At 59.3% G+C, this 57,671-nt stretch carries 50 protein-coding genes (2 of these 50 running past the window's edge); 31 read left to right on the forward strand and 19 right to left on the reverse strand.

Going from position 1 to position 57,671, the window contains the following annotated elements:
• From mgtE to J3R80_RS12110, 4 genes are all read left to right on the forward strand, one after another.
• On the forward strand, nt 1-806 hold the 3' portion of the coding sequence (mgtE, locus tag J3R80_RS12095) for a magnesium transporter (RefSeq protein ID WP_275394040.1). Its footprint begins 577 nt before the window's first position; only the last 806 of its 1,383 coding nucleotides appear in the window; its start codon lies beyond the left edge, outside the window; it ends in the stop codon at nt 804-806.
• Nucleotides 803-1,375 carry a 5-formyltetrahydrofolate cyclo-ligase gene (locus J3R80_RS12100; RefSeq protein WP_275394041.1) on the forward strand — a complete coding sequence of 191 codons (573 nt, stop codon included), beginning with the start codon at nt 803-805 and terminating at the stop codon, nt 1,373-1,375. The genes mgtE and J3R80_RS12100 overlap by 4 nt, the downstream gene beginning before the upstream one ends.
• Nucleotides 1,376-1,426: 51 nt before the next feature.
• Nucleotides 1,427-2,251 (forward strand): TIGR00282 family metallophosphoesterase, encoded by an 825-nt coding sequence (locus tag J3R80_RS12105; RefSeq protein ID WP_275394042.1) that lies wholly within the window; start codon nt 1,427-1,429, stop codon nt 2,249-2,251.
• A gap of 137 nt (nt 2,252-2,388) precedes the next feature.
• Nucleotides 2,389-4,173 (forward strand): SLC13 family permease, encoded by a 1,785-nt coding sequence (locus J3R80_RS12110; RefSeq protein ID WP_275394043.1) that lies wholly within the window; start codon nt 2,389-2,391, stop codon nt 4,171-4,173.
• A 6-nt stretch (nt 4,174-4,179) separates the two neighbouring features.
• On the opposite strand, the gene J3R80_RS12115 is transcribed toward J3R80_RS12110, so the two are convergent.
• Nucleotides 4,180-5,961, reverse strand: coding sequence for an SLC13 family permease (locus tag J3R80_RS12115; RefSeq protein WP_275394158.1), 1,782 nt, complete (start codon nt 5,959-5,961; stop codon nt 4,180-4,182).
• A gap of 31 nt (nt 5,962-5,992) precedes the next feature.
• Nucleotides 5,993-6,586 carry a LysE family translocator gene (locus J3R80_RS12120; RefSeq protein ID WP_275394044.1) on the reverse strand — a complete coding sequence of 198 codons (594 nt, stop codon included), beginning with the start codon at nt 6,584-6,586 and terminating at the stop codon, nt 5,993-5,995.
• Nucleotides 6,587-6,658: 72 nt separating this feature from the next.
• On the opposite strand from J3R80_RS12120, the gene J3R80_RS12125 reads away from it, so the two are divergent.
• From J3R80_RS12125 to J3R80_RS12135, 3 genes are all read left to right on the forward strand, one after another.
• On the forward strand, nt 6,659-7,111 hold the full coding sequence (locus tag J3R80_RS12125; protein ID WP_275394045.1) for an Lrp/AsnC family transcriptional regulator: 453 nt from the start codon (nt 6,659-6,661) through the stop codon (nt 7,109-7,111).
• Nucleotides 7,112-7,212: 101 nt separating this feature from the next.
• A complete protein-coding gene (locus tag J3R80_RS12130) occupies nt 7,213-7,953 on the forward strand; it encodes a YebC/PmpR family DNA-binding transcriptional regulator (RefSeq protein ID WP_275394046.1) in 741 nt (246 codons plus the stop codon).
• A gap of 92 nt (nt 7,954-8,045) precedes the next feature.
• Nucleotides 8,046-8,954, forward strand: coding sequence for a DMT family transporter (locus tag J3R80_RS12135; RefSeq protein ID WP_275394047.1), 909 nt, complete (start codon nt 8,046-8,048; stop codon nt 8,952-8,954).
• Nucleotides 8,955-8,997: 43 nt separating this feature from the next.
• On the opposite strand, the gene J3R80_RS12140 is transcribed toward J3R80_RS12135, so the two are convergent.
• Nucleotides 8,998-10,467 carry an ABC transporter substrate-binding protein gene (locus tag J3R80_RS12140; RefSeq protein WP_275394048.1) on the reverse strand — a complete coding sequence of 490 codons (1,470 nt, stop codon included), beginning with the start codon at nt 10,465-10,467 and terminating at the stop codon, nt 8,998-9,000.
• A 156-nt stretch (nt 10,468-10,623) separates the two neighbouring features.
• Between J3R80_RS12140 and panB the strand changes: the two genes are divergently transcribed.
• Nucleotides 10,624-11,451 (forward strand): 3-methyl-2-oxobutanoate hydroxymethyltransferase, encoded by an 828-nt coding sequence (gene panB / locus J3R80_RS12145; protein ID WP_275394049.1) that lies wholly within the window; start codon nt 10,624-10,626, stop codon nt 11,449-11,451.
• The gene (gene panC, locus J3R80_RS12150; protein ID WP_275394050.1) at nt 11,448-12,284 is read left to right on the forward strand and encodes a pantoate--beta-alanine ligase; all 837 of its coding nucleotides are present in this window, start codon (nt 11,448-11,450) and stop codon (nt 12,282-12,284) included. The genes panB and panC overlap by 4 nt, the downstream gene beginning before the upstream one ends.
• A gap of 158 nt (nt 12,285-12,442) precedes the next feature.
• Here panC and J3R80_RS12155 read toward each other — a convergent pair whose 3' ends face one another.
• Nucleotides 12,443-13,723, reverse strand: a complete 1,281-nt coding sequence (locus J3R80_RS12155) for an acetylornithine deacetylase/succinyl-diaminopimelate desuccinylase family protein (RefSeq protein WP_275394051.1) — start codon at nt 13,721-13,723, stop codon at nt 12,443-12,445.
• Nucleotides 13,724-13,925: 202 nt separating this feature from the next.
• Here J3R80_RS12155 and J3R80_RS12160 point away from each other — a divergent pair, with 202 nt between their 5' ends.
• From J3R80_RS12160 to J3R80_RS12195, 8 genes are all read left to right on the forward strand, one after another.
• Nucleotides 13,926-15,002, forward strand: coding sequence for a hypothetical protein (locus J3R80_RS12160; protein ID WP_275394052.1), 1,077 nt, complete (start codon nt 13,926-13,928; stop codon nt 15,000-15,002).
• A 72-nt stretch (nt 15,003-15,074) separates the two neighbouring features.
• A complete protein-coding gene (locus tag J3R80_RS12165; RefSeq protein WP_275394053.1) occupies nt 15,075-15,401 on the forward strand; it encodes a hypothetical protein in 327 nt (108 codons plus the stop codon).
• Nucleotides 15,394-16,563, forward strand: coding sequence for a hypothetical protein (locus J3R80_RS12170; protein ID WP_275394054.1), 1,170 nt, complete (start codon nt 15,394-15,396; stop codon nt 16,561-16,563). Before J3R80_RS12165 ends, J3R80_RS12170 begins: the two co-directional genes overlap by 8 nt.
• Nucleotides 16,564-16,579: 16 nt before the next feature.
• Complete coding sequence (locus J3R80_RS12175) at nt 16,580-18,511, forward strand: ATP-binding protein (RefSeq protein ID WP_275394055.1); 1,932 nt, start codon at nt 16,580-16,582, stop codon at nt 18,509-18,511.
• Entirely contained in the window at nt 18,512-19,009 is a 498-nt protein-coding gene (locus J3R80_RS12180) for a hypothetical protein (protein ID WP_275394056.1), read from the forward strand.
• Nucleotides 19,006-20,367, forward strand: a complete 1,362-nt coding sequence (locus tag J3R80_RS12185) for a DUF6638 family protein (RefSeq protein WP_275394057.1) — start codon at nt 19,006-19,008, stop codon at nt 20,365-20,367. The genes J3R80_RS12180 and J3R80_RS12185 overlap by 4 nt, the downstream gene beginning before the upstream one ends.
• A 2-nt stretch (nt 20,368-20,369) precedes the next feature.
• Nucleotides 20,370-20,636 (forward strand): hypothetical protein, encoded by a 267-nt coding sequence (locus J3R80_RS12190; protein WP_275394058.1) that lies wholly within the window; start codon nt 20,370-20,372, stop codon nt 20,634-20,636.
• An 8-nt stretch (nt 20,637-20,644) separates the two neighbouring features.
• Nucleotides 20,645-21,322: a DUF1523 family protein gene (locus J3R80_RS12195; protein WP_275394059.1), complete on the forward strand. Its 678-nt coding sequence runs from the start codon at nt 20,645-20,647 to the stop codon at nt 21,320-21,322.
• Nucleotides 21,323-21,377: 55 nt separating this feature from the next.
• Here J3R80_RS12195 and J3R80_RS12200 read toward each other — a convergent pair whose 3' ends face one another.
• Both J3R80_RS12200 and deoC read right to left on the reverse strand, forming a co-directional pair.
• A complete protein-coding gene (locus J3R80_RS12200) occupies nt 21,378-23,729 on the reverse strand; it encodes an aldehyde dehydrogenase family protein (protein WP_275394060.1) in 2,352 nt (783 codons plus the stop codon).
• A 10-nt stretch (nt 23,730-23,739) separates the two neighbouring features.
• Complete coding sequence (gene deoC, locus J3R80_RS12205; protein WP_275394061.1) at nt 23,740-24,759, reverse strand: deoxyribose-phosphate aldolase; 1,020 nt, start codon at nt 24,757-24,759, stop codon at nt 23,740-23,742.
• Between the two features lie 334 nt (nt 24,760-25,093).
• On the opposite strand from deoC, the gene J3R80_RS12210 reads away from it, so the two are divergent.
• From J3R80_RS12210 to oppF, 5 genes are all read left to right on the forward strand, one after another.
• Entirely contained in the window at nt 25,094-26,716 is a 1,623-nt protein-coding gene (locus tag J3R80_RS12210) for a peptide ABC transporter substrate-binding protein (protein ID WP_343075826.1), read from the forward strand.
• A 71-nt stretch (nt 26,717-26,787) separates the two neighbouring features.
• A complete protein-coding gene (oppB, locus tag J3R80_RS12215) occupies nt 26,788-27,729 on the forward strand; it encodes an oligopeptide ABC transporter permease OppB (RefSeq protein WP_275394062.1) in 942 nt (313 codons plus the stop codon).
• Nucleotides 27,730-27,741: 12 nt separating this feature from the next.
• Nucleotides 27,742-28,659, forward strand: a complete 918-nt coding sequence (locus J3R80_RS12220) for an ABC transporter permease subunit (protein ID WP_275394063.1) — start codon at nt 27,742-27,744, stop codon at nt 28,657-28,659.
• Nucleotides 28,660-28,671: 12 nt separating this feature from the next.
• On the forward strand, nt 28,672-29,646 hold the full coding sequence (locus tag J3R80_RS12225) for an oligopeptide/dipeptide ABC transporter ATP-binding protein (RefSeq protein WP_275394064.1): 975 nt from the start codon (nt 28,672-28,674) through the stop codon (nt 29,644-29,646).
• Complete coding sequence (gene oppF / locus J3R80_RS12230; protein WP_275394065.1) at nt 29,643-30,629, forward strand: murein tripeptide/oligopeptide ABC transporter ATP binding protein OppF; 987 nt, start codon at nt 29,643-29,645, stop codon at nt 30,627-30,629. Before J3R80_RS12225 ends, oppF begins: the two co-directional genes overlap by 4 nt.
• Before the next feature lie 47 nt (nt 30,630-30,676).
• On the opposite strand, the gene J3R80_RS12235 is transcribed toward oppF, so the two are convergent.
• Nucleotides 30,677-30,868: a heavy-metal-associated domain-containing protein gene (locus J3R80_RS12235; protein WP_275394066.1), complete on the reverse strand. Its 192-nt coding sequence runs from the start codon at nt 30,866-30,868 to the stop codon at nt 30,677-30,679.
• A 149-nt stretch (nt 30,869-31,017) separates the two neighbouring features.
• Between J3R80_RS12235 and J3R80_RS12240 the strand changes: the two genes are divergently transcribed.
• The 4 genes from J3R80_RS12240 to J3R80_RS12255 all read left to right on the forward strand — a co-directional run bounded on the left by J3R80_RS12240 (nt 31,018) and on the right by J3R80_RS12255 (nt 37,614).
• Nucleotides 31,018-33,480 (forward strand): heavy metal translocating P-type ATPase, encoded by a 2,463-nt coding sequence (locus J3R80_RS12240; protein WP_275394067.1) that lies wholly within the window; start codon nt 31,018-31,020, stop codon nt 33,478-33,480.
• Nucleotides 33,477-33,884 (forward strand): Cu(I)-responsive transcriptional regulator, encoded by a 408-nt coding sequence (gene cueR, locus J3R80_RS12245; RefSeq protein WP_275394068.1) that lies wholly within the window; start codon nt 33,477-33,479, stop codon nt 33,882-33,884. The genes J3R80_RS12240 and cueR overlap by 4 nt, the downstream gene beginning before the upstream one ends.
• Nucleotides 33,885-33,983: 99 nt before the next feature.
• A complete protein-coding gene (locus J3R80_RS12250; protein ID WP_275394069.1) occupies nt 33,984-36,665 on the forward strand; it encodes a bifunctional acetate--CoA ligase family protein/GNAT family N-acetyltransferase in 2,682 nt (893 codons plus the stop codon).
• 25 nt (nt 36,666-36,690) lie between these two features.
• Entirely contained in the window at nt 36,691-37,614 is a 924-nt protein-coding gene (locus tag J3R80_RS12255) for a histone deacetylase family protein (RefSeq protein WP_275394070.1), read from the forward strand.
• On the opposite strand, the gene J3R80_RS12260 is transcribed toward J3R80_RS12255, so the two are convergent.
• From J3R80_RS12260 to xdhA, 10 genes are all read right to left on the reverse strand, one after another.
• On the reverse strand, nt 37,615-38,688 hold the full coding sequence (locus J3R80_RS12260; RefSeq protein ID WP_275394071.1) for an FAD-binding oxidoreductase: 1,074 nt from the start codon (nt 38,686-38,688) through the stop codon (nt 37,615-37,617).
• Between the two features lie 120 nt (nt 38,689-38,808).
• Complete coding sequence (locus tag J3R80_RS12265) at nt 38,809-39,288, reverse strand: EF-hand domain-containing protein (RefSeq protein ID WP_275394072.1); 480 nt, start codon at nt 39,286-39,288, stop codon at nt 38,809-38,811.
• A gap of 126 nt (nt 39,289-39,414) precedes the next feature.
• Nucleotides 39,415-40,494 carry a BMP family ABC transporter substrate-binding protein gene (locus tag J3R80_RS12270; protein ID WP_275394073.1) on the reverse strand — a complete coding sequence of 360 codons (1,080 nt, stop codon included), beginning with the start codon at nt 40,492-40,494 and terminating at the stop codon, nt 39,415-39,417.
• 1 nt (nt 40,495) lies between these two features.
• Complete coding sequence (locus J3R80_RS12275; protein WP_275394074.1) at nt 40,496-41,284, reverse strand: ion transporter; 789 nt, start codon at nt 41,282-41,284, stop codon at nt 40,496-40,498.
• A gap of 9 nt (nt 41,285-41,293) precedes the next feature.
• Nucleotides 41,294-42,217 carry an ABC transporter permease gene (locus J3R80_RS12280; protein WP_275394075.1) on the reverse strand — a complete coding sequence of 308 codons (924 nt, stop codon included), beginning with the start codon at nt 42,215-42,217 and terminating at the stop codon, nt 41,294-41,296.
• Nucleotides 42,218-42,228: 11 nt separating this feature from the next.
• Nucleotides 42,229-43,314, reverse strand: coding sequence for an ABC transporter permease (locus J3R80_RS12285; RefSeq protein ID WP_275394077.1), 1,086 nt, complete (start codon nt 43,312-43,314; stop codon nt 42,229-42,231).
• Complete coding sequence (locus J3R80_RS12290; protein ID WP_275394160.1) at nt 43,311-44,792, reverse strand: ABC transporter ATP-binding protein; 1,482 nt, start codon at nt 44,790-44,792, stop codon at nt 43,311-43,313. Before J3R80_RS12290 ends, J3R80_RS12285 begins: the two co-directional genes overlap by 4 nt.
• Before the next feature lie 4 nt (nt 44,793-44,796).
• Nucleotides 44,797-45,789 (reverse strand): xanthine dehydrogenase accessory protein XdhC, encoded by a 993-nt coding sequence (xdhC, locus tag J3R80_RS12295; RefSeq protein ID WP_275394078.1) that lies wholly within the window; start codon nt 45,787-45,789, stop codon nt 44,797-44,799.
• On the reverse strand, nt 45,786-48,062 hold the full coding sequence (xdhB, locus tag J3R80_RS12300) for a xanthine dehydrogenase molybdopterin binding subunit (RefSeq protein WP_275394079.1): 2,277 nt from the start codon (nt 48,060-48,062) through the stop codon (nt 45,786-45,788). The genes xdhC and xdhB overlap by 4 nt, the downstream gene beginning before the upstream one ends.
• Nucleotides 48,059-49,429: a xanthine dehydrogenase small subunit gene (gene xdhA, locus J3R80_RS12305; protein WP_275394080.1), complete on the reverse strand. Its 1,371-nt coding sequence runs from the start codon at nt 49,427-49,429 to the stop codon at nt 48,059-48,061. Before xdhA ends, xdhB begins: the two co-directional genes overlap by 4 nt.
• 231 nt (nt 49,430-49,660) lie before the next feature.
• On the opposite strand from xdhA, the gene J3R80_RS12310 reads away from it, so the two are divergent.
• Both J3R80_RS12310 and dnaE read left to right on the forward strand, forming a co-directional pair.
• Complete coding sequence (locus tag J3R80_RS12310) at nt 49,661-50,023, forward strand: VOC family protein (protein ID WP_275394081.1); 363 nt, start codon at nt 49,661-49,663, stop codon at nt 50,021-50,023.
• Between the two features lie 47 nt (nt 50,024-50,070).
• Complete coding sequence (gene dnaE, locus J3R80_RS12315) at nt 50,071-53,592, forward strand: DNA polymerase III subunit alpha (protein ID WP_275394082.1); 3,522 nt, start codon at nt 50,071-50,073, stop codon at nt 53,590-53,592.
• Nucleotides 53,593-53,659: 67 nt separating this feature from the next.
• Here dnaE and J3R80_RS12320 read toward each other — a convergent pair whose 3' ends face one another.
• Nucleotides 53,660-53,854: a SlyX family protein gene (locus J3R80_RS12320; RefSeq protein ID WP_275394161.1), complete on the reverse strand. Its 195-nt coding sequence runs from the start codon at nt 53,852-53,854 to the stop codon at nt 53,660-53,662.
• Between the two features lie 158 nt (nt 53,855-54,012).
• On the opposite strand from J3R80_RS12320, the gene hisS reads away from it, so the two are divergent.
• From hisS to hisG, 3 genes are read left to right on the forward strand one after another with little or no spacing between them, the layout of a single operon-like run.
• On the forward strand, nt 54,013-55,500 hold the full coding sequence (gene hisS / locus J3R80_RS12325; protein ID WP_275394083.1) for a histidine--tRNA ligase: 1,488 nt from the start codon (nt 54,013-54,015) through the stop codon (nt 55,498-55,500).
• On the forward strand, nt 55,493-56,596 hold the full coding sequence (locus J3R80_RS12330) for an ATP phosphoribosyltransferase regulatory subunit (RefSeq protein ID WP_275394084.1): 1,104 nt from the start codon (nt 55,493-55,495) through the stop codon (nt 56,594-56,596). The genes hisS and J3R80_RS12330 overlap by 8 nt, the downstream gene beginning before the upstream one ends.
• Nucleotides 56,593-57,291: an ATP phosphoribosyltransferase gene (gene hisG / locus J3R80_RS12335; protein WP_275394085.1), complete on the forward strand. Its 699-nt coding sequence runs from the start codon at nt 56,593-56,595 to the stop codon at nt 57,289-57,291. Before J3R80_RS12330 ends, hisG begins: the two co-directional genes overlap by 4 nt.
• A 13-nt stretch (nt 57,292-57,304) precedes the next feature.
• Here hisG and J3R80_RS12340 read toward each other — a convergent pair whose 3' ends face one another.
• Nucleotides 57,305-57,671: the 3' portion of a DUF2461 domain-containing protein gene (locus J3R80_RS12340; RefSeq protein ID WP_275394086.1), read on the reverse strand. 275 nt of this gene lie beyond the right edge of the window; the window shows 367 of its 642 coding nt (coding positions 276-642); the start codon falls outside the window, past its right edge; the stop codon is at nt 57,305-57,307.

A 57,671-nucleotide genomic window follows, 5' to 3' on the forward strand; every position in this document is an offset into this window, starting at 1 on the left:
GTCCGACGGGCTATGTGACGCTGGGCCGCCTGATGGGCAGCGCGCGCAAGGTCAAGATGGCCGATATTGTCGAAGACAGCTTTCGCACAATCCCGGTCATGCAGGACGAAGGCGAGGTCGCTTATGCTTTCAACCAGTATCACCTGATCTCGGCTCCGGTTGTCGATGCGGATGACCGTTTGGTCGGGGTGATCACCATTGATGACGCGATGGTCATTCTGGATGAAGAACACGAAGAGGATATCATGCGTCTGGCCGGGGTGGGTGAAAGCAGCCTTTCGGACCGCGTGATTGACACCACCAAGCGCCGGTTTCCGTGGCTGGCGGTGAACCTTGTGACCGCCATTTTGGCGTCCTTGGTGATCGCGCAATTCGAAGATGTGATCGCACAATTCGTGGCACTGGCCGTCTTGATGCCCATCGTGGCCTCGATGGGAGGCAATGCTGGCACGCAGTCGCTGACGGTGGCCGTGCGTTCGCTGGCGACGAAAGACCTGACATCAGCCAACGTGTGGCGTGTGATCCGGCGCGAAGCCATGGTGGGGCTGATCAACGGGTTGATCTTCGCCGTCGTCATGGGGGTCGTGGGTGTGGCGTGGTTCGGCACGCCCTTGCTGGGCGTCGTGATCGCGGTCGCGATGGTCGTGAATTTGGTGGTGGCCGGTCTGGCCGGGGTTATCATTCCGGTTGTGCTGGAACGCCTCGACATCGACCCCGCGCTGGCATCTGGTGCGTTTGTGACCACGGTTACGGATGTTGTGGGCTTCTTTGCGTTCCTTGGACTTGCTGCGGTGATGTTGCTTTGAAGATAGATCAAGACGACCTGAAAAAGACGAAGGCCGAGGCGCGCAAGGCGGCCTTTGCCCGCCGGAAAGACGTGCATAGCGAGGCGCGGTCCGCAGCGGGTGTCGCGCATCTTTTGTCCGTGGTCACTGATCACAAGGGCAGGGCACTCTCCGGCTATATGCCGATCCGCACGGAAATCACGCCAGTGCCTGTAATGGCGGCGATGGCGGCGCATGTGCCGGTTTGCGTGCCGGTCATTGGCAAATTGGGCGAGCCGCTGCGCTTTGCGCTCTGGACGCCGGATTGCGAGATGACCGAGGGCGCTTTTGGCGCGCTGATCCCGGCGACACGGCAGTTCATCGAACCCGAGGTTCTGATTGTCCCCTTGCTGGCTTTTGATCGTAAGGGCGGGCGTCTGGGGTATGGTGGCGGGTTTTATGACCGCACGCTTGAAGGGCTTCGGGCCAAACGGCCAACGCTTGCCATCGGCTATGCCTACAGCGCGCAGGAGGTCGACGCCGTGCCGCTGGAACCCACCGATCAGCGGTTGGACGCGATCGTCACCGATGAAGGTGTTCATTGGGTGTGATCTCAACGCTTTAACTTGCCCTTTCACGTGATCCCCCCTAGGGCTTGGGGCATGAAGATACTTTTTCTTGGCGACATCATGGGGCGCGCGGGCCGACGCGCCGTGACCGAACGGCTGAAGGGTCTGCGCGAGGCGTGGAAACTGGATTTCGTGGTGGTGAACAGCGAAAACGCAACCGGTGGGGCGGGACTGACCGCAGCGCATGCGCGCACCATATTGGACGCGGGTGCCGATGTGATCACGCTGGGCGACCATGCGTTTGATCAGCGCGAGATGCTGACATTCTGCGAGCAGGAATCGCGGATTATCCGCCCCCTGAACTATGCCAAGGATGCGCCGGGAACCGGGGCGCGAGTGTTTTCCGATGCACGAGGGCGTAAGATTCTGGTCACGCAGGCGTTGGGCCAGGTCTTCATGAAACGTCCCTTTGACGACCCGTTTTCGGCGGTCGATGCAGTGTTGAAGCGTCATCCCCTTGGGGGCGCGGTTCAGGCCACGCTGGTCGATATCCATTGCGAAGCGACATCCGAGAAGATGGGAATGGGTCATTGGTGCGACGGGCGCGCCAGCATTGTGGTCGGCACGCACACGCATGTGCCAACGGGTGATGCGCAGATTTTGCCAAAGGGCACGGCGTTCCAATCCGATGCCGGGATGTGCGGCGACTATGACAGTGTGATCGGAATGCAGAAAGAAGAACCGATGCGCCGCTTCATCACGGGCATGTCGAAGAGCCGCTTCACCCCCGCAACGGGCGAAGCCACTTTGTCGGGCCTGTATGTTGAAACGGATGACCGCACCGGCAAGGCCACGCGCGTTCAGATGATCCGCGAAGGTGGGCGGCTGGCGCAATCGACCCCATTGGATATCGGCTGAGCTGGCCTTTCGGTCGCCCATTCGTCGAAATCGGGTTTGCCGTTGATCCCATGTCCTGCAGCGACGGTGAAAACCGCGCTTGCTCAGCGGGTGCGCTCCGGGCAAGACTGCGTTGACGAACCGAACAGGGTTAACTGATGGGTCTATTTGATTTTGGCGATATGACGTTGGCCGTGCTTTCGCTGCTGGTCGTGGCGGGCATGTTCGTGATGTTCTTGCGTGAAACCTTTCCGACCGAGGTTGTGGCCATTGGCGGCGTCGCCATCATGCTGATCCTTGGCATTCTGGATTACGATCAGGGTCTGCAAGTATTGTCGAACCCTGCGCCGTGGACCATCGCCGGCATGTTTATCGTGATGGGCGCGCTGGTGCGGACGGGTGCGCTTCACTGGTTTACGCAGATTGCCGAACGCCGGGCGGAAAAAAGCCCGGTGATCGCCCTGTCCGCCCTGATGGGGTTCGTGGTGATCGCCTCGGCTTTCGTGTCCAACACGCCTGTCGTCGTGGTGATGATCCCGGTCTTTGTGCAGCTTGCCAAGAAAATCGGAACATCGGCGTCGAAACTTCTGATCCCGCTGAGCTATGGAGCCATTCTGGGTGGCACACTGACCCTGATCGGGACATCGACGAACCTGTTGGTCGACGGTGTGGCGCGCGCCAACGGTCTGAAGGCCTTCACGATATTCGAGGTCACGCCGCTGGGCATCGCGCTGGTCGCTTGGGGCATGATTTATATCTACTTTATTGCTCCAAAGATCCTTCCGGATCGCGACAGCATGGCGTCGCTTCTGTCGGACCGGTCTCGCAAGAAGTTCTTTACCGAAGCGGTGGTCCCGCCGGAAAGCAACCTGATCGGGCGCGAGGTGAACGGCGTGCAATTGTTCAAACGCGATGGTGTGCGGCTGGTGGACGTGGTGCGCGGCGATGCCTCGCTCCGGCGCAATTTGGATGGGGTCACGTTGCAAGTCGGTGACCGGGTGGTTTTGCGCACCGCCATGACTGAATTGTTGAGCCTGCAACGGGACAAGAGCCTGAAACGTGTGGATCAGGTGTCTGCGGTTGAAACAACGACCGTCGAGGTTCTGATCACCCCTGATTGCGGTATGGTGGGAAAGCAGTTGGGCCGGATGCGTCTGCGCCGCCGCTATGGTGTCTATCCGCTTGCGGTGCATCGCAAGAACCAGAATATTGGCCGCCAGCTTGATGATCTTGTCGTGCGGGTGGGCGACACGCTGCTGCTGGAAGGTGCCCCCGAGGATATTCATCGGCTGGCGCAGGATATGAACCTTCTCGATGTCTCAAAGCCATCGGCGCGCGAGTATCGGCGTGGTCACGCCCCGATTGCCGTCGGGGCATTGGTGGGTCTGGTCGTGCTGGCTGGACTTGGCTTGGCGCCAATCTTTTATCTGACCGTGCTGGCGGTGGCCGTGGTGCTTCTAACACGCTGTATCGACGCGGACGAGGCATTCGGGGCAGTCGACGGCCGGTTGCTGGTTCTGATTTTCTCGATGTTAGCGATTGGTGCCGGATTGGAAAACTCGGGTGCAGTCAGCTTGATCGCGGAAAATGTGGCACCGCTTCTGGGCAATTTGCATCCGTTCCTGATCGTCTGGGCGATCTATCTGCTGACTTCGGTCCTGACCGAACTTGTGTCGAACAATGCGGTCGCCGTGGTCGTCACGCCAATTGCTATTGGGCTGGCCAATGCGTTGGGGTTGGATCCGCGGCCCTTGGTCGTGGCTGTAATGGTGGCGGCATCAGCCAGCTTTGCCACCCCAATCGGATACCAGACCAATACGCTGGTCTATGGTCCGGGTGGCTATAAATTCTCGGACTTCCTGAAAGTCGGTATTCCGTTGAACCTGACGGTGGGGCTTCTGGCGTCGGCTTTGATCCCGTTTATCTGGCCGCTCCAGCCTTAGCGTATTTCACAAGGGCCAGAACACCAGAATGGCGGGGATCGAAACCGCGACGACCAACGCCTCCAGCGGCAAGCCCATACGCCAATAGTCGCCAAAGCGATAGCCGCCGGGGCCAAGGATCAGCGTGTTATTCTTGTGACCGATCGGGGTCAGGAACGCGCAGCTTGCCGCCACCGCGACCGCCATCAGGAACGGATCGGGGCTCTTGCCAAGCGCCTGTGCCATCTGGATGCCCACCGGGGCGGCAACGATGGTTGTGGCGGTGTTGTTCAGCACATCCGACAGGGTCATCGTAACGATCATCAGAACCGTCAGCACAGCCCAGGCCGGCATTCCTTGGGTGATCCCGACCAGAGCATTCGCGATCAGTTCGGTGCCGCCCGATGTTTCCAGCGCCGCCCCAAGCGGGATCATCGACCCAAGCAGCACGACCACCGGCCATTCGATGTGTGAATAAAGTTCGGACAAGGGGACGATCTTGGTAAGTGTGTACCCCACCACCACAAGGCCCAGTGCGACGGGCAGATAGACAAGACCAAAGCTGGCTGCCGCCACGGCGCCGCCGAATAACCCGATGGCCAGCCAGACCTTTTCGTCCTGCGTGACTTTGAGCCCGCGTTCCGCAAGGGGCAGGCCCCCCAACCATTCCGTGACATCGCTTTCCGACCCCTGTGGGACCAGCAACAAAAGGATGTCACCGGCGCGCACCTCTGTCTTGCGAACCTGTTTGGTGATCCGCTTGCCTTGGCGTGATATTCCCAACAGCACCGAGCGTTGTCGCCAGTTCAGCCCGATGGACTGGGCGGTCTTGCCCACGATACGGGCGTTGACAGGCACGACAACCTCGATCTTGGACAATCCGTCGCCATCGGCGCGCAGCTTTTCTTCGCGGTCGGCATCCGTGAATGTCAGGCTAAGGGCGGCACGAAACTCATCCAGCGCCTCGGGTCGGGCTTCCAGCACCAAGGCGTCGCCCGCCTCGAGTTTCGTGGCCCGTTGGGTGCCGTATCGGCGCTTGTTCCCACGCACAAGGCCAATGATTGCGACATCGTTCTTCTCGGCCACCTCATCCAGGTCTTTCAGGCGTTTGCCAATGTGCTTGGAGCCTTCCGGCACGGTCAGCTCCGCAACGTAGAGGCCAAAATTCTCCATTGGATTTGAGCCGTTTTCGGTAGTTTGCGCCTGTGGGATCAGTCGCCAACCGATCAGGGCGACAAAGATCAGACCTGCGATGGCGGTAACTGCGCCGACCGGGGCGAAGTCGAACATGTGAAAGGGTTCACCCAAGGCTTCCCCGCGGATCGAGGCGATGATGATGTTGGGTGGCGTTCCGATCAGCGTCACCATGCCCCCAAGGATGGTGGCGAAGGACAGGGGCATCAGGCTCAACCCCGCAGGGCGGCCAGCTTTGCGCGCAGTCTGCACATCCACGGGCATCAGCAGTGCCAATGCGGCCACGTTGTTCATAAACGCCGACAGAACACCCCCGATCGCGCCCATCAGCGCAATATGCGCCCCGAGAGAGCGTGAGGCATCGACCATTGTGCGCGTGATCAGGAACACCGCGCCTGATCGCACCAGCCCGGCCGACACCACCAGCACCAGCGCCACGATCAGCGTGGCTGGATGACCAAAGCCCGAGAACGCGTCCTTGGTCGGAACAACGCCCAGAACGACACCGACCATAAGGGCGGCAAACGCCACGAGGTCATAGCGGTATCGCCCCCAAAGCAGCAGGCCGAAAACCGCACCGAAAAGCGAGAAGAGAATAATCTGATCTGTTGTCATACCCAAGGCTTACCGCCTGTGAATACGAACGTCACCCGTAGATTACGGGGAAAAGCGTGGCGACTAACAACAGGGCCATGGTCAGGTTGAACGACCGCAGACGTGCCGGATTGGTCAGGATGGCCCGTATTTTCTGCCCAAGAATGGTCCATGCCGAGACCGAGGGCAGGTTCACGATGCCGAAAATCGTGGCGACCAGCATCACAGCCGCCATATCGCGCGAGGGTGCGTAAACGCTGATCGCGGTCAGCGCCATGGCCCACGCCTTGGGATTGACCCACTGGAAAGCGGCGGCTTGCAGGAAGCTCATCGGATGGCCGCCTGCTTTGCCGGTGCCGGGTTCAGACGCATTGGCGATCTTCCATGCCAACCAAAGCAGATACACAACACTGCCCGCTTTCAGGATGGTATAGCTGACGGGATAACGGTCAAACAGTGTCATCAACCCCGCGCCGACCAGCACGATCATGAAGGTAAATCCGATACCGATCCCCAGCATATGCGGGATGGAGCGTCGGAATCCGAAATTCGCCCCGGACGCCATCAGCATCAGGTTGTTTGGTCCCGGCGTGATCGACGACACGAATGCAAAGGCCACAAAGGCTGAAAGAAGCTCTATAGACATACATGCAATTATCAGAGAAATTTCTGGAGAATGGTTGCATTATCGTATGAATACCCGCAATATCTGCAACTAATGTCGAAGATAGATCAGATAAATCAAAAAATATTGCGTGAGCTGTCTCGGGACGGGCGCTTGCCCAATACCGAATTGGCCGATCGTGTCGGGCTTTCCCCCTCGGCTTGCCTGCGCCGCGTGCAAGAGCTTGAACGCCGGGGCGTGATCAAGGGCTATCGCGCCGTGCTGGACCCGGTCGCGCTGGGCAATGGGTTTGTCGCTTATGTCACGGTGGGGCTGTCTGATCACACCAAAGCCGCGCAGGAAGGGTTTGAACGTTCTGTCGCGCTCTATGACGAGGTTCGTGAATGCCACAACATTACCGGAACGGTCGAATATCTGTTGCGTGTCGAGGCGGAAGACCTGATCGCCTATAAACGATTTCACACGGACAAGTTAGGGACCCTGCCGCAGGTCCATCAGATCGTCACGCATGTGGTCATGGGGTCGCCAAAGGACGAGCGCGCGTGACAGCGGTCGCAGGTAAAGACAACCGGGTCTTGCAGCCCCCCCAACCCCTGCTGTATTGAACCGCGCAACACATCCATACCTGAATTAATTCGGAGGTCGCCATGGCTGGCCACTCAAAATGGGCAAACATTCAGCACCGCAAGGGGCGCCAGGACGCTGCCCGCTCGAAGCTGTTTTCGAAGCTCGCGAAAGAAATCACCGTGGCTGCCAAGATGGGCGACCCGGACCCGGACAAGAACCCGCGTCTGCGCATGGCGGTTAAAGAAGGCAAAAGCCAATCCTTGCCAAAGGACGTGATCGACCGCGCGATCAAGAAAGCCATTGGCGGCGATGCCGAGAACTATGACGAAATCCGTTATGAAGGCTATGGCCCGAACGGTGTTGCGGTGATTGTCGAAACCATGACCGATAACAGGAACCGCACCGCGTCGACCGTGCGCTCGACCTTCTCGAAGAACGGCGGCAATCTTGGTGAAACCGGTTCGGTCGGGTTCATGTTCGACCGCAAGGGCGAGGTTATCTATACGCTTGATGCAGGCGATGCCGACACCGTGATGGAAGCTGCCATCGAAGCGGGCGCCGAGGATTGCGAAACAACCGAGGACGGGCACCGCATCACCTGCGCTGACACCGACCTGAACGAGGTATCGAATGCGTTGGAAGCCGCGCTGGGCGAAAGCGAATCGACCAAGCTGATCTGGCAACCCAACATGACCACCGAGCTGGATCTGGACGGGATGCAGAAGCTGATGAAGCTGGTGGACGCGTTGGAGGATGACGACGACGTGCAACGTGTCACCACCAATTTCGAAGCCACGGACGAGGTTCTGGCCCAACTCTGACACCGTCCGAAATGGGTGAGGCAACGACCCCGGCGCGGATCACCGCGTCGGGGTCTCTTGTCTTTCGGACCAAACTCGGGTCAGGTCGCGGAATGACCACGCTGACCCCAACATCGCAAAGACCCATGCACGGCATCCTGTGGATGCTGGCGGCGGGGTTTTTCTTTGTGCTGCTGAATGGGTTGGTGAAATATGTCGGTCAGACGTTGCCGTCATCGCAAGCCGCATTCTTGCGATACCTGTTTGGGCTGATCTTCGTGCTGCCCGCGCTTGGGCAGTTGAAGCGGGCGCGGTTCTCAAAGACGATGTGGCGTCTGTTTGCCCTGCGCGGCGTGGTGCACACAGGCGCGGTGTTGTGCTGGTTCTATGCCATGACCCAGATCACAGTGGCCGAGGTGGTGGCGATGAACTACCTCAATCCGATCTATGTGATGCTGGGTGCCGCACTGTTTCTGGGCGAAGGTTTTTCGACCCGCCGGTTGATCGCTGTCGTTTTTGCCTTTGTGGGAGTGCTGATCATCCTGCGTCCCGGCGTGCGCGAACTGGGCGCGGGCCACTTGGCCATGGTTTTCACGGCGATATTTCTGGGCATGTCCTACCTGATTGCAAAACGCTTGTCGCAAGAGGCATCCGCGGCCGTCGTGGTTGCCATCATGTCGATCACGGTGACGATCGGGCTGGCCCCGGCGGCTTGGCTGGTCTGGGTGCCGCCCAGCCTTACGGATTTGGGGTGGTCGGTGCTGATTGCTTTTTGTGCGACCGCCGGACATTACGCCATGTCGCGCGCGTTTGCCGAAGCGCCAGTGTCAGTGACGCAACCCGTGACGTTTCTGCAAATTATCTGGGCGACAGCGATGGGGGCATGGTTGTTTGCCGAACCGCTGGATGTCTGGGTGGTGGCTGGCGCGGGTGTGATCATTTCGGCCGTCACCTATATCACGTGGCGCGAGGCGCTGTTGAACCGTCGCGTGACACCGAACCCCAACGCAGCGAAGTCCTGAGAAAGGGCACCGGATATGGCGCCCCTTCGGTGGTGTCCGGATTTTAGTCCGACCAGCTGACCCCCGTCAGGTCATTGGCCTGCGTCGGGGCGTTTTCCCAAAGCCCGTTTATCTTCGCGTTGGCAACGCCGGTTTTGGCCAGTTGGAACAGATACCCGTTCACATAGTCATCCGCGATGATCTGTTGCGCTTGTTTGTTCAGCTCTGACCGCATGGCGGGGTCGGATGTCACTGACAGCTTCTCGATCAGCGCCTGGAAGTCCGCGTTGTCATATTGGAAGTAGTAGTCGGGCCGCGCATAGATGTTAATGTCAGCAGGTTCGGTATGGCTGACGATGGTCAGATCGAAATCCTTCCCCTTGAACACCTGTTCAATCCATTGCGCCCATTCAAGGTTGGAAATCTCGGTGTTGATCCCGACGGCGCGTAACTGTGCGGCAATGATCTCGCCCCCGCGCCGTGCATAGGATGGGGGTGGCAGCATCAGACGAAGGGTCAAATCCGTGACACCGGCTTCCGCCAGAAGCGTCTTGGACATCTCGGGGTCATAGGCCGAGTTGCCGGTCAGGTCGACATAGTCTGGATTGTGTGGCGCAAAATGACTGCCGATGGGGGTGCCGTAGCCAAACATCGCACCGTCAATAATATCTTGCCGATTGATCGCATGGGCGATGGCCTTGCGCACTCGCATATCCGAAAGAGGGCCGGACTTGTTGTTCATCGACAGGATCGTCTCTCCTTCGGTCGAGCCGACGATGACGTTGAAGCGGGGATCAGCCTCGAACTGTGCCAGCGTTTCGGTGGCCGGGAAGTTGGGGAAGGCATCCACATCCTCGGCCATCATCGCAGCGAACGCAGCGTTGGGGTCCGAGATGAACTTGAACGTGGCTTCTGCCAATGCAGGCGCCGCGCCCCAATAGGCATCGTTGCGCTTGATCGTCACGTGATCGCCCTTGGCCCATTCGACAAAGCTGAACGGGCCGGTGCCCACTGGGGCGGTGGCTGCGCTGTCGATACTTTCGGGGGCAACGATTACCGCGTCCCCCCAGGCCATGTTAAATGGGAAATTGCCGTTGGGGGTGGACAGTTTCACCTCGACCGTCAGCGGGTCGGATGCGGTCACAGCTTCGATATCTGCAAACAACGCTTTTTGGGCGTTGGTTGACTCTTCCGCACGTGCGCGATCCAAGGAAAAGACAACATCATCGGCGTCCATCGTGGTGCCGTCGTGAAAGGTCACACCGTCCCGCAATTTGAACGTATAGGTCAGGCCGTCATCACTGACCGACCATTCGCTGGCAAGGCCGGGTTGGACCGATCCATCGGGTCCAAACCGGGTCAGGCCTTCGAAGATATTGGCATAAACCACCTCGTCAATCGCAGCGGCCGCCCCGGCAGTCGGATCAAGGTTCGGCGGTTCAAGCACCATGCCAATCGAAATCGTATCGCTGCCAGCCAGTGCGGACGTGGTCATCAGCGCCCATACGGCAGCAGTAAGTTTTAGGTTGGTCATGGTTGCTCCTCCTTGGTCCAAGACACGGGATCGGCATCATGAAACGCGGGAAATCAATTCGACGCAAGGGAAGAGAGACGTAGCGGTAACACCCCTTTGATTTTCTGCGATGCAGCATTATAGTGCCTTTGCGGAGAGGATCAGGGGAGGACTACCATGAGCGCTTCTGCAAAGATAACCGTGCCGACGCCATCGGACATTCGCGCCCGCAAGGGCGGCACACCCTTGGTCTGCCTGACGGCATACGCCACGCCGACCGCGCAGATGATGGATGCCCATTGCGACATCGTTCTGGTCGGCGACAGCGTGGGCATGGTCGTGCACGGGCTTTCCGACACACTTGGCGTCACGATGGAAATGATGGAACTGCACGGTGCCGCCGTAAAACGCGGGCTTACGCAGGCCATGATGGTCGTGGATATGCCGTTCGGATCCTACGAAGAAAGCCCCGAACAGGCCTTCCGCAACGCCGCGCGCTTGATGCGCGCCACGGGGGCCGCTGCGGTCAAGCTGGAAGGTGGCGTGACGATGGAGGAAACGATCCGGTTTCTGACAAGCCGCTCCATTCCGGTGATGGCACATGTCGGGTTAACGCCGCAGGCAATCAATACGCTTGGCGGCTATAAAGTGCAGGGGCGCGGTGAAGATCGTGGCCGCGTGCTTGCCGATGCCAAAGCCGTGGAAAGGGCTGGCGCGTTCTCGGTCGTGTTGGAAAAAGTGCCTGAAAGCCTGTCGGACGAGATCACAACGGCGCTTTCCATCCCCACCATTGGCATTGGGGCATCAGTTGGGTGTGACGGTCAGATCCTTGTGGTGGATGACATGCTGGGCCTGTTCACCGCGTTCAAACCAAAATTTGCCAAACGCTATGCAACGCTTGGGGATGATGGCGAGAAAGCCATCGCTCAATACGCCAGCGAGGTGCGGAACCGTCAGTTCCCGGCTCCCGAACATGTGTTCGCCGATGAGGTCAAAAATAAATGAAAATCATCCGAAGCAAGGACGATCTGCGCACCCTGCGCCGCAGCTGGATTTTCAAAGGCGAGCGCGTTGCGGTCGTGCCGACGATGGGCGCGCTTCACGCGGGTCATCTGTCGTTGGTCGAAGTGGCCAAGAAGAACGCGGATCGGGTTATTGTCACTATCTTTGTGAACCCGAAACAATTCAACAATCCAGCCGATCTGGACAAATATCCGCGCGCCGAAGAAGACGATGCCGCAAAACTGAAACCTTTTGGCGTTGACGCACTTTACGTTCCGACACCGGATCAAATCTATCCCGATGGGTTTGCCACCAACGTGCACGTGTCGCGCCTGACCGAAGATCTGGAAGGCGCGCATCGTCCCGGTCACTTCGACGGTGTGGCGACGGTCGTGGCAAAGCTGTTTCTGCAAACGCGCGCCGACGTGGCCTGTTTCGGGGAAAAAGACTATCAGCAGATGCTTCTGGTGCGCCGCCTGTCCGAAGACCTCGATATCGAAACCGAGGTTTTGGGATGCCCTACCATCCGTGAAGACGACGGGTTGGCAATGTCTTCGCGCAATGTACGCCTGTCGCAGAAAGATCGCGCTATCGCTCCGGCGCTGAAATCCGAACTGGACCGCGCCGCCACCGCCATCCGTCGGGGCGCAGACATCCGCGTCGCGCTGAACAGCGCCAAGGCGCAGATCGAAAATTCAGGGTTCGACAAGGTCGAGTATCTGGACCTGCGGGACGCCACCGACTTGTCGCCGGTGTCGTCATTGGATCGCCCAGCGCGCCTGTTGGTCGCGGCGGTGCTGGGGGATGTGCGGTTGATCGACAATATCCCGGTCTAGGAAAAGGGGCGTTGCCCCTTCGCGTGAAATCCTGACGGGTTTCACGCTACCCCAGGATATTTCGGGCCAGAAGAAGCCCGGGAAAGGCGTGCTGTTTCTTCTGGCTGCAAATATCCCCGCCGGAGGCATGAAATCTGCCGCGCGACGCGCGGCCTGCCTTACTCGATTAGTTCTTTCAGCACCAACGCCATCACGCCCGCACTGTCGATCATGTCCTGCACGCCCACCCATTCATCTGGCTGATGGGCGAGATCAAGGATCCCAGGACCGTAGGCGATGCAGTTCTTCAGCTTGCCGATCCGGTCGATGTGCTTCTGGTCATAGGTGCCCGGGCTGACTACATAGGACGGCTGTGCGCCCAGCACCTTCTCGATCGCCGCTGCAGTCGAGATCACAACCGGCGCGTCTTTGTCGGTCATCGTCGGGATGACCTCGTGCATGTCGCGGATTTCGTATTCGAAATTGGGGCGCTCGGCGCGGATGGCGTCCAGCATCCGGCTGACTTCGGCCTTCACCTCGGTGATGTCCTCTTCCATCAGGAAACGCCGGTCGATCACGATGCGGCAGCGGTCGGCCACGCAGGGGGCGGGCAGACCGGTGAAGTCGAGGTCTTGCTCTGGCTCGCCCCCGTGGATCGAGTTGATGTTCAGCGTGGACTGCTTCGCGCCCTCGGGCACAACGGGCATATCCGTGCGTTTGGTGGCGAGAAGCGGGAACAGGTGGCGCTCCATTTCTTCCAACACGGCGCCCATATGACGAATGGCACTGTCGCCAAGGAACGGCATGGACCCGTGGGCAATCCGCCCCTTGGTCTCGATTTCAGCCCACCAAACCCCGCGATGGCCCAGACAGATGCGGTCTTTGTTCAGAGGCTCGGGGATGATCACGTGCTGCACGCGGTCCGGGTTGAAGTATCCCTTTTCGGCCAGATAGGCGACGCCGCCATAGCCTCCGGATTCTTCGTCCGCCGTGGCGCTAATTTCCACCGCGCCTTTGTGGTCGGGATAGAGCGCCACGAACGCCTCCGCTGCGATGATCGAGGCGGCAAGCCCGCCCTTCATATCACAGGCCCCGCGTCCATAGATTTTGCCATCCTCCAACGCACCGCCGAACGGATCCTTGGTCCAGCCATGACCCACTTCAACCACGTCGTGGTGGCTATTGAAATGCACACAGTCCCCCGGAGCGGCCCCTTCGTGACGGCAAATCACGTTCCAGCGCGGATAGTCTGTGCTGTCGCCCGGCGTACCCTCGGCCCGGATCAGCTCGACTTTCCATCCCTGAGCGCCCATGCGTTCGGCGATATAAGTGCAGATCGTGCGATATTCGCGCCCTGGCGGGTTCAGGGTCGGTATGCGGATCAGCTCTTGTGTCAACGTGATCAGATCGTCACGGCGGCGCGCGATTTCGGTCAGAAGCGGGTCGATTTTGTCGGTCATGCCAAGACCCTAGGCGCCCTGCGCACGTATCTCAATGGTGGATGTCTGCCTCGTCGATTTTCGCGAAAAACGAGAGCAAAAACGCTGTTGTGGGTCTTTAAATCGCGGTAAGCTCAACCTAAATGCTAATGTAACAATGATTAACATCTTTCGTACAGGCAGTAAGACCTGATCGAAGAATTGGTGGATAGAAGGAGGGCACATGTCCAGTTTTGATAAGCAGATTCGTGAAAGCCAGGCGCAGGTGGAAGAGGCGCAGGCGAAAATTTCCGAACTGACCACACGGATCGAAACCGCGCGTGCGAAAGCCGCCAGCGGGGAAGATATCTCGATCGATATCGAAAACGCGACTCTGGACGATGTGCATGCCCACACCGAAGCGATGAACGCCAACATTGCTGAACTTATCATGGGGCTGGATGATGTGACGTCGGGGTTCTCGTCGGATTTCGATCAGATGCGGTCAAAAACCGGCTGGGAAACCTTCGTTGGGATTTTCTCGAAGGGTAAATCTGAAAGCATGCGGCAGGAGCGGATGCGCACGGCGTCGATCGACGACAAGTTGCAAGAGCTGATCGCGCAGTCGGATTCGATTGTGAACCTTCTGGAAGGTCAACTGGCGATGCTGAACGAGCAGAAGGAAAAGGTCGGCGAGAACCTGACCGCCACGCTGGATGAACGTGAGATGACGGTGGGCGAGCTGGAAGCCCTGCGCGCCGAAATCCTTGGCATGGACCCCAAGATCATCGAGCTTGAGAACAAGATTGCCAACGAACAGGACGCCGCCAAGCGCACGCAGTTGGAGACCCAACTGGCCGATCTGAACAGCCAATACAACGAGATGGTGCAGGAAGAGCAAGTGAAGCTTGCCAAGTCGCAGACGCTCGAGCGCTATATCGAGAAGGGCAAAACCTGGGTCGACAGCTTGCAGAACCAAGCCGCGACGCAGATGGTGCTGATCAACAAGCTGCAGACAGACACCAAGCAGCGCGTGGTGCTGTATGATGCGCTGACCAAGTCGCTCAAGACCGCGCAGCAGCAGGACGTTGCCCACCGCATCAACGAGATCGGCGTCGAGACCGACAAGGAAGCCCAAGCTGCGATGGCCGCGATTGGGACGGCGACGAACCAGCGCATGGCCGACATGATGGAAGCCCACGAAGACCAGATGGTCTTTGCCCGTGACGTGCTGGAGCAAAAGGCCAAAGCCGACGAACGCTTCGCTCGCCGCTTCGCCGAGATCGTCGAGAAGCACGACAAGAACCTGTATGGGCAATAACGTCCTATGAGGAGCAGTTTGTGGGCATTATCAGCGTGGGTGGGTGTATCCCTGCTTTCGTTGATTGTGCTCATGGCATTTGATTGGGTTACAAGTGCAGAAATCGACTGGACGTTGGTTGAAACACTTTTCTTGATAGTTGTTGCCATTCCGGTTGTGTGTGTGCTTGCGTTTTGGGTGATGTTCACAATCCTAGCGCCCCTGATGGCTTGGGGCACTTGGCATTACTTCAGCTTCATCGCTGCGGTATTTCCAATCCTGCTCCTTCGCCGTCTTAGAGACTTCGTTCATCGAGAGTTGCTTGCAGATACGATCTGGATGGTTTCAGGGCGAAACGGTATGGCAGCGAAGGTTCGGCAGAGGTTGCTAGATTCAGATGCAAGGATGATCCGTGACTAACGACATCAAAACCTCCGAACGCACATCCGCGGGTTTCGCCCCGCGCGACCATGCCGAGTTGACGGACACACAGATCACGCGGCGCTATTTCTCGAAATTCGAGAAGATCACCGCGCATCTGGCCCGTGTGGCCGGACAGATGGAGGTCGAGGGCAATCTGACACGGGACGAGGTCGATGTGCTGGCCCGATACGTGATCAAGCTGGGCCTTAGCTTCAAGGCGCTGGCGAACAAGTACCATATGTCCGAAACGGCCTATGGGCTGGGCGGCAAGACGCTGACCTTTGATCGTCGCGACAGCGGGTTTCCGATCCATGCGGAGCTGCTCCAGATGGCATCCGACGCCGCGCAGGCGGACACGCATCTGAAGGGTATGGCCTCCGCCCGCGATCTGAAAAGCCAGATGGTAAGCCAGATTGTCGGCGATCTGAGCGTGCCGAAGAAGCTGCAATACGCTCTGTCGCAGCGGCTCTATTACGAGGAACTCCAGCGCGGCGACTTGTTCTGGCCGCAGATGCACCCGGATGTGATCTGGCGCATGAACAAGGGCGAAGGTCGCGACACGCGCCGCGTTTATCTGGCCCATTGGGCCGTTTACGACAGCGAGGTGAACCTGCCCACAATCTATCTGATGGAGCTTGAAGACACAGGCCGTACAGCCCTGCCCAAGGATGAACGCCGTTGGCCGCAGATGCAGTCACATCTGATGGCGCAGTCGATGGCGGGGTTACAACTGGTGACCATCGCCACCGGGTTCGACAAGGATTTCGATGAACTGCATCCGAAACGTCTGCGCCGCTTCCATGTCGGCCCGATGTACAGCCACACGTTCACGCGCCAAACCGGCCCGCTGCGCGAGGTGTTGGAGCAGGCGAAAAGCCCGCCCGGCGAAGACTGGGCGCTGGCCTGGACGGTGGAAGAGTTGAAAAGCGCGTCCGTGAAGGAAGAGAAATCCGGCTGGTTCGGCAAGGTAGAACGTCAGGTCTTTGCGCTCGATCCGTTTGCCGGGGCGGGATCGGGGATCGGCGCGACCAGCATGGAACGCGCCATCATCATGCCCGAACGTCCGTTTCAGGTGCTTGCCGAAAAGAACCCCGCCGGGTTCCACGACGTACGAAAATTTGTGGTCAGCCCGGGTGGCCGGGTGCTGTCCTACCGTTGATATTTAGGAGTATTCGATGTCTCACCCCGCTGATCTGATGGAGCTTCGCGAAGAGGAAATCCGCGCGCATTACGCGGCTGCGGCAGGCCATCTGGATGGGTTTGATCACACGCCCCGGATCGCCAAACCCAAGGAAGCCCCTAAGGCGGAACGCAGCCCCGGTATCGGGCGGGCGCGGCGGTTCCGGTCGACCACGCCGGGGCTGGTGACACGCTCCACCGCGCGGCCCGAAGGGGTGCATTTGGTCGAGCGGATCGAAAGCTCGGACGGGGATGATCCGCTTGTTTCGCCAATGCAGGCCACGGTCCTGCACACCCTGCGCCGCGCCATCGCGATAGCGCTGGCCGTGGGCGAGGGGTTTGCCGAGCAGACTGAACTCGCCGCCCTCCGTCGCGCAAACCTTGAGGGGCGCTTGGGGGCAGACAAATCCGCTGCGTTTTCCGAACTCTTGACCGCCGAGGCGCTGATCGTCCTTTACGTCTTCGGCAACGCGACATCCTATCTGCTGGCCGGTCACGCCAGTGAAACCTCGATCGAGGTCGGCGCGGTGGAAGAAATCCTGACCGACAACGCCCCGCTTGCCCTGAACGGAGCGCTGTGGGAACTGGATCAGGAACTGGCCACCTTCGTCACGTCCGAAGACAAGCTCGTCCCGACCGTTCTGGCCTTTGTTGAACAGTTGATGGAGAAAGTCGCGCTTCGCGCCCAGACCGCCAGCCACCTTGGCCCGTTCACCTCGGCCAATTACCGGGTCGAAGCTGACGACCTGACCATCTCGGGCTTCACGCCCTCCCGCGCCCATCGCGGCTCGAAGCTGACGATGACCTTCAAGAAACCGAACGAGGTCGTGGGCAACCACATCGCCAAATATCAGGCAATGAAGCTCAGCAAAATGCTGATGGCCTATGACTTCGACCGCAAGCTGAACCCGTTTGCCGAGCTTGGCGGCTTCATCTTCACCTTCATGGGCGACGGCAAGCCGGGCACCGGGAAGACCACGTTGATCCAGATGATGGCCGGGCTGATCAATGACTATTGCGCGGTGGCGGGCTATCCGTTCCGCTATCAGAACTTCGGCATCGACAATATCGACAGCTATCAGGGCAAGTCGGGGCAGAATGCGAAGGCCTTCATCAACAATGTGCTCGACCCCAACGTGATCGGCTTTGGCACCGTGGATGACATCGACCAGATCGCGGGCAAGCGGGGGGATCGCCAGTCGTCAGCGGGCCAGCAAGAGGTCACGGCGGTCCTGATGGAAAGCTTCGCGGGCGCCAACACCGTGGTGCGCGGCAACTGCACCTTCGGCATGTTCTCGAACTATCCCGAGAATGTGGACGATGCGCTCCGCCAACGCGCCGGCGCGCGCTTCTTGGTGGACGGTCCGCAAACCCGCGAGGATTATATCGACATCCTGCATCTGCTCATGGGCAAGAACCACGACATCCCGCTTGGGAACCACGACCTGTACGGCGCGCAGGAAATTAAATCCGCCGTCGCACGCAGTTTCGAGGCGCATAACAAGCCGCAAGAAACCGGCCTGATGAACGTCTTTGACAAGGTCTATGACCAGATCGGGGAACTGGACGACATTGCCAAAATCGGCACCTATCTGAAAGGCATTCAAGAAGCCGACGAACGCTTCACAGGCCGCTCGATCAAGAACATCACCGACGCGGTAAAAGTCCGCGCGATGGATTTTGAACTGCCCGACGAATGGATGGAAAAACCCGAGCTGTTCTTGGTCAAAGACTATGACACCAAGAAAGACATGATCGCCGAGCTGCGCGTCCCCATCACCACCGACATGGTGATCCAAGAGGTCAACCGCTACGCCGATTCCGAGTTCCGCTATGCCGACAAATCCGACGAGGTCGCGATTGAAGCGATGGTCCGCGACTTTACCCGTCAGGAAGAGGCGAAGAAGCGGTATTTGGAGGGGAAGTGAGTGGGGGGCTTCGAATTTTTAGATAGCTGGAACACTTGGATATCAAGTCACATAGAGCTTTTGACTATCATTGGAGCCCCCTTGGTGACATTAATTGTGACTACTTTGGTGAGCCGCTCATCTGAACGTCGAGCCACTAAAGACAGGCAAGAGGCCCGTGATTTACAACGCGCTATGAAGATAGCTGAATTTCGAAGAGAATGGATCGAAGCACTTAGAACAGAGTTTATTGAGGTGCTAGCGCATTTGGAAGACAAACCGCGCGACGATGTTAAGCAAACAGATGGTTTCAAGCGATCTGTTAATAGAATTGCCCTCTTAGTAAACCATAGTGACGCAGATGCCTTGGACATAGTCACAGAACTCAGAATAGTGGTTGCTGCATTGAGGGATGGAGAAGCTGTCAATACTGGCGAGCTAATCGCGAAAATGAGAGCATTTCTGAAGAAGGAGTGGGAAAAGCTGAAGGATGAAATCAAATTGACGTCGGCAATATGAAACGCCTCATCCAACGCGGCCTTATGTTTGGCAATCTGATCCGGGTCGACAGCCCGGCGCTGATCGAGCGGTATAACCGCGCGCTGCACTCGCTTGCGGGCAAGCGCACGGGGCTTTCCGAATTCCACATCGACATCTCCGGCTTCTCGCCCGAGATCGGGGAGGAGTTCAAAGACCCGCTCTACCTTAACCCCAATGGCTGCAACCGGCAGTTCATCATTCTGACGGTGGACCAGAAGAAGGCGCCGCTGCTGAATGCTATGTTCTCGACCTCGCGCGGGATCCTGCGGCAGTTCATTGCGGATAACGAGGCGAAGCTGTTTGCGTTGACCGCCCATGACGCGGTGGCGGGGGAGCTGATGAACTCGGTCTATGACATCTCGGATCCGTCGCGTCTGTTCGACATCCGCAAGATCGTGATCGAGGCCGACACGACCCAAAGCCACGTGAAAAACGCGCGCGTGCTGGCCGAGAAAATCGACTATTTCCAGACTGCGCCGAACGCCTGGTATGACGATGATCTGATCGCCGAAATGATCGACCTGGCTCGCGAAACCGGGGACGTGACCAAGGTTCCGGTCGATCTGGGCGTGCAGGAATACGAACAGGGCAATTTCTGGACGGCGCATTTTGGTGGGCTGTATATCTTCCGCGATGTGGAAAACCCCGCCATGATCGTGTCGGGCGACAAGACACGGCTGGCCATGCCGCCGCCCGGCAAGGTGCTGGACACGAGTGAGGCGAACCGGCTGGCGGGCTTCCTGATCCGCAACGATCTGGTCGAACCCGTGGTGCGGGAACGGGGCGACGCCAGCGCCGCGATCCTGCGCCAGAAGATGGAGTTCATTCTGGTCGATGCCGCCACCAGCGCGGGGCTTGATCTGGGCGATATGTCCTCGCGCACCCTGCGGCATGTGGCGCAGCGCATGGGATCGCATCTGCCAGATGCGTTTCGCGGTCTGGCCGCGATGGTGCGCTGGGCCGAAGCGGGTGGGCAATGGCCGCGGATCGACAGCCGCCATCCGTCCTATTTCTATACCCTGCGCGCGCGGCCCGATCACCCCGACCGCGACCTGATCAACCGGCTGCTGTCCGAGCTGGCACCGATGGATTTCCGGCAATTGTTCATCTGCCACAAGGAGCTTTTCTATGCTGCATATGCCACATGGCCTGATGAAAAGCGTGAGTTTGTGGCAGAATTCCTGCATCGTGATTATATGGCAAACAAGGCCGGAGCGCGGGAGGCGCTGTTTGGAGGGCGGAAAGAGCCGTTGAAAGTGCCGCGAACCGCCCGCACACGGACGCGTGACGAGATCATCGAGATCGTTGGTCCGTGGGGCGCAGTTAAGAGGAGGTAACGATGGGGTTGGTGCGACTTGTCATTTTTGGGTTTATCGGGCTGAGCATCGTCTATGTGCTGGTCAGCCTGTATTCCCGGTCGGTCCGGTTAGAGAAACTGGAAGATCAATGGGCCGAGGAACATCCCGATGGCGACGAAACCGACCGCGAAGCGTGGTTGCGCGAGGGGATGGAGGATTACAAGAGAAGCTTCCGTCCCAAGCTGATCCTGCTGGTCTATGTGATCCCTGCGATCTTCGTTCTGATGTCTCTTATCCTAATTAACTGAGGTTCTCCATGCGCCGTTTTCGTATCATCATCCGCAGCCTGATTTTCCTGATCCTGTTCGGCGTGTTTCACTATGTCCTGCCCCAGCATGACGTGGTGCGGGTCGTGAATACCTATCAGGAACGGCAGGACTTGGGGGATTGGACTCGCATTTTCTGGTCGAAGCCGGACGATCAGTCCGCAACGCTGGTCAACCGCGATGTGCAGTTTATCCAGACCAGAAAGAAAAAGACCTATCTTCTGGGGTTCATCCGCACCGATGCGGAAGAGGTCATGGTGTATCGCAACGAAGACACCGGCTGGGGCTGGCCGTTCTACTTCAAGTTTGACACCGCCAACTTGCAAACCGAGGCCGACGACCTGCAATCCACCGCCGAGAACCCGAAATGGGCGGTCGTCACGCATTACGGGTGGCGCAACGAGTTGATCTCAGCGTTCCCCAACGCGGTTGCCATTCGCCCTGTAACGGGGCCGGATGTGACCATCATTCCGTGGTTCAATATCCTGTTCTTCTTGGTGTTGGCGGTCATCATAGGGTTCGTCCGCGCCCTTTGGCGGCAGTTCCGCGAACGGTCTATTGATCCGGCTCTGGAAGACGCGGGCGAGGCTTGGGAGGCCGTAGACGCCCGCGCCGACGAAGCGCGGGGCCGGTTCTCGCGCTGGTTGGGATCGTGGCGTAAGAAGTGACACAACAAAAGCGCCGCGCAGAAGTCCTGCGCGGCGTTTTTCGTTTCGGCATCGGCTATTCGCCGTAAGGCACCCAGATGGTCTTGACCTCGGTGGCATGGGTCAGGAACTCACGGCCCTCGCCACCCGCGCCGAGCCAATCCCGCGTTTGGGCATTGTTGACCCAGGTCCGTTTCAGGTTGCCTGCGCTTTCCGCTTCGACAATGGCCGAAATATCAGCCCCGGATTGCGTCCACACGGCATCCACGCCCAGATGGCCAGACAAGGGCGCAGCCAGTTCCGCATGACTGCCGGTGACGATGTTCACCACGCCCGCCGGAACGTCTGACGTGTCGAGCACCTGATAGAAATCGGTTGCAGCCAGCGGGAAGGGTTCGCTTGCCGCCAGCACCACGCGGTTGCCCATGGCGATGGCCGGGGCCATCAGGGATACAAGGCCAAGAAGCGGCACCGCGTCGGGACAGAACGCACCGATCACTCCGGCAGGTTCGTTCATTGCGAGCGCCACACCGCGCATCGGGACCGGTTTGGCCGCACCGTCATATTTGTCGGCCCATGCGGCATAAGTGAACAAGCGGCTGACGGCAGCGTCCACCTCTTTTGCGCCACTACGCCCACCTGTCATGGTGTTGAGCCGGTCGGCAAACTCACCTGCGCGGGCCGACAGGTTTTCGCCGATATAGTAGAGGATTTGCGCCCGCAGGTGCCCGGTCGTCCTGGCCCAACCCGTCGCTGCATGGGCGGCTTCAACGGCGTTGCGGATATCCTTTCGGTTGGCGACGCCAACATGGCCCAGCAGGTCGCCCTGCTTTGACCAGACTGCTTTGCTGTATCCGCCATCGGGTCGCGCCTGCTTGCCACCGATATAGAACTTGGCGGTGCGGTCCAGCGCATCCACCTTCGCTTCTTTCGGGGCGGCGTAGGCCGTGATGGGCTTCAAGGACTGCGATTTGCCGCGTGGCTTGGTATAGGCTTGCAGCCCTTCCCAGCCGCCTTCGCGTCCGAACCCGCTTTCGCGCACGCCACCGAACCCGGCGGCTGCATCAAACATATTCGTGCCATTGACCCAAACAACGCCCGCTGCCAGCTTCGGCGCGATGTCGAGCGTCAGGTTCACATTCTCGCTCCACACGGTAGCGGCCAAACCGTAGCGGGTGTTGTTGGCGATCTCGATCGCCTCGGACGGGGTGCGGAAAGTGGTGGCCACCAGCACCGGGCCGAAGATTTCTTCCTGCATCAGCATCGAAGCCGATGAGAGGCCGGTGATCAGCGTGGGCGGATAGAAACAGCCGGAAGTGGGAAGCGGGCAGGGTGCTTGATAAAGCTCGCCATCGCCAGCACCTGCATCGACCAGTTTGGTGATTTGTGCGTGCTGAACCGGGTCCACAACCGCACCCACGTCGATGGATTTATCCAACGGATCACCCATCCGCAGCTTGTCCATCCGCGCGCGCAGCTTGGCATAGAAACGATCCGCGATGCCTTCCTGCACGATCAGGCGCGAACCGGCACAGCAGACCTGTCCCTGATTGAACCAGATCGCATCGACCAACCCTTCGACCGCCGAATCCAGATCGGCGTCGTCGAATACGATATAGGGCGACTTGCCACCCAGCTCCAAGGTCAGCGATTTGCCCGACCCGGCGGTTTCGCGGCGGATGACACGGCCGACTTCGGTCGAGCCAGTGAAGGCGATCTTGTCGATGTCCTCATGCGTGACAATGGCCTCGCCCACACGCCCGTCGCCGGTCACGATGTTCACCACACCCTTGGGCAGTCCGGCCTCGTCGCAAATCTGCGCAAACAGAAGCGCGGTCAGAGAGGTGTATTCGGCAGGCTTCAACACCACCGTGTTGCCCATCGCAATCGCAGGCGCGATCTTCCACGCCAGCATCAGAAGGGGGAAGTTCCACGGGATGATCTGGCCACAGACGCCCAAGGCCTCGCGGTCGGGCAACTCGGCGTCCTGCAACTGGGCCATTCCCGCGTGATAATAGAAATGGCGGGCGACCAGCGGAATGTCGATGTCGCGGCTTTCGCGGATCGGCTTGCCGTTGTCCAGCGTTTCCAAAACCGCGAAAAGGCGTGAATGCTTTTGCACCAGCCGCGCCAGCGCATAAAGGTATTTGGCCCGCTCGTGGCCTGACAGCCCGGCCCATTTCCGTTGCGCTTTCCGGGCTGCGGAAACAGCCGCGTCCACGTCGTCAGAGGTTGCCTGCGTGACCTTCGCCAGCACGTCTCCGGTGGCTGGGTTCTTGCTGTCGAATGTGTCGCCGACAACGGTCATCTTACCATCGATGTACAGACCAAATTGGCCGTTATGTTCGGCAATCCAGTCCTTCGCCTCCTTGGCGCTTTCGGGGGCGGGGCCATATTCCATGGTCTCGAAGATTTCTTTCACGGTCATGTTGATGTCCTCAACCCATCGGGTGGCGGTAGGTGGCCGAATAATGGCCGGTCACGTGGTGCTCCAACTGGCGTTCGATATCGCCCAGAAGAGAGCTGGCGCCGAAGCGGAACAGCTCGGGTGTCAGCCAGTCGTCGCCCAGCTCTTCCTTGATCAGTGCCAGATAGGTCAGGGCGTCCTTGGCCTTGGCAATGCCGCCGGCTGGCTTGTAGCCAACGCGGTATCCCGTTGCTTCGTAATAGTCGCGGATGGCGCGGATCATCACCAAGCTGACGGGCAAGGTCGCATTAACACTTTCCTTCCCGGTCGACGTCTTGATGAAATCCGCCCCCGCCATCATGCAGACCAGCGAAGCGCGTGCGACATTGCGCAGCGAACCAAGTTCGCCGGTTGCAAGGATCGCCTTTACATGGGCTTCGCCACAGGCATCGCGGAAATCGCGCATTTCGTCATAAAGCGCCTGCCAGTTGCCGGTCAGGACATGTTGACGCGAGATTACGATGTCAATCTCGGTTGCCCCGGCGCGTACGCTTTCGCGGATCTCCTCGACGCGAAGATGATATGGGCTAAGACCGGCGGGAAACCCGGTTGAAACTGCAGCGATGGGCAGTGTGACGCCCATATGCTTCAGCGTATCCACCGCAGCCGGGATCATGTCGTGATAGACGCATACGGCACCGGTCGTAACCTCTTCAACGCCGAGCGCATCCATGATTTCCGGGCGCACCGGGTGGGCCGCCTTGGCACACAGTCGGCGTACGCGCCCCGGCGTGTCATCGCCCGCAAGAGTGGTCAGGTCAATCATCGTGATGGCTTTCAGCAGCCACGCCGCCTGATGTTCCTTTTTCACGCTTCGGCGTCCGGGAAGCGTCGCGCAGCGGCGTTCGATCGCGGAAGTGTTGGCCTGGGCGGCGCGCACCCAGTTCATGTCAAGGTCCATGCCCGGATTTCGAGCATGGGTCACTTGGGGTAACTGCGCCGTGTCCCGATCCCTTTGTGAGGTGCGGGCTGATGTCTGTTCGCTTTGCACGGATTTCTCTCGGATATGTCCAGTGGGTTTTGGTTGTCCAAGGTTCGCACGGGCATTCGGAATTGGCAATATTGCAGTGGCGGAAGGCACCGTCCAGCAGATTCTCCGTCATTTTGACGACACCCACCGTCATAATCACGGATGCAGCGGGTATGGCATGGCGATCTGTTCTCTTTCCATGTTGAAAAACGACAGTGTTGCAGGGAGTTGTTTCTCCTGACAAGTTGCGCATAGGATGCTTCATCGGTGATTGCCGGAGAGCTGAGTCTCTCGCGGAACGATTGAGTTCCGTTTAATGCGTCATCCCACAAAAAACTGATAAGGGAGAACCTTCATGAACATTTCAATCAAAGCGGCCCTGCTGTGCTCGGCATTTGCGGTTGCAAGCCCGGCGTTTGCTGCGGGCATGCACCCGGTCACCGGCGAGGCGCTCGCGGATAACCAAACCTACACCTATCGGATGCTCGACGACGTGAAGTCGTTCGACCCGCAAATCAACACAGACGTTGAAGGCTCGCACATCCTGCGTGACCTGTTTGAAGGTCTGGTGAACTCGGACCCGCAAGGTAACTCGGTTCCCGGCGCTGCCGAAAGCTGGGAAGTGTCGGAAGATGGCCTGACCTATACCTTCAAGCTGCGCGACGCCAAGTGGTCGAATGGCGATCCAGTGACCGCCGGTGACTTCGTTTACGCATGGCGCCGTCTGGCAGATCCGGCCACGGCATCCGAATACGCGTGGTATATGGAGCTGATGGGCGTCGAGAATGCCACCAAGATCGTAGCTGGTGAAATGGCCCCCGATACGCTGGGCGCAACCGCCATTGACGACAAGACCCTTGAGGTCAAGATTGATGCGCCGCGTCCCTATTTCCCCGGCATGCTGACCCACGCATCGACCTTTCCTGTGAACCAGAAAGTGCTTGAAGCGCATGGCAACGACTGGACCAAACCCGGCAATCTTGTTGGTAACGGTGCATATGTCCTGACCGACTATGTCTCGGGCGTGAAAGTCACCCGCGAGCGGAACCCGATGTATTGGGACAACGACAACACCATTCTGGAAACGGTTGTTGCGCTGGTTATCAACGATGAAAACATCGCCCTGACGCGTTACGACGCGGGCGAAGTGGACAAGACCGAAGTTCCTGCTGGCCAGTATCCTGCCCTGAAGGAAAAACTGCCGGACGAGACCTATTCGACCCCGCGGTCGTGCTCGTATATCTACATGTTCAACCTGGGTGAAAACGGCCCTGAAGCCCTGAAGGATGTGCGCGTTCGCAAGGCAATGTCCTATGCGCTGAACCGCGATGTGATCGTGGACAACATCCTGAAAGGCGGCCAGTACCCTTCCTATAACTGGACGCACCAGAAAACCGCCGGGTTCGAAATGCCAGCGATCGATTATGCGACCTGGTCACAGGACGAGCGGGTGGCGAAAGCCAAAGAGCTTCTGGCAGAGGCAGGTTATGGCGAAGGCGGCAAGCCGCTTGAGCTGACGTTGAACTACAACACCTCGGAAGCGCACAAGAAGATCGCAATCGCGGCCTCGCAGATGTGGAAGCAAAACCTGGGTGTGAACGTCACCCTGGCCAACTTCGAATGGAAAGTGCATCTGGACAAGCTGCGCAGTGGTGATTTCGGTATGGCACGCTATGCGTGGTGCGGTGACTATAACGAGCCGTCGACCTATACCGACCTGTTCACCACGACATCGGGTCACAACAACGGCAAGTACACCAACCCGAAATATGACGAGTTGGCGAAAGCGGCAAAAACCTCTGACAACCCTGCTGAAGAATACAAGCAGATGGAGCAATTGCTGGCCGACGACATGCCGATCGTTCCGGTGTACCAGTATACCAACGTGATCATGGTCAAACCGGACCTGAAAGGCTTCCCTTTCGAGGATCTGATGAACAACATCTATTCCCGCACGATGTACAAGGTGGCTGAATAAGCTATCCTGTTCTAACCAAATCGGGGCGTGTCCGGGAAACCGGGCCGCCCGCCTAAAAGCGGGGCTTCCATATGCTGGGTTTTGTTCTTCGTCGCATCGCGATGGCCGTTCCTGTCATCTTGATCCTGATCATCTTCTCGTTCGTCCTGATGCGTGCCGCGCCGGGTGGGCCGTTCACAAAAGAACGCGCATTGCCACCGGTGGTGTTAGAGAACATCAACGCCAAATACGGGCTTGATGATCCCTTTCTCGTTCAGATCGGTACATATCTGAAAAACATTCTGTTCCATTTCGATTTCGGACCCAGTTTTGTTTATCAGGACAGAACGGTGAACCAGATCATCGCGGACGGTTTCCCGGTTACGTTGACCTACGGGTTCTGGACCTTCGTTTTCGCTGTTTTGGTCGGGGGTGCCTTGGGCATCGTGGCGGCCTTGAAGCAGAACACCTGGATCGACTATCTGGCGGTCGGGTTCTCAATCGGGGCGCAGGCGTTGCCCAACTTTATCATGGCACCCATTCTCGTGCTGGTCTTTACACTGTGGCTTGGTTGGCTGCCCGGTGGCGGCTGGTGGGGCGGACCGAATGATCCCAATTCCTATACCTCGTACCTTGTCATGCCCGTCATCGCGCTGGCGACATCCTATCTGGCGTCGATTGCGCGGCTTACGCGATCTTCGATGCTTGAGGTCATGAACTCCAACTTCATCCGAACCGCGCGGGCCAAAGGATTGCCGGATCGGACAATCATCCTGCGTCATACGCTGAAACCTGCGCTGATTCCTGTTATCTCGTATCTTGGGCCGGCCTTTGTTGGCATGATCACCGGGTCGGTTGTGGTTGACATGTTCCTGTCGACCGGCGGGATCGGTAAAGATTTCGTGCAGGCCGCTCTGAACCGCGATTACTCGGTTATCATGGGTATCACGATCCTTGTCGGTATGCTGACGATCCTGTTCAACTTGGTCGTGGACGTGCTTTACGCATGGATCGACCCAAGAATTCGGTACTAAGGGGGCGCTCGCATGGCACATGTAACAAACGTAGAATCCGCCATCGACTCGACCGAAGTGATCAAAGGCCGCTCGCTCTGGCAAGATGCGAGGGCGCGGTTCTTTCGCAACAAGGCCGCGGTCGTCTCGCTGATCATCCTGATCCTTGTTTCGCTGTTTGCGCTGTTCGGCGGAATGCTCACCCCTTGGTCGAACGAAGAGATTGACTGGAACCTGATGGGCGATGTGCGCACACTTGGTGGTCCGTCGTTCGAAACCAAGCATTATTTCGGATTGGACCCGTTGGGGCGCGACCTGTTTGCCCGCGTGGTGCAGGGAACGCAGATTTCGCTGATGATCGGTATTGTCGGCGCGCTGATTTCAGTGATCGTCGGAACGTTGTACGGCGCCACTGCCGGGTTCATCGGCGGGCGGTTGGACAATATCATGATGCGGATCGTCGATATCCTCATGGCGATTCCCTACATGTTCGTCCTGATCCTTCTTCTGGTGGTGTTCGGTCGGTCGATTTTCATGCTGTTCGTCGGGATCGGTCTGATCTCGTGGCTGGACATGGCACGGATTGCGCGGGGGCAAACCCTGTCGATCAAGAACAAGGAGTTTGTCGAGGCAGCGATCGCCACGGGTGTGTCCACCCCCAAGATCATCATCCGCCATATCGTTCCGAACCTGCTGGGCGTCGTCATCGTCTATGCAACGCTTCTGGTGCCGTCGATGATCATGTTCGAAAGCTTCATCTCGTTCCTGGGGCTGGGCGTGCAAGAGCCGCTGACCAGTTGGGGTGCGCTGATCAACGAAGGGGCGGGGCAGATGCGCTATGGTACCCTGTGGATGCTGGGTTTTCCGCTGTTCTTCTTCCTGATCTCACTGTTTGCTTTCTTTTTCTTTGGTGACGGCCTGCGCGATGCGCTGGACCCGAAAGATCGGTAGGGGTTTAGCAATATGGCACTTCTTGAAGTTCGTGAACTTAGCGTTCACTTCGACACCCCTGACGGCACCGTCACCGCTGTGGACCGGATCAGCTTCGATTTGACGGCAGGCGAAACGCTGGGCGTGGTCGGGGAAAGTGGGTCGGGCAAAAGCCAAACCGTCTTCGCCATCATGGGACTGTTGGCCCGCAACGGCAAGGCGACCGGATCGGTCAAGCTGGCAGGGGAAGAGATACTGAACATCTCGACCAGCAAGCTGAACAAGATCCGGGCCGAGAAGATCGCGATGATCTTTCAGGACCCGATGACCTGCCTGAACCCGTTCATGCGGGTGTCAGACCAGATGGCCGAGGTTTTGACCCATCACAAGGGCATCTCGCGGTCCGAAGCGGTGCGCCAGTCGGTCGAATTGCTAGACGCCGTCCGCATCCCCGAAGCCAAAAAGCGCGTCAACATGTATCCGCACGAGTTCTCGGGCGGGATGCGGCAGCGGGTGATGATCGCGATGTCGCTTCTGTGCAAGCCCGACATCCTGATCGCCGACGAACCGACAACGGCGTTGGACGTGACCGTGCAAGCGCAGATCATGAAGCTGCTGGAGGATTTGCAATCCGAGTTCGGCATGTCGATCATCCTGATCACCCACGACCTTGGTGTTGTGGCCGGGTCGTGCAAGGAAACGCTTGTCATGTATGGCGGGCAGCAGATGGAATACGGCACCACCGAGGGGCTGTTTGAACTGCCGACCCATCCCTATACGATGGGCTTGTTGAAGGCCGTGCCGCGTCTGGATGTCGAAAGCGCGCGACTTGCGACCATTCCGGGCAGCCCGCCCAACATGATGAATATGCCGATCGGTTGCCCGTTCTCGCCGCGCTGCGAATTTGCAATCGAAGACTGCGCCACCGTCCGTCCGACGCTGAATGGCGTGGCAGGCCGCAAGGTGCGGCGCCGTGCCTGTATCCGATCATTGGAGGAGCTTGTATGAACGCCCAATCCCCTCTGTTATCCGTCCGTGATCTTAAGGTCTGGTTCGACATCAGAGCCAAAGGCGCCATGCCGTGGACCGCTCCTGACAAATTGAAGGCCGTTGATGGTGTCGATTTTGACCTGATGCCGGGGGAAACCCTTGGCATCGTGGGCGAAAGCGGCTGTGGCAAGTCGACACTGGCCCGTGCGATCATGCGCATGGTGCCGGCGGAGGCTGGCACCGTTCTATGGCTGGGTGATGATCTTTTGTCGCTCAACAAGCACGGCATGCGTGAGCACCGCAAAGAGATGCAGATGATTTTTCAGGATCCTCTGGCGTCGCTGAACCCGCGGATGACCATTGGCCAGATCGTGGCGGAACCGCTTAAGACCCACTATCCCGACGTTTCAAAGTCCGAAGTGAAGGCCCGCGTGCGCGAGGTGTTGGACCGTGTGGGCATCCTGCCCAACATGATCAACCGTTATCCACACGAGTTTTCAGGCGGACAGTGTCAGCGGATCGGGATTGCTCGCGCGTTGATCCTGAAGCCGCAATTGATCATCTGCGACGAACCTGTATCGGCGCTGGACGTGTCCATTCAGGCGCAGGTGATCAACCTGTTGATGGACATTCAGCAGGAAATGGGGCTGAGCTTGATCTTCATCGCGCATGATTTGTCGGTTGTGAAGCACATCTCGACCCGTGTGATGGTTCTGTATCTTGGCAATGTCGTGGAAATCAGCGAAGCCGAGCAGCTGTATCGCGCGCCCGGCCATCCCTATACCCAAGCGCTGATCTCGGCGGTCCCGATCCCCGATCCCAAGGCCCATGCTGAGAACGAGGTGATGCTTCTGGATGCCGACTTGCCTTCGCCACTCAACCCACCGTCGGGTTGTGTGTTCCGCACACGATGCCCGCTTGCCAAACCCGTCTGCGCAGAAACAAAACCGCCGCTGACAGATCGCGGCAACGGGCAACAAGTGGCCTGCCACGTGATCTGACGGGATTGATCCGGATAAACAGAAACCCCGGCCTGTGCCGGGGTTTTCTATTTTTGCGCTGCGGGAAACCCGATTTCGTCCAGCTTGGCGATAACCGCCTCGGTCGCCAGACCGCTGACGTCGACCGTGCGCGCCTCCATGTCGAAAGACAGATGTTCGGCCCCTGCTTTGGTCAAGATTTCGGTGATCGAAGCCTTGCAGTGCCCGCAACTCATATCCGGCACGTGAAATGTCGCCATGTGGAACCCCTTTTCGCAAACGGTGTTTACTATCTCCATACGCCCAACCGCAGGGCGGTCAAGCGGCATCAGAATATTCTGTCGCCATGTCTTGACCTTCCAGTCACTGGAAGCCTTATGTAAGGTGCATCCTGATATCGGAGCACCTCATGCCCACTGCAACAACTCTGACCCTGAAGCTTGAAAACCTGTCCTGCGCGTCTTGCGTCGGGCGGGCCGAACGGGCATTGACCGCCATTGACGGCGTCGAAAGCGCGCCTGTCAATCTGGCGAATGAAACGGCGCGTGTGGCCTTTTCGACCCCTGCAACAGCCAGCAATTTGACAGAAGCGTTGGATCGCGCGGGATACCCCGCCCGGCGCGAAACGGTAGTGTTGGACGTTGGGTCGATGACCTGCGCGTCCTGCGTCGGACGGGTCGAGCGGGTGTTGACCGCAACGCCGGGCGTTTTGGAAGCGTGGGTCAATCTGGCGTCGGAACGGGCCTTTGTCACCTATCTGGCCGGGGCAGTCAGCCCGGATGAACTGGCCGCAAAAGTGACCAAGGCAGGGTTTCCGACGCATCTGCGCAACGCTGCGGCTTCAAACGGCCCCGGCGACAAAGACGCCGAGGCGCGTTCCCTGAAGCAAAAGGCTCTTTTGGCCGCCGCGCTGACTTTGCCCGTGTTCATCCTTGAAATGGGCGGGCATTTGTATCCGCCCTTCCACCACTGGATCGCGCGCACAATCGGCCTTGGCACGTCGCACTGGATTCAGCTTGTTCTGACGACGATTGTCATGGTCGGGCCGGGGCGCGTGTTCTTTTCCAAAGGGGTGCCCGCCTTGTTGCGTGGCGCACCCGAAATGAACGCGCTGGTCGCGTTGGGCACGTCAGCGGCCTATCTTTATTCGGTCGTGTCGGTGCTTGCGCCGGGGATCCTGCCATCTGGCACGGCGAATGTCTATTTCGAAGCGGCGGCGGTGATCATCGTGCTGATCCTGATCGGTCGCTGGATGGAAGCCCGCGCCAAGGGCCGCACGGGCGAAGCGATCCGGGCGCTTGTGGCACTGGCGCCGAATGACGCTTTGGTCGATGTCGATGGTCAAACCGTGACGCGCCCCGTGGCGCAGGTTGTCACCGGAGAAGTTGTGGTGATCCGGCCCGGTGAACGCGTCCCGCTGGATGGCGAAGTGATCGAGGGCGAAAGCCTGATCGACGAAAGCATGATCACGGGTGAACCGGTGCCGGTGCCCAAGACCACGGGCGACACAGTGACCGGCGGCACCGTGAATGGGACTGGCGCGTTGAAGGCACGGGTCACGGCCGTTGGGCCGGATACACTCTTGTCGCAGATCGTGCGCATGGTCGAGGACGCGCAGGGCGCACGGCTGCCCATACAGGCGCTGGTCGACCGGATCACCGCTGTTTTCGTGCCGATCGTGATGGGAATTGCCGCCCTGACGGTGGCGATCTGGCTGTTGATCGGGCCGGACCCTGCACTTGGTCTTGCTCTGGTTGCGGGTGTCTCGGTCCTGATCATTGCCTGCCCTTGCGCGATGGGATTGGCGACGCCGACGTCGATCATGGTTGGCACCGGGCGGGCGGCGCAATTGGGTGCATTGTTCCGGCGCGGCGATGCCTTGCAATCCCTGCAATCTGCACAGGTCGTTGCTTTCGACAAAACCGGCACGCTGACGCAAGGACGGTCTGAACTGACGGCATTCGAAACTGCCGGTGATCTGGATGCCGACATGGTTCTGGCCATGGTTGCCGGGGCCGAGGCGCACAGCGAACACCCCCTGGCCCAAGCCATTCTGCGCGGGGCGGAAGATCGTGGTCTTGCTCCGGCGAAAGCCGGCAACGTGCAGACCGTGACCGGGTTCGGTCTGCAGGCAGAGGTGGACGGCGCACACCTGCTTGTCGGATCGCAGAAGTTCATGGAACGTGAAAACATCCCGATGACCGACCTTGTGGGGCGCGCAGACCCCATGCGGGCCAAGGGCCACACGGTGTTCTTCGTGGCCATCGACGGTGAGCTTGCGGCACTTATCGGTGTGTCCGACCCGATCAAGCCTGACACCGCACCTGCCTTGGCCGCGTTGCGCGCGATGGGGAAACAGCTTGCCATGATCACCGGCGATGACCCGGCCACCGCCGCCGCCATTGCCGACCAGCTTGGCATAGACCACGTAAATGCCGGGGTGCTGCCTGACGGCAAGGTTGCGGCGGTCGAGGCGCTTCAGGCGCGTTATGGCAAAGTGGCTTTTGTCGGCGATGGCATCAACGATGCGCCCGCTTTGGCGCGCGCCGATGTCGGTCTGGCCATCGGAACCGGCACTGACGTGGCCATCGAAGCGGCGGATGTCGTGCTGTCCTCGGGGGCGTTGTCCGGTGTGGCCAACGCGTTCGAGATCAGCCGCCGCACCATGATCAACATCCGTCAGAACCTGTTCTGGGCCTTTGGCTACAACGTCCTTTTGATCCCCGTGGCGGCTGGGGTGCTGTACCCCCTTTGGGGCATCCTTCTGTCACCGATGCTGGGGGCCGGGGCGATGGCGGCGTCCTCGGTGTTGGTGCTGACCAATGCCCTGCGGCTTCGGTTTGTCCGTCCTATTTTGGAGGAAGCTGCATGAACATTTCGGATGCCGCCCAACGTGCTGGACTGCCTGCGAAAACAATCAGGTATTATGAAGATATCGGGCTGGTCACACCCAATCGTGATACCAATGGATACCGCGTGTTTTCCGAGCGGGAGCTTCACAAGCTGACGTTCCTTGCGCGATCCCGCGCGCTTGGCTTTTCCATCGAAGACTGCCGGGCCCTGCTGGCCCTTTACGAAGATCAGACACGGGCAAGTGGTGATGTGAAACGTATTGCCAAAGAGCATCTGGACGAGATCGAGGTGAAGATTTCTGACCTGGTGGCCATGCGGGATACGTTGTCAGAGCTGGTGCATGCCTGTTCGGGTGACGATCGGCCGGATTGTCCGATCCTGAAGGGGATTGAACACGCTGCTGGTCCAACCAAAAAGCCTTGAGCCACATCAAAGACAGGTGATGTTTGCAGGTGCAGAAACGTGGCAGGAGGAGTAGTTGGCCCATCTGACGGGTAATCTATGCGCGAAGGACCAAACAGAATGGACAAAAGCCCACTCAGCCCTCTTTTTGATCCGGGGTCTGTCGCCGTATTCGGGGCAAGCCCGTCTGGTAATTCCGTCGGGGCGCTGGTTTACGCCAACCTGATTTCAGGCGGCTATGATGGTGCCATCCATCCGATCAACCCCAAACACAAAACGATTGGTGACGCAGAGTGTTTTCGCACCATCGCGGATATCGCTGACGATATTGATCTGGCGGTCATTGCAACCCCCGCCCGCACCGTTCCCGGCATCATGCGGGACTGTGCGGTGGCAGGTGTGAAGGCGGCAATCATCCTGTCCGCAGGGTTTGGCGATGGGGACCAGAAGGGGCGCACCTATGAAACCCAAGTCATGCACGAGGCCCGCAAAGGTGGCATTCGTGTTCTCGGACCAAACTGCGTCGGGCTGGTGCGTCCGTGGTTGGGGTTGAATGCAACGTTCCTGAAATCGCAGGCGCCCAAGGGTCGGCTGGCGATGGTGTCGCAGTCGGGGGCCCTGATCTCGGCCATTGCGGATTGGGCAGGGCCGCACCATTCAGGTTTTTCGGCGATGGTATCGCTGGGCAGTTCGCTGGATGTCGATATTGGCGATGCGCTTGACTATCTGGTGAACGACCCCAAAACCGACGCGATCCTGCTGTATATTGAAGGTGTCAAGGACGCGCCGAATTTCATGTCGGCCATGCGCCGGGCAGCGCGTCTGAAGCCTGTGATTGTTCTTAAATCGGGCCGCCATACAGACAGCGCGAAGGCGGCGCACACACATACTGGCGCCCTGATCGGCTCGGATGAAGTGTTTGACGCCGCACTGGAACGCGTCGGCGCGGTACGGGTCAACACGCTGGGGCAGTTGTTCGCCGCGGCCGAGCTTTTGGCCAACATCAAGAAGACAACGGGCGACCGTCTGTGCATCATCACCAATGGCGGTGGCGCGGGTGTGCTGGCCGCCGACCGTGCGGGTGACCTGGGCCTACGCCTACCACCCTTGTCCGAGCCGACGCGCAGGGCATTGGACAAGGTGCTGCCTGCATATTGGAGCCATGCCAACCCCGTCGATATTCTGGGCGATGCAACCCCTGAAGATTATGGCGCAGCGGTCAAAGCCGCGATTGCTGACCCCGAGGCAGATGGCATTCTGGTGCTTCTGACGCCACAGGCCATGACTGATGCCACTGCCGCTGCTCGGGCTGTGAAAGACGCCTTGCCAAAGCGCAACCGTAAGCCGGTTCTGGCCTGTTGGATGGGCGAAGACGTGGTCGCGGAAGGCCGCAAATTGCTGTCCGAGGCCGGGGTTTCGGTGTTTGAAACGCCGGAACGGGCGGTGGAGGGGTTCTCTTACCTCGCGCAGCATTATCGCAATCGTAAGCTGTCGCTGGAAGTTCCGCGTGCGCGTGCGTTCGAACAAGGGCTTGATCTGGACGGGGCACGGATGATCATTTCCAGCGCGTTGGCTGCCGGACGAAGCATCCTGTCGGACACGGAAAGCAAGGCCCTGCTCAGTGCTTTCAACATCCCCGTGAATCTGACACTTGAAGCCAAGACGGCAAACGAAGCGCTGATCGCCGCCGAAACCGTTCGCTTCCCTGTGGCCATGAAAATCTCGTCACCCGATGTGTCGCATAAGACCGATGTGGGTGGGGTGAAGATCAACGTGGCGCACGCCGCATCCGTCACGCGCGCGTTTCACGAGATCATAGGCAGCGTCAGGAAAGCCATGCCGGAGGCGCAGGTGTCCGGCGTCACGGTCGAGGCGATGTCGCATTTACGTCAGGCCCGCGAGCTGGTGATCGGCGCCAGCCGTGACCCGGTGTTCGGGCCGACGATCCTGTTCGGTGCGGGTGGAACGATGGTTGAGGTGATGAAAGACAGTGCGGTGGCATTGCCGCCCCTGAACGCGGTGTTGTCCGAGCGCCTGATCAACCGCACCCGTGTGTCAAAGGCGCTGGAGAGTTTCCGCGACTATGATCCGGTCGACAAGGCGGCGCTTGTGGATGTGCTGAAGAGGATTTCGATCATCGTCAGCGAGTTGCCCGAGATCGTCGAACTGGACATCAACCCGCTGTTTGCCGGGCCGGACGGTGTGTTGGCAGTGGATGCGCGCATAACAGTTGCGCGCCCACCATCAAACGATGGCCGCTATGACCACATGGCGATCCACCCCTATCCGCGCCATCTTGCCCGCGAGACCTTTCTGCGGGACGGCACCCCCCTGACCATCCGCCCGATCCGGCCCGAGGACGCCGAACATGAAAAGCAATTCATGCGCGATTTGTCGGACGAGGCGAAGATGATGCGGTTCATGGGGTCGGTCAACGAACTCAGCCCCGAACTGCTGGCGCAGTTTACCCAGATTGATTATCGCCGGGAAATGGCATTGGTCGCGATGGCCGAGATTGACGGCGAGTCGGTTCAAGTCGGGGTCGCGCGTTATGTGATCAATCCGGACTGGAAAAGCTGCGAGTTTGCCGTCGTGGTGTCGGATCGTATCCAACATCAGGGGTTGGGCACGACGTTGATGAAAGGCCTGTTCAAGGCCGCGCAGGATCACGGGTTGAAAGTGATCGAAGGCACGGTGCTGCGCAAAAACGCCCCGATGCTACGACTGATGAAGGATCTGGGCTTCACGCAACGCCCGGACCCTGACGACCCCGACGTGGTGATCGTCGAACGCGACCTTTAGGCCGAACTTCAGGAGAGGAGACCGAATGCTTTCTATCATATCCCACCCCGAGTGCCGAGATCACGATGCCGGTCCCCTTCACCCGGAAAGCAAGGCGCGGCTTGATGCGATCAACAATCAGCTGATCATGTCGGGCATGGATTACGTTGTGCGCCACCGCGATGCGCCACTGGTTGAACGGGCGCAGCTTGAGCGCGTGCATGACCGCGACTATCTGGACCGGGTTTATGCGCTGGCGCCGGGCCAGGGGATGGAAAGCGTCGAGGTTGATGGCGACACAGTGATGAGCCCCGGCACCTTGCGCGCCGCCGAACGGGCTGCCGGGGCGGGCGTGCTGGGCGTTGATCTGGTGATGGCGAACGAGGCAAATCCGGTCTTTTGCATGATCCGCCCGCCGGGCCACCACGCCGAGCGCGACAAGGCGATGGGGTTCTGCCTGTTCAACAATATCGCGGTTGCCGCCGCACACGCGCTAGAGGCGCATGGGTTGTCACGCGTTGCGATCATTGACTTCGATGTGCACCACGGAAATGGGACCGAAGAAATCTTCAAGACCGAGCCGCGCGTGCTTTTCTGCTCCAGCTTCCAGCACCCGTTCTATCCCTTTACGGGGCATGAAAAGGAAACCGACAACCTTGTCGATATTCCCCTTTCTGCGGGTGCGGGCAGTGCCGAGTTTCGCGAGGCCGTCAGTGCCCATTGGTTGCCGCATCTGCGGGAGTTCAAACCCGAGTTCGTGTTCATCTCGGCCGGGTTTGATGCCCATGTGGCCGATGATATGTCCAGCGTTCAATTAACGGATGCCGACTATGAATGGGTCACGCGCGAATTGAAGGCGGTGGCCGATGAATTTGCCGGCGGGCGGATCGTGTCCATGCTGGAAGGGGGATACGAACCGGATGTGCTGGCCCGGTCCGTGGTGAAGCATCTGAACGTGCTACTGGATTGATCATCCAAACCGCGCAGGGCTGAGCGATGCAACCGTGTCGCTCGCCAGTTCGGGCGGGGTTCCGGCGACAATATCGGACAGCAAACGCGATGCGGCGGGGCTGGTTTGAAACCCATAGCCGCCTTGCCCGGCGAACCAGAGGAAATGCGCGTCCTGCGGCGATGGCCCTATGACCAGATTTCGGTCAGGTGCGAAACTACGCAAACCCGCCCAGTTTGATATCATCCGTTTGACGGGTGCGGTCACCATCTCTTCGTAACGGGCCAATCCTTCGGCCAGCACCATGTCATCAGCCCATGCGTCCTGCGGTTCGACAGGATCGGCGTCGGCTGGGGATACGATCAACGCACCGGCATCGGGCTTGGCATACCAACTTTCGCCTGCACCCATGACCATCGGCCAGCCTGACACGTCGCACCCGTCCGGGGCTGAAATACGGGCCATGGAGCGGCGATAGGGTTGGATGCCAAGCATCTTGATCCCCGCCAGCGCCGCGATCTGATCGGCCCAGGCACCGGCGGCGTTAACAAGTGTTTTCGCGACAAACGAGCCTTTCGGGGTCGTGACCTCCCACCCTGTGTGAAGGCGGGTGATCTGCTGAACACGCGCGCCGGTAATGACTTGTCCGTTTGTGCGCATTTCGCGGGCGAAATTCTGGATCAGCAGATCGGTGTCGATGTCCCAGGCATCCGAGTGATAGCCCGCTCCGACAATGGTTTCGGGATTCAGGATCGGCACGAGCGCAAGTGCTTCGTTGATCGAAATCGACCGCATATTCATGGTGGTCAGATCATGGGCCAGCTTGTCCTCTTGCCCTTGCTTGGCGACGATCATCAACCCGCGGGGGCTGAGCACACCGCCATTGGCGGTCTCGTGGTGGTGACGCGAAGCGCGATTTAGCTCAATCACGCTTGGCGCGCCGTAGCTTTCTTCGAACATCGCCGCTGACCGGCCCGATGCGTGATAGGCCAGCGCGTCCTCGGCTTCCAACAGTGTGACAGTGCCAAGCTGCGACAGGCGCGCACCCGCCGAAACGCCTGCGATACCGCCGCCAATGATGATGAAATCGTCCATGCCTGCCACCGTGTCTGTTCAAGGTCGTGCGTTGGGCGGACCCTGACACGCCACGCAAGAAAGGAAAAGGCCCCGATCTGGTCAGGGCCTTTCCAAGCAGCGGGTCGATCGCGGGTGCCTTTACATGCGTGCAAAATCTTCGGTTGTCAGGACCTTGTCGCCGTTGCGATCCTGTAGCGCAAACCACGGATCGACACCGGCAAGGAATTCTTCCCGTGTCACTTCGCCGTCGCCGTTCAGGTCGGCGTTTTCGAGCGTCATGGACATCGCGGCTCCATGTTCACCCATGACCTGTTTCATGCCCTGGCTGTTGCGTGCTTTCCCCTGTCTGCTTCCTTGACCAATGTTGTTTTCCTTCATGTCGGCTTCGCGGGCTTCGTCGAACTGAACGTATTCGTCCGCGGTCAGGATATCGTCTTCATTGGTATCAAACGTGGTAAATATGTCGCCGCGCCGCTCCTTGGCTTCTTCAAGTGTGACTGACCCGTTTTCATCCAGATCCCAGTTTTCAAGAAAATGTGCACCCGGTTGATTTTGGGCGAAAGACGGTAGCGCGACGGCGATCGCGATGCCTGCGGCGAGAAGGGAAGACTTGTGCATGATGAACTCCGTTTATGTGTATGCACATTAAACGGAGAGAACCTGCGGTTCCGTCGCGGTTGGTTGCATCCGAACAAAAAAGACCCCGCCCGAGGGCGAGGTCCGATGGCTTGAACTGTCCTCAGATCAGCTGGAGGGTATCTCGCCTTCGATGCCTTCGACATAGAAGCTCATACCAGCAAGCGTTCCGTCATCCGCCGTTTCGCCCTCGGCCAGCCAGGCTGACCCGTCCTGCTTGTTCAGCGGGCCCGTGAACGCGTGGTAGCTGCCATCTGCAAGGCTGTCGCGCAATGCCTCTGCTTCTGCTTTCACATCGGCAGGCACGGCGTCAGTGATCTCGCCAATTCCAACCATGCCAGCGCCAATGCCGTCCCAAGTCGACTTGCTTTCCCAGGTGCCATCCATGACGGCCTTGGTGCGCGCGATATAGTAGGGTGCCCAGTTGTCGATGATCGACGAGACACGCGGCATCGGGGCGTATTCCGACATATCCGAAGCCTGACCAAAGGTGATGATATTTCCGGCTTCCTGTGCAGCAGCTTGCGGCGCGGTCGAGTCGGTATGCTGCAGGATCACATCTGCGCCTTGTTCAATCAGAGCCTTGGCGGCGTCCGCTTCCTTGGCCGGATCAAACCACGTATACGCCCAGATGATCTTGAACTGAACGTCCGGGTTGACCTTTTTGGCGTGGATATAGGCCGCGTTGATGCCGCGGATTACCTCGGGGATAGGGAAGGACGCGATGTAACCGATGATATTCGACTTTGTCATCTTGCCGGCAATATGGCCCTGAACGGCCCGCCCTTCGTAGAAACGCGCGGAATAGACAGACACGTTCGGCGCAGTTTTATAGCCGGTGGCATGTTCGAACTTGATGTCCGGGAACTTCTCAGCCACCGCAACGGTTGCGTCCATGTAACCAAACGATGTGGTGAAGATCAGGTCCGCGCCAGACAGTGCCATCTGGGTGATCGCGCGTTCGGCGTCCGCACCTTCCGGCACGCTTTCCTGATAGATCGTTTCAACCTTATCGCCGAATTCTTCCTCTACGGCCAAACGGCCCTGGTTGTGTTCGTAGGTCCATCCGCCGTCACCGACCGGACCGACAAAAATGAAGCCAACCTTTGTCTTGTCTTGCGCGATGGCTGCGCCGGACAATCCGGCGACCATGGCGAAACTGGCCACAAGTGTTCTTACTGCACGCATATCATTCTCCCTTGATGGATTGAGCAGGTTTCGTGTTTTCTTTTTCGCTGTCTCCGCCATTCTCGGCGGCCTCGCGAATACGTCGTTGAATATTTGTTTCACTTTCCAAAAGTGCGGCCGTCACAATGGCAGACGGAACCGCGATGACCCCAAGCCCGATGAACAGCACGAAAGTTGTGAATATCTTGCCGCCGGGTGTGATCGGGAACATGTCACCATAGCCCACAGTTGTGAAACTGGCGACCGCCCACCACAGGCTATCGGGTATCGAGGTGAAGACTTCAGGTTGGGCATCATGTTCGAAAATATAGATCCCGACAGCCGAAACATAGAGCATCAGCCCCGCGATGACCCCAAAGACCATCAGTTCGCCGCGAACCTGCCGGAAGGCGACGACCAAACGTTCCATCGCGTGTGATCCGCGAAACAGTTTCAGCAAACGCACCAGGCGCAACAGGCGGAACGTGCGCACGACCATCCACTGCGGGGTCAGAAGCGCGATGGCTGGCGCGATGCTGAGAAGGTCGATGATCCCCCAGAAGCTGAACGCATAGCGCAGCGGTCGGGGGGCGGTGGTCAGTCGCGCAAGATATTCGAGTGAGAATACGATCAGCAGAAAGATCTCGAACCCCTGCAAGAGGTCACGCAAGTGAACAGGCAGTTGTGGCATTGTTTCAAGCGCGATGGCTATCGCCGAGGCGACAATCAGAATGTCCATCACACGACCAAGATTCACGCTGCCCACGGGCTTGTGCCCGTCAAGGATCTCGTGAATGTCGTGTTTGATCATCAGGAAGGCCTAGTGCGTCGCATGGAAGATGCGCCCCAGTGATCCGGGCGCGCCGTGATTGCCACGCAAAGAGATAACCACAAGCACAAGGATTGTCACGATATAGGGGCTCATCGCCAGGATTTCGACGGGGATTGCGGCCCCTGCCGCCTGTAAATTCAGCTGCAGCACCGTGATGCCGCCGAATAGGTAAGCGCCCAGAAGCACGCGCCACGGGCGCCAACTGGCGAACACAACAATGGCCAGGGCAATCCAACCGGCACCGGCGGTCATACCCTCGACCCACTGTGGCACCCTCACAAGGCTGACATAGGCCCCGCCCAATCCGGCGCACGCACCACCAAAAGCGATGGCCAACAGCCGTACACGGATGACCTTGTAGCCAAGCGCGTGGGCCGCATCGTGGTTTTCCCCAACCCCGCGCAGGATAAGCCCGGCACGGGTGCGGGTCAGCACATACCATGTGACGGCCACGATGATCAGGCTGACATAGACCATCGGGTCATGACGAAACAGGATCGGGCCAAGCACTGGAATGTCGCTCAGCACCGGTATGTCCCACTTGGCCATACTGGGGGCTTTCATCCCCTCGTAGGGTTTGCCGATCAGCGAGGACAGGCCCAGACCGAACAGGGTCAGCCCCAATCCCGTGGCGACTTGGTTGGACATCAGGTAAAGCACCAACACGCCAAACAGCATCGAAAGCGCGGCTCCGGCAGCCGCGGCAGCAACAAAGCCCACGGCTGGGCTGCCGGTGTTGACGCCGATGGCAAAGCCGACCACCGCCCCGGTGATCATCATGCCTTCGACCCCAAGATTCAGAACGCCCGACTTTTCCACCACCGCTTCACCGATTGCAGCCAACAGGATCGGCGTGGCGGCAACCATCAGCGAGGCCAGAAGAAGAAGCGGGTTGATTTGACCAAGATCCATCGTCGCTCTCCTTATGCCGGAACGGTTTTGTTGAAGCGGATGCGGTAATGCGACAGCACATCCATCGCCAGAAGGAAGAACATCAACATGCCTTGAAACATCTGGATCGCGGCGGCGGGCAAACCCAGCATGAGCTGCGCCAGCTCGCCCCCGATATAGGTCAGCGCCATCAGAAGCCCGGCCAGCAGAATGCCGATGGGATGCAAGCGGCCCAGAAAGGCGACGATGATCGCGGTGAAGCCGTAACCGGAGTTGAAGTCGATGGTGACCTGGCCGGATGGGCCCGACACCTCGAACAATCCGGCAAGCCCGGCCAGCGCCCCCGATGTGCCAAGGCAGAACAGGATCAACCGGCTGGGATTGACCCCTGCGAACCGGGCCGCGCGCGGGGCTTCACCGGTCAGGCGCACCTGAAAGCCCAGCATATGCCGGGTCAGAAGCACATAGGCGAAGATGACGGCAACAAACGCGGCGGCCACACCCCAGTGCATGCCCGTGCCGCTGATCAGTTCGGCGTTATAGGCGGCAGGGAAATCGCGGAAGTTGCGTGAGCCGGGGAAGCCCATCCCCTCGGGGTTCTTCAACAATCCCTGACTGACCGAGGCCAACAGGTTCTCGGCCACATAGACCAGCATCAGGCTGACAAGGATTTCGTTGGTGCCGAATTTCACTTTCAAAAGGCCGGGGATCATCGCCCAGATCCAACCGCCCAACGCGCCCGCCAGCACCATTGCGGGGAAGATCAGAACGCTTTCGGACGGATAGAAGGCCAATCCGACACCCGCACCACAGATCGCGCCGATGATATACTGACCCTCGGCCCCGATGTTCCAGATACCTGCACGAAATCCAAGGCTCAGCCCGATTGCGATCAGGATCAATGGGGCGGCCTTGACCAATAGTTGGGGGCGCGAGTAGGGACCGAAGGTTTCGTGAAAAAGCGGATCCCAGAAGATTGTGCGGATCGCCTCCAACGGCGGCTTACCAAGCATCCAAAACATGAAACCGCCTGCAATCATCGTGGCAATAACCGCCAATATGGGCGTGAAACCTGCCCAGAACTGCGATGGTTGGGGACGTTTTTCCAGATGTATCATGCTGCCGTCTCCCGCTCGCCACCACCCATCATCAGGCCGATCGTTTCAACATCCAGCCCCTGCGTGGGCACCGGATCGGCCAGACGTCCCTCGTTCAACGCCGTGAAGCGGTCCGAGATTTCCATCAACTCGTCCAAGTCCTGACTGATCACAATCACCGCTGCGCCATGATGGGCAAGGTCCAGAAGGGATTGCCGGATCGCAGCCGCAGCCGAGGCATCCACCCCCCATGTCGGTTGGTTCACCACCAGCACATCAGGCCGTTGCAGCACCTCGCGTCCAATGACGAATTTCTGCAGGTTCCCACCTGACAGCGATCCTGCGGTGTTATCAGGCCCCGGTGTTCGCACGTCAAAGTCCTTGATGATCTTGCGCGCGAACTGTTCCGTCTTGCCCCAACGCAGAAATCCACGTTTGACGAGCTTTTCGCGCACCGAACCTGTCAGCAGGGCGTTTTCCGTCAAGCTCATATCAGGCGCTGCCGAATGGCCCAGACGTTCTTCAGGCGCGGTCAACAATCCACGTGCGCGTCGGGCGTTCGGGTGCATCATTCCGATATCTTCATCGGCCAGTTTGATCGTGCCGCTCTGCGCGCGCCCTTCGCCTGACAGAACGGCCAGCAGCTCATCCTGTCCGTTGCCCGCGACACCGCCGATGCCCAGCACCTCGCCTTTGCGCACCTCAAGCGAGATGTTGCGGAGACTGGTGCCAAACTCGGTCGGGGATGTCATTGACACATCTGACATTGCCAACGCCACTGCGCCGGGTTCTGCGGATTCTCGGAAGGGCACATGAAGCGTGTCGCCCACCATCATTTCGGCCAGTTGGCGCGCCGATTTTTCACGCGGATCGCATGTATCGACAACCTTGCCCAATCTCAGAACGGTGGCGTGTTCACACAAGGACCGGATCTCTTCCAACTTGTGCGAGATATACAGGATCGCGGTGCCCTCGGCGGTCAGTTTGCGCAGGGTTTCAAAAAGAATGTCGACCTCTTGCGGGGTCAGAACCGATGTTGGTTCATCCATGATCAACAGCTTCGGGTCTTGCAGAAGACAGCGAATGATTTCGACGCGTTGTCGTTCCCCGGCCGACAGCTCACCCACGATCCGCCCCGGATCAAGCGGCAGGCCATAGGCGTGGCTGACTTCGCGGATGCGCGCGGACAGGGCGCGCCGGTCGGGGGGATTGTCCATGCCAAGCGATATGTTTTCAGCGACGGAAAGCGCGTTGAACAGGCTGAAATGCTGAAACACCATGGTGACGCCGGAGCTGCGGGCGGCTGCCGGATTGACCGGCGCAAAACTTTCGCCGCGCAGCGTCATATGGCCCGCATCAGGCTTGACCAGGCCATAGATCATTTTCACCAGCGTAGATTTACCCGCCCCGTTTTCTCCCAGCAAGGCGTGAACCTCGCCCGGCAGGATCGAGAACGAGACCTGATCATTGGCCACGACACCGGGATAGGCTTTGGTCATCCCCTCAAGTGTCAATAGCGCGTTTTGGTGGCGCGTGTCCCCTGTCACCTGGCATTCCCCCGTTGTTTTTTTCGTTGCTTGCCATGCTGTTAAGTAGCGTAGCAGCGACCCCGATCGCAATGGCTTGCGGGGTCTTTCCAAGGCCCGGGTCACCCATCGGGCATTGAATAGTGTTTATCTGCGCGGCGCTGTGGCCAAGGTCGGTCAAGCGTCGCCGAAAGCGAACCCATTTGGTTGCGGACCCGATCAAACCAGCGCTGGCAAAGTCGCGTGACAGAACCGCATGGCAGATTTCCAGATCAAGGCTGTGACTATAGGTCAGGATCAGGTGATGAGCGTTCGGTGGAGCCATCCGTGCCGCCACGGCGGGATTGGGGGCTGGCAGTGCTGAAACATTGGTGGGAATGGTTGTCGGAAACCGGTCAACCGATGTATCGACCCATGTGATCGCCACATTAGCCAGAGGCGACAGCACATCGACAAGCGCGCGCCCAACGTGACCGGCCCCGAAGATCCAGACAGGGATGGTTGGGCAAGCCAGTGGCTCGATTATCCATCCGTTTAGCAGCTGGGGTAATGGACGCAGTCCTTTGGCCCGTGCCTGATCCAGAACACGTTTGACGGCCAACGGGATCGCGTCCGAGGCGGTCACCGGGCGCGCCACAACAGCGTCCCGCACATGTTGTGCAAGATCGTCAGCGGTGTAGCATTCCGTTAACAGCGTGACAGCGCCTCCGCAGCATTGACCAAGCTCCGGTCCCAGTGGCACACGTTTCAGGGCAGCGCTTCTGCCACTTGCCAACAAGTTTCGTGCGGCGATGGTGGCGCGATGCTCCAACTCCCCTCCACCAATCGTGCCACTTTGCCCTTCCTGCCAGACCAGCATCGCGGCGCCCACCTCGCGCGGGGTCGATCCGGCGGTGTCGGCCACGACAACACGGGCAACGGGACCGTGCCGGGCGATGGTGTCGGCAAGCTGGGTCAGATCGAAGCTCATCCGGCGCGCACCCGTTCTATGGCGTTCAGGATTTCCTCGGCCGTGGCGGGGGCATTCAGGGCGTGATATCCGTCGCCGCAGGCCGATACCGCGTCCGCCAGCGCAAGCCATGCGGAAATACCCAGCATCAGGGGCGGCTCGCCCACAGCCTTCGAACGGAAGATCGTATCCTCTTGGTTGGGTTGATCCCAGAGATCAACATTGAAGATGCGCGGGCGATCCGAACACGCGGGGATTTTATAGGTCGACGGTGCGTGCGTGCGAAGCTGACCTTTGCCGTCCCAGACCAGCTCTTCGGTGGTTAGCCAGCCTGCCCCCTGCACATAGCCGCCCTCAACCTGCCCGATATCCAAGGCAGGATTCAGGCTGCTGCCCGCATCATGCAGGATGTCGGTGCGCAGAATACGGTTTTCGCCGGTCAGCGCGTCTATGACAACCTCGGTCAACGCGACGCCATGGGCAAAATACAGGAACGGGCGGCCTTGTCCCTTCATTCGATCCCAATTGATATCGGGTGTTTTATAGAACCCGGTGGCAGACAAGCTAACACGTGCCTCATAGGCTGAAGCGGCGGCCTTGGCGAAGCCAAGGGTTTGCCCTTCCGGTCCGCACAGCTTGTTTTCTTCGAAGGTGATGTCACCCGCGGCGCACCCCCAAAGTTCCGCGATATGTTCAGCTATACGTTCGCGTATGGTCAAGCACGCCGCCTGCACCGCCATCCCGTTCAGGTCAGACCCCGAGGATGCGGCCGTGGCCGAGGTGTTGGGCACTTTCGCCGTGTCGGTCGCGGTGATCCTGACCGCCTCGACAGGCACGCCAAAGCACCGTGCGGCGACCTGAGCGACTTTCTGGAACAGCCCTTGTCCCATTTCAGTGCCGCCATGGTTCATGCGGATCGACCCGTCGGCATAAACATGCACCAGCGCGCCCGCCTGATTCAGATGGGTCAGGGTGAAGCTGATCCCGAATTTGACCGGAGAATAGGCGAGGCCCTTTTTCAGGATCGGATGATCTGCGTTGAACGCATCCACCTTTGCCCGTCGTGCGGCATAGTCCGCCCGATCCAGTAACGCGTCGGTCATGGCCGGAACGTGGAACCCTTCGATGGTCTGGCCGTAATGCGTGGTCTGCCCGTCGCGATAGAAATTGACCCGCCGCACCTGAACAGGGTCCAATCCGCGCGCGGCGGCGACGTGATCCAGTATACGCTCGATCCCCAACACGCCTTGCGGGCCACCAAAGCCACGGAATGCCGTGGCCGAGGCTGTGTTGGTCTTCAGTCGATGGCTTTCGATCCGCACGGCGGGCAGGTGATAGGCATTGTCGGCATGCAGCATCGCACGATCCGCCACTGGCAAGGACAAGTCCTGCGACCAGCCGCAGCGGGCAAGTTGCGTGACCTCCAACCCCAATAGGCGTCCGTCGCCATCCACGCCCGCGCGATAGCTGATGCGGAAATCGTGGCGTTTGCCGGTGATCACCATGTCGTCGTCGCGGTCATAGCGCATCTTGCAGGGGCGTCCCGTGCGCCGGGCCGCGACGGCACAGGCCACGGCCAGCGCGTTGCCCTGGCTTTCCTTACCGCCAAAGCCACCGCCCATCCGGCGGGTTTCAACGCGAATACCGTGCATGGGCACGCCCAACGCCTCGGCCACCTTGTGTTGGATTTCTGTCGGGTGCTGGGTCGAACTGTGAACCAGCATGTCACCCGCTTCCTGCGGGATCGCCAGCGCGGCCTGACCTTCCAGATAGAAATGCTCCTGCCCGCCCATCTCGAACGACCCGGTCAGGGTGTGTGGCGCGGATTGGATGGCGTCGGCAGCATCGCCGCGCGCCCAGATCACCGGGCCGCCTTCGAACCGGCTGTCTGCTTCCATCGCCTCGTCTATGGTCAGGATAGCGGGGCGTGGGTCGATGGTAATCTTGGCCTTTCGGGCGGCTTTGCGGGCGGCAAGATGCGAGGTTGCGACCACAAGGAATATCGGCTGACCGTGATAGAAAACCTCGCCTTGTGCCAACATAGGCTCGTCATGGACCGAGGGTGACACATCGTTGGCATGGGGTAAATCAATAGCGGTCAGCACGTCCACCACGCCGGGCGACTGACGCACCTTCGACAAATCGGCATGGGTGATGACGCCGCGCGCCACATCGCTCAGTCCAAATGCCAGATGCAGGCAATTGGCCGGTGTCGGAATGTCATCGACATATCGTGCCTCGCCGGTCACGTGCAGACGGCCTGAATCGTGGGGAAGGGGATGACCGAGGCTCATGGCTGCACCTCAAGCACGGATGCCGTCAGCCCCTGATCTTCATGCCAATAGCGCAAGAGCAAGTTGCGCGCCGTTTCCATTCGATAACTGGCCGAGGCGCGCATATCGGACATCGGCGTGAAGTCTTTTTCAAACATTGGAAGCACGGCGCGTATTGTCGCCTCGGACCACGATTTTCCAATCAGGGCCGCTTCAACATGGGAGGCGCGTTTTGGAATGCCAGCCATGCCCCCAAAGGCGATGCGGGCATCTTCGACGGTGCCGTCATTTACCGCTATGTTGAATGCCCCCAATACGGCCGAGATATCCTGGTCGAACCGTTTCGACAGTTTATAGACACGAAGCCGGTCGGGCTGACGGTCGAACGAAATTGCCTCGACAAATTCGCCGGGGCGGCGATCCTGTTTGCCGTAATCGATAAAGAAGTCTTCCAGCGGGATTGCCCGTGTCTCGGACCCACGCCGCAAATGCAAGGTGGCGCCAAGGGCGATCAACGCGGGCGGCGTGTCGCCAATGGGCGAGCCATTCGCGATGTTTCCCCCGACGGTCGCCACGTTGCGCACTTGGATCGAGGCGAAGCGGCGCAGCATCTCGGCAAAATGTGGATAGTGCGGAGCAATCGCCCCGCGCAGATTTTCCAGTGTTACGCCCGCGCCTATGCGGATCTTGTCGTCTCGGATGTGAATGTCTTTCAGGTCTTTGACGCCGTTCAGGAAGATCACCGGGTTCAAATCTCGCAGCGCCTTGGTGGCCCAAAGCCCGACATCTGTTGCGCCCGCAATCAGGGTCGAATGGGGCGAGGTCATCAACGCATGTGCAAGTTCGTCCAGTGTTTCGGGCCGCGTTGGGTCTTTTTCGTCTGCCGTATCCGGCATCGTGCCTGCACAGGGGTCAAATCCTTTTGGCACGGCTTCATGGGTGGCGTCGTCGGCGGCCCGAATGATCGGGGCATAGCCTGTGCATCGACACAGATTGCCCGCCAACACATCGTCATGGTTCTGATCACCGTTCAGATGCGCAGCGGTTAGCGACATGGTGATGCCGGGCGTGCAAAAGCCGCATTGCGACCCGTGCCTTTCGACCATCGCTTCCTGAATCGGGTGAAGCTGGTCGCCCTGCGCCAGCCCCTCGACCGTTGTCAGGGATTTACCGTTCAACTGCCCCAGAAACAGGATGCACGCATTGACGGCCTTCGCACCATGCGCGTCGGCAACCATGATCGTGCAAGCGCCGCAATCGCCTTCGTTGCAGCCTTCCTTGGTGCCGGTCAGCCCCCGCGTGTCGCGCAACCAATCCAGCGTGGTCCGCGTGGGGTCCACGTCACGTAGAGTCACACTCTCTCCGTTCAGAAGAAAGGCGATATCCATGAGGTTCGTCCTGCCGCGTTACCCTGTTGTGGCCCCATTTTGCCTGTCTTCGAGGCGGCGTAGAAAACAAGCGGGGTTTTATTGTGTCGGTTAAGCAAAGCCGAGAATCGGCGTTCTGGCAAGAAATTCCTTCTTTTCACCAATGGTCCGGCGTTGGGGGAGGACAGGGATCGGGTCGGTTGCGATTGCCGAGATAATGTATACAATGGCATACATGCTGGGAGATTGCTGATGATCATGCAGTTACATCACGTCCAACTTGCGATGCCGGAAGGGCAAGAGGATCTGGCCGTCCAATTCTATTCAATCCTTCTGGGTTTAGAGGTTGAGCAGAAGCCTGACACCTTGGCCAAGCGCGGGGGGGTCTGGTTTCGACAAGGTGAAGTGCGTGTTCATCTTGGTGTTGAAGAACCGTTTTCGCCCGCGAAGAAAGCGCATCCCGCCTTTCTGTGTGATGATCTTAACGAACTGGCACAAGCTCTTGAAGCGGCGATGTTTCCTGTCCAATGGGACGAAAAGCTCAGCGGTTTCAGGCGCTTCTATACTGCCGACCCTTTCGGAAATCGGATCGAGTTTCTTCAATCGGCACGTTAGACGTTTCTGCGCTTTCCCCGTGACGGGCGGTCGTCTATTTTAACGCAATGACCAAACATCCCCGATTCATTCACCTGCGCGTTCACACCGAATACTCCCTGTTGGAAGGGGCCATTCCGGTCAAGAAGCTGCCGGGTCTGTGTGCTTCTGCGGGGATGCCTGCCGTTGCGGTTACAGATACCAACAACATGTTCGCGGCGCTGGAGTTTTCCGTCACCGCCGCCGGTCAGGGGGTGCAGCCGGTCATGGGTTGTCAGGTCGATGTGGCCTTCGACATGCCCGCCCCCGGTGAAAAGCCCCGTCCCGCCGCGCCGATGGTCCTGTTGGCGCAGAACGAGCGTGGGTATGAAAACCTGATGAAGCTCAATTCCTGTCTTTATATCGACAAAGGGGGCGAGCTTCCGCAGGTGCAGCTTGATGAGCTGGAGCGATATTCCGAAGGGTTGATCTGTCTGACGGGCGGGGCGGAAGGCCCTGTCGGGCAATTCCTGCAAGCCGGACAGAGGCCAAAGGCCGAGGCGCTGATGCAAAGGCTGCACGCTTGTTATGGTGATCGGCTGTATGTCGAGTTGCAACGCCATCCGGGCGAGGGCGGGCAGACCACGCCGGCCGAGCGCGCGACCGAACAAGGCTTCGTCGAAATGGCGTATGCTATGAGCATTCCGCTGGTCGCGACCAACGACGCCTATTTCCCGCAACAGAAATTGTACGAGGCACATGACGCGCTGATCTGCATCAAGGAAGGCGCTTATGTCGATCAGCAGGAGGGCCGCCGTCGCCTGACGCCGCAGCATTATTTCAAAAGCCCCGAGGAAATGATCACGCTGTTTGCCGATCTGCCCGAGGCGATTGATAACACGGTGGAAATCGCCCGTCGGTGCGCCTTTATGGCCTATCGTCGCGATCCGATCCTGCCGAAATTTGCCGATGACGAGGTCGAGGAGCTGCGCCGTCAGGCCAATGAGGGCTTGCGGACCCGTCTTGCGGTGATCCCCCATGCGGTCAGTGTCGAGGACTACCAGAAACGGCTGGATTTCGAGCTCGACATCATCGAAGGCATGGGCTTTCCGGGCTATTTCCTGATCGTTGCCGATTTCATCAAATGGGCCAAGGAGCATGACATCCCGGTGGGGCCGGGGCGGGGGTCGGGCGCGGGGTCACTCGTGGCTTATGCGCTGACCATCACCGATCTTGATCCCCTGCGCTATTCGCTGCTGTTCGAACGGTTCCTGAACCCCGAACGGGTGTCGATGCCAGACTTCGATATCGATTTCTGCATGGATCGCCGGGAAGAGGTGATCCGCTATGTGCAAGAGAAATATGGCCGCGACAAGGTGGGGCAGATCATCACCTTCGGCGCGCTTCTGTCCAAGGCGGCGGTGCGCGATGTGGGCCGCGTGTTGCAGATGCCGTATGGGCAGGTGGACCGGCTGTCCAAACTGATCCCCGTCGAAGGGGTCAAGCCGGTCTCGATCGAGAAAGCCCTGGCGGACGAACCGCGTCTGCGGGAAGAGGCGCGCGCCGAAGAGGTGGTCGAGCGCCTTCTGACTTATGGCCAACAGGTCGAAGGGTTGTTGCGCAATGCCTCGACCCATGCGGCGGGCGTGGTGATCGGCGACCGGCCGTTGGATGCGCTGGTGCCGCTCTACCAAGACCCCAAGTCGGACATGCCCGCGACACAGTTCAACATGAAATGGGTCGAGCAAGCCGGGCTGGTGAAGTTCGACTTTCTGGGCCTGAAAACGCTGACCGTGATCCAGAACGCGGTGGACCTGATCCGGGGGCAGGGGCGCGATATCCATATCGGGCCAAATGGCGAAACGCTGTACGACCCGCCCGAAGGGGCCGAGAACGAGATCAACACGATCCCGCTGGATGACGAGGCGACTTATAAGCTTTATGCCGCCGCCAAGACCGTCGCGGTGTTCCAGGTGGAAAGCAGCGGCATGATGGACGCGCTCAGGCGTATGAAACCCAACTGTATCGAGGATATCGTGGCGCTGGTGGCGCTGTATCGTCCCGGCCCGATGGAAAACATCCCGACCTATTGCGAGGTCAAGAACGGGTTGCGCGAAGTGGAAAGCGTCCATCCCCTGATCGACCATATCCTTGAGGAAACGCAGGGCATCATCGTTTATCAGGAACAGGTGATGCAGATCGCGCAGGTGATGGCGGGCTATTCGCTTGGGGGCGCGGACCTGCTGCGCCGCGCGATGGGCAAGAAGATCAAAGAGGCGATGGACGCCGAGCGCCCGAAATTCGAAAAAGGCGCGGCGGAAAACGGGGTCGAGAAGAAGAAAGCGTCCGAGGTTTTCGACCTTCTGGAAAAATTCGCCAACTACGGCTTCAACAAATCCCACGCCGCCGCCTATGCTGTGGTCAGCTATCAGACCGCGTGGCTGAAGGCGAACCACCCGGTCGAGTTCATGGCGGGCGTGATGAACTGCGATATCCACCTGACCGACAAGCTGTCTGTTTATGCGCACGAGGTGCGCCGGGGCATGGATATCGAGATCGTGCCGCCCTGCGTCAACCGCTCGCTTGAAACCTTCAGTGTTGATCAGGGGCGCGTTGTCTATGGCTTGGGGGCGTTGAAGAATGTGGGCATCGAGGCGATGAAGCTTGTGGTCGAAGGCCGCAAGGTGGATGGGGTCGACAAGCCCTTTGCGACGTTGTTCGACTTTGCCCGCCGCGTCGATCTGAAACGCGTCGGCAAACGGCCGATGGAGATGCTGGCCCGCGCGGGGGCCTTCGACCAGCTTGACCCGAACCGGCGGCGCGTCTTTGACAGCCTTGATGCGCTGGTCAGTTATTCTGCGGCGATTTTTGAGCAACGCGCCTCGAACCAGGTGTCGCTGTTTGGCGAGGCGGGGGATGACCTGCCCGAACCGCGCCTGTCGCCGGTGGGCGATTGGCTGCCCAATGAACGACTGGCCGAAGAGCATAAGGCCATCGGCTTCTATCTGTCCGGCCACCCGCTGGACGATTATCTGCCTGCTTTGAGCCGCAAGGGGATCATGACCCTGCGCGAATTGCGCGACAAGGCCGAACGGGCCGGCGCTGCCGTCGGCAAGGTGGCGGTGAATGTCAGCGGGCTTCAGGCCCGTAAGTCTGCCCGTGGCAACCAGTTCTTTCGCCTGAACATCGACGACCCGACAGAACAGGTCTCGGGCATCCTGCTGTTCGCAGATGATTTCGAAGCCTGCCGCAAGGTCTTTGATGAAACCATGCAGGTGGTCATGCAGCTGGAAGGCCGCTTCGAAGAAGGCCAGTTCGACCCGCGCGGCCGGTCGGTCGCCCCCTTGGATGCGGTGATTGCCGATGCCGGGGGGATGGCGCTGAAACTGTATCTTGATCAGGCAGATACGCTGACACAGGTGGCGCATTTGTTGCAGGATGCGACCGAGAAGGCGCGCAACGTGCGGCCGGGCGAAGTCTCGGTCTGTTTGATGGACCCCACCCTGCCCGGTGAGGTCGAGATGACATTGGGCCAGTCTTTCCCGCTGAACCCGCAGATCAAGGGGGCGTTGAAGTCGCTGCCGGGTGTGGTGGACGTGGAGGAGGTGTGAGGGGCGTTGCCCCTCTGCGCGTGTGCGCATTCACCCCAGGATATTTTTGGCCAGAAGAAACCCGATGTCAGTAATGCGGCGGACGCTCGTCGCCCAAGATCACGCCGCCAGAGTTCGCCTGTTCCCGTTCGGCCTCGCGTTCCATCAGCATCCGCACCCGGTGGGTCATTCTGGACAGCTCTGCATCCTGACGGGCGACGACCTCGTTCAGCTCTTCGACCTGGCGGGACAGGTGGGCGACAGTTTCTTCCAGTTGGGTCAGGCGATCTTGTGTCATGGGGGCGTGATAGCGCGGCTTTCCGGTAAGACCCAGCGGTTTTTGCTGCGCTTGGCAAATCGTGATGCCGCGCAGGCTTTCCTTGCCCCTGTCGGCCCCATCCGCTAGACCGCCCGCAACAGATATCGGAACCGGGACCAGCCATGGCCAAGCAGAAAAAACAGCCCCGCCCCAAGGCGATCACGCCCAAGGGGTTTCGCGATTATTTCGGCGCCGAAGTGGACGAGCGGAAACGGATGCTCGACCAGATCGCGGCGGTGTATCATCGCTATGGGTTCGATGCGCTGGAAAGCTCGGCCGTCGAGACGGTCGAGGCGCTGGGCAAGTTTCTGCCCGACGTAGACCGCCCGAACGAAGGCGTGTTTGCCTGGCAGGAATATGACGAGAAGGGCGATGGCGACTGGCTGGCGTTGCGCTATGACCTGACCGCGCCGTTGGCCCGTGTTTTTGCGCAACATCGCAATGATCTGCCGACACCCTATCGCCGTTACGCAATGGGGCCGGTCTGGCGCAATGAAAAGCCGGGGCCGGGCCGGTTTCGACAGTTTTATCAATGCGATGCGGATACGGTCGGCACGGCCAGCATGGCGGCGGATGCTGAGATTTGCGCGTTGCTGGCAGATACACTCGAAACTGTCGGTATTCCGCGCGGCGATTATTTGGTGCGGGTGAACAACCGCAAGGTTTTGAATGGTGTGTTAGAGGTGATGGGTGTTGACGAGGGCCCCGAACGTGATGCGGTTCTGCGCACCATCGACAAGTTCGACAAGGTCGGTGAAGCCGGGGTGCGCGAGCTTCTGGGCAAGGGGCGGCTGGATGCGTCGGGCGCATATATCGACGGGGTTGGGTTGTCGGATGAACAGGCCGCGCCCGTGCTGGCTTTCCTGACCTCGAAAGGCGAGACAGCCGATCAAACGCTGGCAAATCTGCGTGCGGCGGTTGGTGACAGTGCCATCGGTGCGGAAGGCGTGACCGAGCTGGAAGAGATTGCCAGTCTGCTGGGGGCGCAAGGCTATGGCCCGGACCGCATCGTCATTGACCCCTCGGTCGTGCGCGGCCTTGGTTATTACACCGGCCCCGTGTTCGAGGCGGAGCTGACCTTCGAAATCCTCGACGAAAAGGGCCGTCCGCGGCAGTTCGGCTCGGTCGCTGGCGGTGGCCGGTATGATGACCTCGTTGCGCGTTTTACCGGGCAAAAGGTGCCTGCCGTGGGCGTCTCGATCGGCGTCGATCGTCTGCTGGCCGCGCTCCGCGCCAAGGGGCGGATTGGTGGTAGGGCGGTTGGCCCCGTCGTCGTGACCGTCATGGATAAGGCGCGGTTGGCGGATTATCAGGCAATGGTGGGCGAATTGCGGCAGGCGGGCATCCGGGCCGAGGTCTATCTGGGCAATCCCAAGAATTTCGGTAACCAGTTGAAATATGCTGATAAGCGGGGGTCGCCCGTGGCGATTATCGCAGGATCAGACGAGTTCGAAGCCGGAAAAGTGCAAATCAAGGATTTGGTGCTGGGCGCGAAGATCGCCGAGAATGCCACGCTTGAGGAATGGAAGGAACGCCCCAGCCAGTTTGAATGCGACCGCGCCGAGATGGTCGCCAAGGTGCGCGAGATCGTCGAGGGTTATGATGGCTGACAAGGCACGGGTCCGCATCGAGGCCGCGCGATACTTACGGTTCTTTGAAGAACGTGGCGCCAGCGTCGCGGAAACCGACATCCTGCAACCTGCCGAAACCCTTCTTGACCTTTACGGCGAAGACATCCGTGCGCGGGCGTTCGTCACCCACGACCCGGATTTCGGCGAGGCGATGTTGCGGCCGGATTTCACTGTTCCCGTGGTGCAGATGCACATGGCCGAGGGGGCCGAGCCCGCGCGCTATGCCTATATGGGCGAGGTGTTTCGCGCGCAGGACGAGTCCAAACATCGCGCGTCTGAATATTTTCAGGTGGGGTACGAGGTGTTCGACCGCGCGTCGCCGATCGAGGCGGATGCCGAGGTGTTCGCCTTGCTGAAAGAGGTTTTGGAACCTTTCAATCTACGCGCCGCCACCGGGGATATGGGGCTGCTGTTGGCGGCCGTGCGCGGGCTTGGCACGACGGATCGGCGAAAGGCCGCATTGTTGCGCCATATCTGGCGCCCCCGTCGCTTCCGCGCGTTGCTGGATCGGTTTGCAGGGCGCGCACCATTGCCTGAAGGCCGTGACGCCCTGCTGGCGATGACAGAGCCGATGGATGTGAAGACACCGCAGATCGGACTACGTGCGCCCGCCGAGATCGCCGAGCGGATCGACGCCTTGCGCGAAGATGCCGCCGCCGCACCCATTTCGGCACAGGAGGTCGAGCTGCTGGACGACCTGCTGGGCCTGCGCGAAACCACCGCCAATGTGCTGGAACATTTGCGCGATATCGCGGTGGACATGCCTGCAATAGCGCAGGCGGTTGACCGGCTGGAGATGCGTGCCGAGGCTTTGGCCAAACGTGGAATTGACGTGGCAACGCTGGATTTCGAAGGCAGCTATGGCCGCACCTCGATGGAATATTATGACGGGTTCGTCTTCGGGTTCTATGCCGAGGCCCGTCCAGATTTGCCCCCCGTCGCGACCGGGGGCCGGTACGATGCGCTTACACGGGTTTTGGGTAACCAGAACGGTGAGGCGCGTGACATCCCTGCGGTAGGTGGTGTAATCCGCCCCGAGTTGACGCTGGAATTGACAGGCGAGGCGGGACAATGACCGTGAAGCTGGGCGTGCCTTCGAAGGGCCGGTTGATGGAAAAGACCTTTGACTGGTTCGGGGCGGCGGGAATTGGATTGTCACGCACCGGGTCTGATCGGGAATATGCAGCGGCTGTCGATGGGATCGACGGTGTCGAGTTGGTGCTTCTGTCCGCAGGTGAAGTGCCGCGCGAACTGGCCGCTGGGCGTATCCATCTTGGTGTCACCGGGTCAGATCTGGTTCGGGAAAAGCTGGGTGCGTGGAATGAAAAAGTGATCGAGCTTGCGCCGATGGGGTTCGGTCATGCCGATTTGATCATTGCCGTGCCGAAATGCTGGGTCGATGTGAACACCTTGGACGATCTTGATGCGGTGGCCGCAGCATTCCGCGCCAAGCATGGTTTTCGCCTGCGGATTGCCACCAAGTATCACCGTTTGATCCGCGACTATTTACGCGATCACGGCGTGGCCGATTACCAGCTGGTTGACAGTCAGGGTGCAACCGAAGGCACGGTGAAAAATGAAACCGCCGAAGCCGTCGCGGACATTACGTCCACTGGCGAGACATTGCGCGCGAACCACCTGAAGATCCTGTCTGGTGGACCGGTACACAAAAGCCAGGCCACCCTGTTCAAGTCGCGCAAGGTAAATTGGACGGATTCCGAGCGCGCAACGCTGGCAGAGCTATGCAAAAAACTGGGTATTGATCGTTAGTAAAACGGCGCACTCAGGCGGGCATGCGGTCAACCATCCAATTCCGGATCGGATCGAAGGCGTGAAAGGCATTGGCCATATTTGCTCCTGCGGTTTCACCCATGGCCTGATCGAGTGACAGCGCGTCCTGCCAGACGGCGATGCCTTTCCGACGCAGCAGCATCGAATTCGGGTGATCCGCCGGATAAGGGGCTGGCACACGCTTCAGTTCTGGCTCTGACAGGCGCAGGCCGGCTTTCTGCGCGTTCCCAAACAGATCGGACAATTGATCGCCCGCCGGACCTGCGACGACCTCGCGCCACTGGGTCAGTCGTGGTTTGTCAAAGGCAAACAGGCCATAGCCAATGACAAGGTCATCGGGCTGCAGACCAAACATCCAA

The sequence above is a fragment of the Aliiroseovarius sp. Z3 genome, assembly GCF_029105185.1.
Taxonomy (GTDB): domain Bacteria; phylum Pseudomonadota; class Alphaproteobacteria; order Rhodobacterales; family Rhodobacteraceae; genus Aliiroseovarius.

Excerpts from the sequence above, each read along its gene's own strand:
- dnaE (WP_275394082.1), top strand. The coding sequence starts at position 50,071 with ATGACCAAACATCCCCGATTCATTCACCTGCGCGTTCACACCGAATAC.
- J3R80_RS12190 (WP_275394058.1), top strand. The coding sequence starts at position 20,370 with ATGGGGTTGGTGCGACTTGTCATTTTTGGGTTTATCGGGCTGAGCATC.
- cueR (WP_275394068.1), top strand. The coding sequence starts at position 33,477 with ATGAACATTTCGGATGCCGCCCAACGTGCTGGACTGCCTGCGAAAACA.
- J3R80_RS12210 (WP_343075826.1), top strand. The coding sequence starts at position 25,094 with ATGAACATTTCAATCAAAGCGGCCCTGCTGTGCTCGGCATTTGCGGTT.
- J3R80_RS12260 (WP_275394071.1), bottom strand. The coding sequence starts at position 38,688 with ATGGACGATTTCATCATCATTGGCGGCGGTATCGCAGGCGTTTCGGCG.
- J3R80_RS12135 (WP_275394047.1), top strand. The coding sequence starts at position 8,046 with ATGACCACGCTGACCCCAACATCGCAAAGACCCATGCACGGCATCCTG.
- J3R80_RS12195 (WP_275394059.1), top strand. The coding sequence starts at position 20,645 with ATGCGCCGTTTTCGTATCATCATCCGCAGCCTGATTTTCCTGATCCTG.
- J3R80_RS12280 (WP_275394075.1), bottom strand. The coding sequence starts at position 42,217 with ATGGATCTTGGTCAAATCAACCCGCTTCTTCTTCTGGCCTCGCTGATG.
- J3R80_RS12240 (WP_275394067.1), top strand. The coding sequence starts at position 31,018 with ATGCCCACTGCAACAACTCTGACCCTGAAGCTTGAAAACCTGTCCTGC.
- oppB (WP_275394062.1), top strand. The coding sequence starts at position 26,788 with ATGCTGGGTTTTGTTCTTCGTCGCATCGCGATGGCCGTTCCTGTCATC.
- J3R80_RS12265 (WP_275394072.1), bottom strand. The coding sequence starts at position 39,288 with ATGCACAAGTCTTCCCTTCTCGCCGCAGGCATCGCGATCGCCGTCGCG.
- J3R80_RS12160 (WP_275394052.1), top strand. The coding sequence starts at position 13,926 with ATGTCCAGTTTTGATAAGCAGATTCGTGAAAGCCAGGCGCAGGTGGAA.
- panC (WP_275394050.1), top strand. The coding sequence starts at position 11,448 with ATGAAAATCATCCGAAGCAAGGACGATCTGCGCACCCTGCGCCGCAGC.
- J3R80_RS12115 (WP_275394158.1), bottom strand. The coding sequence starts at position 5,961 with ATGACAACAGATCAGATTATTCTCTTCTCGCTTTTCGGTGCGGTTTTC.
- J3R80_RS12255 (WP_275394070.1), top strand. The coding sequence starts at position 36,691 with ATGCTTTCTATCATATCCCACCCCGAGTGCCGAGATCACGATGCCGGT.
- J3R80_RS12140 (WP_275394048.1), bottom strand. The coding sequence starts at position 10,467 with ATGACCAACCTAAAACTTACTGCTGCCGTATGGGCGCTGATGACCACG.
- J3R80_RS12235 (WP_275394066.1), bottom strand. The coding sequence starts at position 30,868 with ATGGCGACATTTCACGTGCCGGATATGAGTTGCGGGCACTGCAAGGCT.
- J3R80_RS12105 (WP_275394042.1), top strand. The coding sequence starts at position 1,427 with ATGAAGATACTTTTTCTTGGCGACATCATGGGGCGCGCGGGCCGACGC.
- J3R80_RS12120 (WP_275394044.1), bottom strand. The coding sequence starts at position 6,586 with ATGTCTATAGAGCTTCTTTCAGCCTTTGTGGCCTTTGCATTCGTGTCG.
- J3R80_RS12155 (WP_275394051.1), bottom strand. The coding sequence starts at position 13,723 with ATGACCGACAAAATCGACCCGCTTCTGACCGAAATCGCGCGCCGCCGT.
- xdhC (WP_275394078.1), bottom strand. The coding sequence starts at position 45,789 with ATGAGCTTCGATCTGACCCAGCTTGCCGACACCATCGCCCGGCACGGT.
- J3R80_RS12130 (WP_275394046.1), top strand. The coding sequence starts at position 7,213 with ATGGCTGGCCACTCAAAATGGGCAAACATTCAGCACCGCAAGGGGCGC.
- J3R80_RS12250 (WP_275394069.1), top strand. The coding sequence starts at position 33,984 with ATGGACAAAAGCCCACTCAGCCCTCTTTTTGATCCGGGGTCTGTCGCC.
- J3R80_RS12185 (WP_275394057.1), top strand. The coding sequence starts at position 19,006 with ATGAAACGCCTCATCCAACGCGGCCTTATGTTTGGCAATCTGATCCGG.
- J3R80_RS12165 (WP_275394053.1), top strand. The coding sequence starts at position 15,075 with ATGGCATTTGATTGGGTTACAAGTGCAGAAATCGACTGGACGTTGGTT.
- hisG (WP_275394085.1), top strand. The coding sequence starts at position 56,593 with ATGACCGTGAAGCTGGGCGTGCCTTCGAAGGGCCGGTTGATGGAAAAG.
- J3R80_RS12270 (WP_275394073.1), bottom strand. The coding sequence starts at position 40,494 with ATGCGTGCAGTAAGAACACTTGTGGCCAGTTTCGCCATGGTCGCCGGA.
- J3R80_RS12125 (WP_275394045.1), top strand. The coding sequence starts at position 6,659 with ATGTCGAAGATAGATCAGATAAATCAAAAAATATTGCGTGAGCTGTCT.
- xdhB (WP_275394079.1), bottom strand. The coding sequence starts at position 48,062 with ATGAGCCTCGGTCATCCCCTTCCCCACGATTCAGGCCGTCTGCACGTG.
- xdhA (WP_275394080.1), bottom strand. The coding sequence starts at position 49,429 with ATGGATATCGCCTTTCTTCTGAACGGAGAGAGTGTGACTCTACGTGAC.
- J3R80_RS12330 (WP_275394084.1), top strand. The coding sequence starts at position 55,493 with ATGGCTGACAAGGCACGGGTCCGCATCGAGGCCGCGCGATACTTACGG.
- oppF (WP_275394065.1), top strand. The coding sequence starts at position 29,643 with ATGAACGCCCAATCCCCTCTGTTATCCGTCCGTGATCTTAAGGTCTGG.
- J3R80_RS12290 (WP_275394160.1), bottom strand. The coding sequence starts at position 44,792 with ATGACCAAAGCCTATCCCGGTGTCGTGGCCAATGATCAGGTCTCGTTC.
- J3R80_RS12175 (WP_275394055.1), top strand. The coding sequence starts at position 16,580 with ATGTCTCACCCCGCTGATCTGATGGAGCTTCGCGAAGAGGAAATCCGC.
- J3R80_RS12200 (WP_275394060.1), bottom strand. The coding sequence starts at position 23,729 with ATGACCGTGAAAGAAATCTTCGAGACCATGGAATATGGCCCCGCCCCC.
- hisS (WP_275394083.1), top strand. The coding sequence starts at position 54,013 with ATGGCCAAGCAGAAAAAACAGCCCCGCCCCAAGGCGATCACGCCCAAG.
- J3R80_RS12285 (WP_275394077.1), bottom strand. The coding sequence starts at position 43,314 with ATGATACATCTGGAAAAACGTCCCCAACCATCGCAGTTCTGGGCAGGT.
- J3R80_RS12220 (WP_275394063.1), top strand. The coding sequence starts at position 27,742 with ATGGCACATGTAACAAACGTAGAATCCGCCATCGACTCGACCGAAGTG.
- J3R80_RS12110 (WP_275394043.1), top strand. The coding sequence starts at position 2,389 with ATGGGTCTATTTGATTTTGGCGATATGACGTTGGCCGTGCTTTCGCTG.
- J3R80_RS12225 (WP_275394064.1), top strand. The coding sequence starts at position 28,672 with ATGGCACTTCTTGAAGTTCGTGAACTTAGCGTTCACTTCGACACCCCT.
- J3R80_RS12275 (WP_275394074.1), bottom strand. The coding sequence starts at position 41,284 with ATGATCAAACACGACATTCACGAGATCCTTGACGGGCACAAGCCCGTG.
- J3R80_RS12310 (WP_275394081.1), top strand. The coding sequence starts at position 49,661 with ATGATCATGCAGTTACATCACGTCCAACTTGCGATGCCGGAAGGGCAA.
- panB (WP_275394049.1), top strand. The coding sequence starts at position 10,624 with ATGAGCGCTTCTGCAAAGATAACCGTGCCGACGCCATCGGACATTCGC.